At 59.4% G+C, this 55722-nt stretch carries 56 protein-coding genes (1 of these 56 only partly in view); 31 read left to right on the top strand and 25 right to left on the bottom strand.

The window, feature by feature from the left end:
* The 4 genes in view from rfaC to ACJ8HB_RS21700 are tightly spaced (at most 28 nt apart) and all read left to right on the top strand, a layout consistent with a single transcriptional unit that may run on beyond the window.
* Positions 1–155, top strand: partial view of a lipopolysaccharide heptosyltransferase RfaC gene (rfaC, locus tag ACJ8HB_RS21715; RefSeq protein ID WP_047570029.1) — the end only. 811 nt of this gene lie to the left of the window's left edge; only the last 155 of its 966 coding nucleotides appear in the window; the start codon falls outside the window, past its left edge; its stop codon occupies positions 153–155.
* Complete coding sequence (locus ACJ8HB_RS21710) at positions 152–1318, top strand: glycosyltransferase (protein WP_047570027.1); 1167 nt, start codon at positions 152–154, stop codon at positions 1316–1318. The genes rfaC and ACJ8HB_RS21710 overlap by 4 nt, the downstream gene beginning before the upstream one ends.
* 28 nt (positions 1319–1346) lie before the next feature.
* Positions 1347–2588 carry an O-antigen ligase family protein gene (locus ACJ8HB_RS21705; RefSeq protein ID WP_047570025.1) on the top strand — a complete coding sequence of 414 codons (1242 nt, stop codon included), beginning with the start codon at positions 1347–1349 and terminating at the stop codon, positions 2586–2588.
* Entirely contained in the window at positions 2585–3562 is a 978-nt protein-coding gene (locus tag ACJ8HB_RS21700; protein WP_047570023.1) for a glycosyltransferase family 2 protein, read from the top strand. Before ACJ8HB_RS21705 ends, ACJ8HB_RS21700 begins: the two co-directional genes overlap by 4 nt.
* A gap of 36 nt (positions 3563–3598) precedes the next feature.
* Here the strand turns inward: ACJ8HB_RS21700 and ACJ8HB_RS21695 are convergent, their stop codons facing one another.
* Positions 3599–4693 carry a glycosyltransferase family 9 protein gene (locus ACJ8HB_RS21695; RefSeq protein WP_047570021.1) on the bottom strand — a complete coding sequence of 365 codons (1095 nt, stop codon included), beginning with the start codon at positions 4691–4693 and terminating at the stop codon, positions 3599–3601.
* A gap of 8 nt (positions 4694–4701) precedes the next feature.
* A complete protein-coding gene (locus tag ACJ8HB_RS21690; protein ID WP_094860181.1) occupies positions 4702–5658 on the bottom strand; it encodes a polysaccharide deacetylase family protein in 957 nt (318 codons plus the stop codon).
* Between the two features lie 210 nt (positions 5659–5868).
* Between ACJ8HB_RS21690 and rfaQ the strand changes: the two genes are divergently transcribed.
* The 3 genes from rfaQ to ACJ8HB_RS21675 are packed head-to-tail and all read left to right on the top strand — an operon-like array spanning position 5869 to position 9178.
* Entirely contained in the window at positions 5869–6951 is a 1083-nt protein-coding gene (gene rfaQ, locus ACJ8HB_RS21685; RefSeq protein WP_033649736.1) for a putative lipopolysaccharide heptosyltransferase III, read from the top strand.
* Positions 6948–8075 (top strand): glycosyltransferase family 4 protein, encoded by a 1128-nt coding sequence (locus tag ACJ8HB_RS21680; protein ID WP_060429116.1) that lies wholly within the window; start codon positions 6948–6950, stop codon positions 8073–8075. The genes rfaQ and ACJ8HB_RS21680 overlap by 4 nt, the downstream gene beginning before the upstream one ends.
* Positions 8076–8077: 2 nt before the next feature.
* Positions 8078–9178 carry a glycosyltransferase gene (locus ACJ8HB_RS21675; RefSeq protein WP_033649738.1) on the top strand — a complete coding sequence of 367 codons (1101 nt, stop codon included), beginning with the start codon at positions 8078–8080 and terminating at the stop codon, positions 9176–9178.
* A 44-nt stretch (positions 9179–9222) separates the two neighbouring features.
* Here ACJ8HB_RS21675 and ACJ8HB_RS21670 read toward each other — a convergent pair whose 3' ends face one another.
* Positions 9223–10236 (bottom strand): glycosyltransferase family 9 protein, encoded by a 1014-nt coding sequence (locus ACJ8HB_RS21670; protein WP_047570013.1) that lies wholly within the window; start codon positions 10234–10236, stop codon positions 9223–9225.
* 125 nt (positions 10237–10361) lie between these two features.
* Between ACJ8HB_RS21670 and waaA the strand changes: the two genes are divergently transcribed.
* The 3 genes from waaA to coaD are packed head-to-tail and all read left to right on the top strand — an operon-like array spanning position 10362 to position 12902.
* Positions 10362–11639, top strand: coding sequence for a lipid IV(A) 3-deoxy-D-manno-octulosonic acid transferase (waaA, locus tag ACJ8HB_RS21665; protein WP_025304695.1), 1278 nt, complete (start codon positions 10362–10364; stop codon positions 11637–11639).
* On the top strand, positions 11640–12413 hold the full coding sequence (locus ACJ8HB_RS21660; RefSeq protein WP_047570011.1) for a glycosyltransferase family 2 protein: 774 nt from the start codon (positions 11640–11642) through the stop codon (positions 12411–12413).
* Positions 12414–12416: 3 nt separating this feature from the next.
* A complete protein-coding gene (gene coaD / locus ACJ8HB_RS21655; RefSeq protein ID WP_033631353.1) occupies positions 12417–12902 on the top strand; it encodes a pantetheine-phosphate adenylyltransferase in 486 nt (161 codons plus the stop codon).
* 4 nt (positions 12903–12906) lie between these two features.
* On the opposite strand, the gene mutM is transcribed toward coaD, so the two are convergent.
* The 4 genes from mutM to radC all read right to left on the bottom strand — a co-directional run bounded on the left by mutM (position 12907) and on the right by radC (position 15165).
* Complete coding sequence (gene mutM, locus ACJ8HB_RS21650; RefSeq protein ID WP_033649742.1) at positions 12907–13722, bottom strand: bifunctional DNA-formamidopyrimidine glycosylase/DNA-(apurinic or apyrimidinic site) lyase; 816 nt, start codon at positions 13720–13722, stop codon at positions 12907–12909.
* Positions 13723–13803: 81 nt separating this feature from the next.
* On the bottom strand, positions 13804–13971 hold the full coding sequence (gene rpmG / locus ACJ8HB_RS21645) for a 50S ribosomal protein L33 (RefSeq protein WP_002442576.1): 168 nt from the start codon (positions 13969–13971) through the stop codon (positions 13804–13806).
* An 11-nt stretch (positions 13972–13982) separates the two neighbouring features.
* Complete coding sequence (rpmB, locus tag ACJ8HB_RS21640; RefSeq protein ID WP_004931195.1) at positions 13983–14219, bottom strand: 50S ribosomal protein L28; 237 nt, start codon at positions 14217–14219, stop codon at positions 13983–13985.
* Positions 14220–14481: 262 nt separating this feature from the next.
* Positions 14482–15165, bottom strand: a complete 684-nt coding sequence (gene radC, locus ACJ8HB_RS21635; RefSeq protein WP_033654522.1) for a RadC family protein — start codon at positions 15163–15165, stop codon at positions 14482–14484.
* 183 nt (positions 15166–15348) lie between these two features.
* Here radC and coaBC point away from each other — a divergent pair, with 183 nt between their 5' ends.
* From coaBC to slmA, 3 genes are all read left to right on the top strand, one after another.
* Entirely contained in the window at positions 15349–16566 is a 1218-nt protein-coding gene (gene coaBC / locus ACJ8HB_RS21630; RefSeq protein ID WP_033649757.1) for a bifunctional phosphopantothenoylcysteine decarboxylase/phosphopantothenate--cysteine ligase CoaBC, read from the top strand.
* Positions 16544–17002 carry a dUTP diphosphatase gene (gene dut, locus ACJ8HB_RS21625; protein WP_033636478.1) on the top strand — a complete coding sequence of 153 codons (459 nt, stop codon included), beginning with the start codon at positions 16544–16546 and terminating at the stop codon, positions 17000–17002. Before coaBC ends, dut begins: the two co-directional genes overlap by 23 nt.
* 250 nt (positions 17003–17252) lie before the next feature.
* On the top strand, positions 17253–17849 hold the full coding sequence (slmA, locus tag ACJ8HB_RS21620; protein ID WP_025304700.1) for a nucleoid occlusion factor SlmA: 597 nt from the start codon (positions 17253–17255) through the stop codon (positions 17847–17849).
* A 31-nt stretch (positions 17850–17880) separates the two neighbouring features.
* Here the strand turns inward: slmA and pyrE are convergent, their stop codons facing one another.
* Entirely contained in the window at positions 17881–18522 is a 642-nt protein-coding gene (gene pyrE / locus ACJ8HB_RS21615) for an orotate phosphoribosyltransferase (protein WP_047570005.1), read from the bottom strand.
* 96 nt (positions 18523–18618) lie between these two features.
* The gene (gene rph, locus ACJ8HB_RS21610) at positions 18619–19335 is read right to left on the bottom strand and encodes a ribonuclease PH (protein WP_025160305.1); all 717 of its coding nucleotides are present in this window, start codon (positions 19333–19335) and stop codon (positions 18619–18621) included.
* A 127-nt stretch (positions 19336–19462) separates the two neighbouring features.
* On the opposite strand from rph, the gene ACJ8HB_RS21605 reads away from it, so the two are divergent.
* Positions 19463–20326 (top strand): YicC/YloC family endoribonuclease, encoded by an 864-nt coding sequence (locus ACJ8HB_RS21605; RefSeq protein WP_015379441.1) that lies wholly within the window; start codon positions 19463–19465, stop codon positions 20324–20326.
* Positions 20327–20381: 55 nt separating this feature from the next.
* Here ACJ8HB_RS21605 and ACJ8HB_RS21600 read toward each other — a convergent pair whose 3' ends face one another.
* The gene (locus tag ACJ8HB_RS21600; RefSeq protein ID WP_047570002.1) at positions 20382–20771 is read right to left on the bottom strand and encodes a hypothetical protein; all 390 of its coding nucleotides are present in this window, start codon (positions 20769–20771) and stop codon (positions 20382–20384) included.
* 362 nt (positions 20772–21133) lie between these two features.
* On the opposite strand from ACJ8HB_RS21600, the gene ACJ8HB_RS21595 reads away from it, so the two are divergent.
* A complete protein-coding gene (locus ACJ8HB_RS21595) occupies positions 21134–22318 on the top strand; it encodes a NupC/NupG family nucleoside CNT transporter (RefSeq protein WP_004931212.1) in 1185 nt (394 codons plus the stop codon).
* Positions 22319–22352: 34 nt separating this feature from the next.
* On the opposite strand, the gene ACJ8HB_RS21590 is transcribed toward ACJ8HB_RS21595, so the two are convergent.
* Entirely contained in the window at positions 22353–22787 is a 435-nt protein-coding gene (locus ACJ8HB_RS21590) for a DUF3574 domain-containing protein (protein WP_047569999.1), read from the bottom strand.
* 253 nt (positions 22788–23040) lie between these two features.
* On the opposite strand from ACJ8HB_RS21590, the gene ACJ8HB_RS21585 reads away from it, so the two are divergent.
* The 6 genes from ACJ8HB_RS21585 to recG all read left to right on the top strand — a co-directional run bounded on the left by ACJ8HB_RS21585 (position 23041) and on the right by recG (position 29732).
* The gene (locus tag ACJ8HB_RS21585) at positions 23041–23658 is read left to right on the top strand and encodes a trimeric intracellular cation channel family protein (protein WP_025304704.1); all 618 of its coding nucleotides are present in this window, start codon (positions 23041–23043) and stop codon (positions 23656–23658) included.
* 211 nt (positions 23659–23869) lie between these two features.
* Positions 23870–24493, top strand: a complete 624-nt coding sequence (gene gmk / locus ACJ8HB_RS21580) for a guanylate kinase (protein WP_033636481.1) — start codon at positions 23870–23872, stop codon at positions 24491–24493.
* A 54-nt stretch (positions 24494–24547) separates the two neighbouring features.
* A complete protein-coding gene (gene rpoZ, locus ACJ8HB_RS21575; protein WP_004931221.1) occupies positions 24548–24823 on the top strand; it encodes a DNA-directed RNA polymerase subunit omega in 276 nt (91 codons plus the stop codon).
* Between the two features lie 18 nt (positions 24824–24841).
* Entirely contained in the window at positions 24842–26953 is a 2112-nt protein-coding gene (gene spoT, locus ACJ8HB_RS21570; RefSeq protein WP_019452189.1) for a bifunctional GTP diphosphokinase/guanosine-3',5'-bis pyrophosphate 3'-pyrophosphohydrolase, read from the top strand.
* Positions 26954–26958: 5 nt separating this feature from the next.
* Positions 26959–27654, top strand: coding sequence for a tRNA (guanosine(18)-2'-O)-methyltransferase TrmH (trmH, locus tag ACJ8HB_RS21565; RefSeq protein ID WP_033649746.1), 696 nt, complete (start codon positions 26959–26961; stop codon positions 27652–27654).
* Positions 27651–29732 carry an ATP-dependent DNA helicase RecG gene (gene recG, locus ACJ8HB_RS21560; protein WP_033636486.1) on the top strand — a complete coding sequence of 694 codons (2082 nt, stop codon included), beginning with the start codon at positions 27651–27653 and terminating at the stop codon, positions 29730–29732. Before trmH ends, recG begins: the two co-directional genes overlap by 4 nt.
* A gap of 42 nt (positions 29733–29774) precedes the next feature.
* Here the strand turns inward: recG and gltS are convergent, their stop codons facing one another.
* Positions 29775–30986, bottom strand: coding sequence for a sodium/glutamate symporter (gene gltS / locus ACJ8HB_RS21555; RefSeq protein ID WP_033649747.1), 1212 nt, complete (start codon positions 30984–30986; stop codon positions 29775–29777).
* Positions 30987–31226: 240 nt separating this feature from the next.
* Between gltS and ACJ8HB_RS21550 the strand changes: the two genes are divergently transcribed.
* Positions 31227–32627, top strand: a complete 1401-nt coding sequence (locus tag ACJ8HB_RS21550; RefSeq protein WP_038872554.1) for a nucleobase:cation symporter-2 family protein — start codon at positions 31227–31229, stop codon at positions 32625–32627.
* A gap of 128 nt (positions 32628–32755) precedes the next feature.
* Positions 32756–34417: an AsmA family protein gene (locus ACJ8HB_RS21545; protein WP_047569995.1), complete on the top strand. Its 1662-nt coding sequence runs from the start codon at positions 32756–32758 to the stop codon at positions 34415–34417.
* 36 nt (positions 34418–34453) lie between these two features.
* Here the strand turns inward: ACJ8HB_RS21545 and fabY are convergent, their stop codons facing one another.
* The 5 genes from fabY to typA form a co-directional block, all read right to left on the bottom strand.
* Complete coding sequence (gene fabY, locus ACJ8HB_RS21540) at positions 34454–35401, bottom strand: fatty acid biosynthesis protein FabY (protein WP_033636491.1); 948 nt, start codon at positions 35399–35401, stop codon at positions 34454–34456.
* A gap of 21 nt (positions 35402–35422) precedes the next feature.
* A complete protein-coding gene (dtd, locus tag ACJ8HB_RS21535; RefSeq protein WP_016929644.1) occupies positions 35423–35860 on the bottom strand; it encodes a D-aminoacyl-tRNA deacylase in 438 nt (145 codons plus the stop codon).
* Positions 35857–36750: a virulence factor BrkB family protein gene (locus ACJ8HB_RS21530; protein WP_033636493.1), complete on the bottom strand. Its 894-nt coding sequence runs from the start codon at positions 36748–36750 to the stop codon at positions 35857–35859. The genes dtd and ACJ8HB_RS21530 overlap by 4 nt, the downstream gene beginning before the upstream one ends.
* Before the next feature lie 51 nt (positions 36751–36801).
* Positions 36802–37392, bottom strand: coding sequence for a glucose-1-phosphatase (gene yihX / locus ACJ8HB_RS21525; RefSeq protein ID WP_033636494.1), 591 nt, complete (start codon positions 37390–37392; stop codon positions 36802–36804).
* A 166-nt stretch (positions 37393–37558) separates the two neighbouring features.
* Complete coding sequence (gene typA / locus ACJ8HB_RS21520) at positions 37559–39382, bottom strand: ribosome-dependent GTPase TypA (protein WP_004931243.1); 1824 nt, start codon at positions 39380–39382, stop codon at positions 37559–37561.
* Between the two features lie 370 nt (positions 39383–39752).
* Here typA and glnA point away from each other — a divergent pair, with 370 nt between their 5' ends.
* From glnA to ACJ8HB_RS21500, 4 genes are all read left to right on the top strand, one after another.
* Positions 39753–41162 (top strand): glutamate--ammonia ligase, encoded by a 1410-nt coding sequence (gene glnA, locus ACJ8HB_RS21515; protein WP_004931244.1) that lies wholly within the window; start codon positions 39753–39755, stop codon positions 41160–41162.
* Between the two features lie 193 nt (positions 41163–41355).
* On the top strand, positions 41356–42405 hold the full coding sequence (gene glnL / locus ACJ8HB_RS21510) for a nitrogen regulation protein NR(II) (RefSeq protein ID WP_004931246.1): 1050 nt from the start codon (positions 41356–41358) through the stop codon (positions 42403–42405).
* A gap of 8 nt (positions 42406–42413) precedes the next feature.
* Entirely contained in the window at positions 42414–43826 is a 1413-nt protein-coding gene (glnG, locus tag ACJ8HB_RS21505; RefSeq protein WP_015379452.1) for a nitrogen regulation protein NR(I), read from the top strand.
* A gap of 113 nt (positions 43827–43939) precedes the next feature.
* Positions 43940–44062: a YshB family small membrane protein gene (locus tag ACJ8HB_RS21500; RefSeq protein WP_015379453.1), complete on the top strand. Its 123-nt coding sequence runs from the start codon at positions 43940–43942 to the stop codon at positions 44060–44062.
* Between the two features lie 34 nt (positions 44063–44096).
* Here the strand turns inward: ACJ8HB_RS21500 and hemN are convergent, their stop codons facing one another.
* The 3 genes from hemN to ACJ8HB_RS21485 form a co-directional block, all read right to left on the bottom strand.
* Complete coding sequence (hemN, locus tag ACJ8HB_RS21495; protein ID WP_033654515.1) at positions 44097–45470, bottom strand: oxygen-independent coproporphyrinogen III oxidase; 1374 nt, start codon at positions 45468–45470, stop codon at positions 44097–44099.
* Between the two features lie 182 nt (positions 45471–45652).
* Positions 45653–46192, bottom strand: coding sequence for a Der GTPase-activating protein YihI (gene yihI, locus ACJ8HB_RS21490; RefSeq protein ID WP_071883854.1), 540 nt, complete (start codon positions 46190–46192; stop codon positions 45653–45655).
* Positions 46193–46217: 25 nt separating this feature from the next.
* Positions 46218–46421, bottom strand: a complete 204-nt coding sequence (locus tag ACJ8HB_RS21485) for a hypothetical protein (RefSeq protein ID WP_223182053.1) — start codon at positions 46419–46421, stop codon at positions 46218–46220.
* A 505-nt stretch (positions 46422–46926) separates the two neighbouring features.
* Here ACJ8HB_RS21485 and yihA point away from each other — a divergent pair.
* Positions 46927–47571 (top strand): ribosome biogenesis GTP-binding protein YihA/YsxC, encoded by a 645-nt coding sequence (gene yihA / locus ACJ8HB_RS21480; RefSeq protein ID WP_019452177.1) that lies wholly within the window; start codon positions 46927–46929, stop codon positions 47569–47571.
* 279 nt (positions 47572–47850) lie between these two features.
* Here the strand turns inward: yihA and ACJ8HB_RS21475 are convergent, their stop codons facing one another.
* Positions 47851–47898 (bottom strand): spot 42 RNA, inhibition of DNA synthesis, encoded by a 48-nt coding sequence (locus ACJ8HB_RS21475; protein WP_071892919.1) that lies wholly within the window; start codon positions 47896–47898, stop codon positions 47851–47853.
* 191 nt (positions 47899–48089) lie between these two features.
* On the bottom strand, positions 48090–50888 hold the full coding sequence (gene polA / locus ACJ8HB_RS21470; RefSeq protein WP_047569990.1) for a DNA polymerase I: 2799 nt from the start codon (positions 50886–50888) through the stop codon (positions 48090–48092).
* 497 nt (positions 50889–51385) lie between these two features.
* On the opposite strand from polA, the gene ACJ8HB_RS21465 reads away from it, so the two are divergent.
* Positions 51386–52282 (top strand): acyltransferase, encoded by an 897-nt coding sequence (locus tag ACJ8HB_RS21465; protein WP_033636498.1) that lies wholly within the window; start codon positions 51386–51388, stop codon positions 52280–52282.
* Positions 52283–52328: 46 nt separating this feature from the next.
* Here ACJ8HB_RS21465 and dsbA read toward each other — a convergent pair whose 3' ends face one another.
* From dsbA to ACJ8HB_RS21450, 3 genes are all read right to left on the bottom strand, one after another.
* Positions 52329–52952 (bottom strand): thiol:disulfide interchange protein DsbA, encoded by a 624-nt coding sequence (dsbA, locus tag ACJ8HB_RS21460; protein WP_004931264.1) that lies wholly within the window; start codon positions 52950–52952, stop codon positions 52329–52331.
* A gap of 29 nt (positions 52953–52981) precedes the next feature.
* Positions 52982–53968, bottom strand: a complete 987-nt coding sequence (locus ACJ8HB_RS21455) for a serine/threonine protein kinase (RefSeq protein WP_047569988.1) — start codon at positions 53966–53968, stop codon at positions 52982–52984.
* 98 nt (positions 53969–54066) lie between these two features.
* Positions 54067–54336: a YihD family protein gene (locus tag ACJ8HB_RS21450; RefSeq protein ID WP_033638631.1), complete on the bottom strand. Its 270-nt coding sequence runs from the start codon at positions 54334–54336 to the stop codon at positions 54067–54069.
* Between the two features lie 148 nt (positions 54337–54484).
* Between ACJ8HB_RS21450 and mobA the strand changes: the two genes are divergently transcribed.
* Together mobA and mobB are read left to right on the top strand one after the other, a co-directional pair.
* Positions 54485–55075 (top strand): molybdenum cofactor guanylyltransferase MobA, encoded by a 591-nt coding sequence (gene mobA, locus ACJ8HB_RS21445; RefSeq protein WP_047569986.1) that lies wholly within the window; start codon positions 54485–54487, stop codon positions 55073–55075.
* Positions 55072–55590: a molybdopterin-guanine dinucleotide biosynthesis protein MobB gene (gene mobB, locus ACJ8HB_RS21440; RefSeq protein ID WP_047569984.1), complete on the top strand. Its 519-nt coding sequence runs from the start codon at positions 55072–55074 to the stop codon at positions 55588–55590. The genes mobA and mobB overlap by 4 nt, the downstream gene beginning before the upstream one ends.
* Positions 55591–55722 lie beyond the last annotated feature (132 nt).

The following is a 55722-nucleotide window of genomic DNA, read 5'->3' as shown; positions in this document are numbered from 1 at the left end:
TCGACAAACCGAACATCACGCTGTTCGGGCCGACCGATCCCGGCCTGATCGGCGGCTACGGGCAAAATCAGCACTCGTTGATTTCGCCGGAAAAAAGCATGGCGACAATCGACGCCGATACGGCATGGCAGGCGTTGCAAAAGGTTATAGCATGAAAAAACTGCACATTATCAACCTGGGTAAAATGGGCGGCGTCGAACGCCTGTTCCTGCAGTACATCAACGATACCACCGACGGCAGCAACCAGGTCTTGTGCATCAGCGGCGACATTGGCGAAGAAATCCGCCGCCAGTTGCCTGCGCATCAGCCCGTCACCTTCGCCAACCGCCTGATCAATGCGCTGCCGTTGCGCTGCCCGCAGTTCCTGCGCAAATTTTTGCTGAAGTGGAAAATCGAGCGGGCGAACGCCGACGTGGTGATCGTCTGGGACCTGGTGCCGGGGCTGGCGGCCAAACCCAAGCGCGGCAAGCTGATTTACTACGATCACGGCTGCTCCTGGCGTTACCCCAAGAATAAAAAGACGCTGCGTTTCTTCGCCATGCTGGACGGCGTCATTTCCGCCTCACACGCGTCGAAGCGGGTGATGGAGCTGCGCTTTAATCTGCCTTGCCCAAATCACGTGGTGATCAACCGCATCAAAACGCCGGCGGGGATCGACACTGCGCCGAAAACCCTGTCGCAGCCGGTCAGGATCGGCACTGCCTCACGCCTGGTCAGCCTGAAAGGCATCAGCGTGTCATTATTGATGATGCAGGAACTGCTGCGGCGCGGGCATGACGTCACGCTGGAAGTGGCCGGCAAAGGGCCGGATCGCGCGGCGTTCGAGGCGCTGGCGGCCCGGCTACAGCTCGGCGATCGCGTCACCTTCAGCGGTTATCAGGATGACGTCGCCGGCTTCTTCAATCGCACGCGCATCTATATGAGCACGCCGATCACCGAGCCGTTCGGCTTGTCCTGCATGGAATCGCTCTATTTCGGCGTGCCGGTCATCTTCCCGCAGGTCGACGGCCAGCCGGAAGCGGTGAAAGACGGGGTCTGCGGCATTGGCCTGACGCCGTCGGTCACCATCGAACAACACCGGCAGCTCACCGATATCGAGGTCGACTTCCCGCATGAGGTCTACGATCCGTTGACCGACAGCCTGGTCGCGCCCAAGCTGCTGTCGCATATCGACTGTGCGGATGCCGTTGAGAAATTGCTGGAGCGAGAAACCTACCAGACTCTGAGCCGAAATGCGCAGCGCTATCCTGCGGAACATTTTAACTATGCTCAGTTCAAAGTTGAATTCGACGACACGCTGCGATCCTTTATCGCTTAATTGAAACGTGAGCCGGAAAATACGCCCGATGCTAAAACACAGAACGCCGCACCCTGCCTTCAGCTATCTGATCTATCTGGGGTGCGCTATCGCTTTTTGCACCATTCCTTTCGGTTCCGCGACCGGACGCAATCTGTTTTACGTTTCCAGCTACATCGCCTTTATCGCCGTTTGCCTGTACCCGCGCTACTACTTCAGCAACGTTAGAAACCTGCTGCTGCCCGCGCTGATGTTCAGCGTGGGCATGGGAACCATCCTCTGGATGCATCACTTCAAACAGCCGGGTGAGTACATCAATATTTATCGCTCTTATATGTCGACCGGCAAACTGCAGCTCGCGACCGCTTTCATCTTGCTGATTGCGCTCAATGAGCGGTTGTGCGTACAGCGCCTGCTGATCGTTGTGGCTCTCGCCACCGGTCTGGCGATCAACGGTTATTCCCTCTATCAGGGGCTGCGTCTGGATATCCCGCGCGTAGAGCTCAACTTCGATCGCGCCACGGTCGCCGCCTATCTGATGACCGCCATCGATCTGGTCATGATGCAAGCCATCCTGATGCTGCGCACCCGCTACCGCCTGGTGTTGTACATTGCGGCATTCCTGCTGTCCTTCTCTGCGCTGGTGCTCACCGGCACGCGCGCGGCCATGTTGGTCTACCCGGTGGCGGTCTGCCTGTCACTGCTGGCCACCAAGCAGCTGGTTTCCAGAAAACACAAGCTTGCGTTGGTGGCCTCGGTACCGCTGCTGCTCGTAGCCTGCGGCCTGGTGTTTAAACCGCAGATAGAAGAACGCATTCAGGCTTTTGAGACCGACATGCGCCTGATGGACCAGCCGCAGACTGAAAACTCCATCATTTCCCGGCTGTCGATGCAAACGCTGGCATGGCATACCGGGTCACAAGCCCCGTGGGGCCAATCCGCCGAACAGCGCGGCGAAGAGATCCGTGCGATGGTCGCACAGCAACCCCGCCTGTCTGGCGTCATGCCCTACATCAACGTCCACCTGCACAACGAGCTGCTGGAAACTTACTCGCTCAAGGGCGTCTGGGGCGTACTGCTGCTGCTGGCGCTGTATGTCAGCCTGTTTTTCTCTTCCTTCCGGCCACAGCGCAACGCGCTGCTGCTGAGCGTCAGCGCCAGCCTGTTCGTTTACGGCTTGAGCGACGTCATCTTCTTCAGCACGGAAGGTACCGCCATGTTCGGCCTGGCGCTGATCGCCGCCGCTCTTTCCGTCCCGAAACAGCCCCCTGTTCAGGAGCCTACCCCGTGAATCCTCAGGAGCCGCTGCTCAGCGTTATCGTGCCGTTTTATAATAATGAAGCGTTCGTTATCGCTGCGCTGGATTCGTTATTTGCACAGATTAGCGACGATATCGAGGTGGTGATCATCGACGATGGCTCCACCGACGCCTCCGGCGCGCTGGTCAGCCAATATCTGGCGCAGCGGCGGCACCCACGCGTGGTCTTTACTTCACAGGCCAACGGCGGCATTGCGCACGCCCGCAACGTCGGCTTACGTCTGGCCACCGGACGCTATATCACCTTCCTCGACGGCGACGATCTGCTGAGCGACGACTATCTGGCGATCCTGCGCCCCCAGCTTACCGCCGGTGAATATGACCTGATCGATTTTAATTATCAGAAGTTCACCGAGCATCCGCCGACACCAGATAACCGCGCGGCGCGGCCCGTAGCCTACGACTTTTCACAATTGGGACTGGGCAGCCTGCAACCGCTGTTTGCACGCTCGATGTGGCATCTCTGGAGCCGGGTATATAAACGCACGCTGCTGGCAGGGGAAGCGTTCGAAGAAGGCAGGCGCTACGAAGACGTGATTTTCACACCTTTTCAGTATTTCAAAACTCGCCGCATCGCCCATCTTGACGGCGAACTCTACTTCTATCGGGACAACAGCCAGGGCATCACCCGCAATATCAAACCCAAAGATATTGAAGATATGTTGTTCGCCATGGAGAAGATGCTGCGTTTTGTGGCGCAGCATCCCGGGGATGAGCCGCTGCGCCGGTTGGCCGCCCTGATGCTGGCCAACTGCTTTTCCGAGGTGAAAAACATGTCGAAGGCGGTATACGGCTATTACCATTACGCGCCGGCAACGCTGCACATCCTGCGCCGCGCCGCCGACGTCTGCCGCAACAGCGACGTGCCGGGCAAAAAAGTCCGCCAGATGCGCTATGCGCGAGTGGATACCTTTCTTTCTAAGCTGCGCGGGCGCAGGCCGCGCTAACCGCATCGGCCGGGCGGCCGATGCGTCGTCTCGCCTTTAGCGCGCTAAAGGCACGTGTGCGACCAGCTCATCATAAATCCGCTGCGGCTGGATGACCCCCATCGGACTTTCTGCCTCCAGCGGCATCGTATAACCGGTACGCGACACCTGAATGATGCGGTGCAGTTCAGCATCCTGAATCGGGCCGGTGGAGCGTGAGTCGGCGGTCACGAACAGGCTGATGGTTTTCACCTTCAACGCCACCGCCAGGTGCAGCGGCCCGGTATCGCCGGTGACCAGAACATGGAAACTGTCGATCAACGTCAGCAAGCCTTGCAGCCCCGTTTTACCGATCTGGTTATCCACGCAGGCCTGCGTTTGCGGGCCGATCAGGCTCATAAACTGTTTGGCCTTGCCGTCGTCAAACGGTGCGCCAATCAGCACGATGCGTACATTAGGGTGCTTCGCCACCAGCTCATCGGCCAGCCGCGCATAGTGCGAAACCGGCCAGCAACGCGACTCCGTAGATGCCCCCAATTGAAAGCCGATGGTGGGATGCTCGCTGCTTTTGACGCCGCGCTGATAATCCACGGGAATTTCCATCGTCGGATCGTCGCTGCGGCAGCCCAAAATGGAAATCAGCTCCAGCTTGCGGCGCACGAAGTGGCCGTAATAATGGAAGACATAGTTGGTCAGCCAAGGCTCCAGCCCGCAAATGCCCGAACTGTAGTTATCGCGGATAATGTACTTCGCCCCGGCCAGTACGGCGCTGATGATGTCATAAGGCAGGTGGGAGTGCAGAATCAGCGCCAAATCCGGCTGATGTTCGCGCAGCGATTTCAGCAACGGGCGGATCGTCTTGATCTTGCTGTCCCAATACACCACGCGATCGTAATAGCGGCCGTTTTCCACCAGCTCGCGGTTTTTCTTGTGCACCACCAGTGTGATGTGTGCGTTGGGGTAGCGTTCCCGCATCGCCCTCAATGCCGGCGTGTTGAACATGAAGTCGCCCAACGCCGTGGTGGAATAGATGACGATATTGTCAAACTGCTGGGCGCCGTCGAAGGTCGCCTTGTCTTGAAAACGGCCGTACTTCGCCGTATAGCGCCGCAAGAACCAGTCGGCAACCTTGATTTTCCATTTTTTCGACATGTGCGTGCTTAATTCGCTTTAAGTTGATAATACTCGGCCAGCGTCATGCCCACCGTGCGCTGCTGCAGCCAGTCAAACAGCTGTTCCAGATCGCGGTACAGCACTTCGATATCCTGCTCGGTTTTGAACGTCGGGCTGCCGCCCGGCATGAACTCGGAGGAGTGCAGCATAAATTCGACGTAGTCATGCCCCTGCGCCAGCGACGCTTCAGCCACCCCTATCATCTTGGCCACGTTGCCGCCACTTGGTCGCAGCCAGTTGACGGACGGCGAACGCCGCTTGCCGCGCAGCCGATCATAACCTTGCTTGAACGCGTTCATCAGCGCCGAGTGCTTGTACTGAATGCTCATCGGCACTTCCAGCAGCGCCGAAGCGCCCGGTTTGGCAATGTTCTGCGGATCGATGAAATAGGCCTGCGACGGGAACCGGCTGTAATCGGTGCCGCCGTTGCCCTGCGGATTGCCCGGCGAAAACTGCCAGTTGACGCGCGGCGTCACCGAACAGTCCACCTGATAGCCATACTCCAGCAGCAGCGAGGCATAATATTCGTTGAACGCCCAGCGGCCGGCGCGATGGCTGAGCATTTTGGTCTGGAAGGCATCTTCCAGCAGCTTGGTCATGTGATCGACCTTGGCGCGGATCTGATCGGCGGGATACTCGATCAAATACGGTTTGTGGCGCCTGTCGTCGTCGGTGAGCGGCGTTAGCGGCGGGCTGTTCCAAGCGTGCAGGTGCATGCCGACTTCACCCGCGCCGCGGGCGATCACGTCACGCGCGAACTCGACGTAAGCCGGATCCATCGCCATTTCATAGTTGGTGAGATAAACCGGTTTGAAGGCGTATTTTTCGCACAATGCCTGAAAGCGCGGCAAGAAACGCGTGTTTTCGGTCGCGATGCGATCGTGGTTTTGCCACAGATTATCGCCTTCGGTATCAATGGTGATGAGAAACGCCGGTTTAGTCATGAATATCGAGCCTGATATCAACAGAATGCACTATGTTACGCAGCCCGTTTCGCCAGGGCAAACGACTTTGCTGCCTGGTTTGGACAACATTGAAACGCATTCGTCCCCGGCTCGGCGATTTTTTTGCGGCCCGGCAAGAAAACCTTGCAACAGTAGCCACATGCGATCGGGTCATTTAGAATCAAAGATTGGTTTCCCAGAAAGCGACTCATGATGAACGACGCGCCAGCCCCAACTTCCGCCCCATCCGTACAGCGTATTTTGATCATAAAACTGCGCCATCACGGCGATATGCTGCTGGTCACGCCGGTCATCAGCAGCCTGCGGCAAAACTACCCGCAGGCGCAGATCGATGTGCTGCTGTATCAGGAAACGCAGGAGATGCTGGCCAGTAATCCGGAACTGTCGACGCTGTTCGCCATCGACCGCCAATGGAAAAAACAGGGCGCCCGCGCGCATCTGGGGCACGAACTGGCGCTGCTGCGCCGCCTGAAGGCGCAGCGCTACGATCTGGTGGTCAACCTGGCCGATCAGTGGCGCAGCGCCATCCTCACGCGCCTGACCGGCGCGCGCATCCGTCTGGGCTTCGATTTCCCCAAACGCCGCGGCTTCCTGTGGCGCCACTGCCACACGCAGCTGGTGCCGGTCGACAATCACGCCCACCTGCATACCGTCGAACAAAACCTCTCGCTGCTGGCGCCGCTGAACCTGCCCGCGCTCAGTGATCATGTGACCATGAGTTACGATCCGCAGGATTGGCAGGCATGTGAGCAACGGTTACAGAAACAGGGCGTCACCGGCAGTTATATTGTGGTGCAGCCCACCTCGCGCTGGTTCTTCAAATGCTGGAGCGAAGAGAAAATGGCCGCCACCCTCACCGCCTTGCAGGCCGACGGCCACCAGCTGGTGATCACCTCCGGCCCCGACGCCAGAGAACAAGCCATGGTAGAGCGCATTTTGGCGCTCTGCCCGCCGCAGGGCGTGATTTCGTTAGCCGGCCAGCTGACGCTGCGCCAGTTGGCCGCCCTGATCGACCACGCCAAGCTGTTTATCGGCGTGGATTCGGTGCCGATGCACATGGCCGCCGCGCTGCACACGCCGTGCGTAGCGTTGTTCGGCCCTTCCAAGCTGACTTTCTGGCGGCCGTGGCAGGCTACCGGCGCCGTGATCTGGGCCGGCGACTTCGGCGAACTACCCGATCCGGACGCCATCGATACCGGCACCGACGAACGGTATCTCGACCTTATTCCTACAGACGCGGTGATTGCAGCCGCGCGGAGCACGCTGGCATGAAAGCATTTCGTTTGGCGATCGTTCGCCAAAAATACCGCCCGGACGGCGGAGCCGAACGTTTCGTTTCCCGCGCCCTGGAGGCGCTGGAGCAACAGGATCTCGATCTGAACGTCATCACCCGCGAATGGCAGGGTGACGCCAATCCCAACTGGCATATCCACCTGTGCAACCCGCTAAAACTCGGCCGCATCAGCCGCGAACGGGGCTTCGCCGTGGCGGCCAGGGCGCTGTGGCAGAAAGAGCATTTTGATCTGGTGCAAAGCCACGAGCGCATTCCCGGCTGCGACATCTACCGCGCCGGCGACGGCGTACACCGCCGCTGGCTGCTGCAACGCGCGCGTCTGCTGCCGGAATGGCGCCGCAAATGGCTGTTCTCCAACCGTTATCACCGCTATGTGATGTGCGCCGAACGCGCCATGTACGCCGCACCGGAGCTGAAAGCCGTCATCTGCAACGCCGAGATGATCAAGCAGGAAATCATCGCGGACTTTGGCGTGCCCGCCGACAAAATCACGGTGATCTATAACGCCATCGATAATCAAAAGTTCCCGCCCGCCGACGAGGCCCTGCGCCAACGTCTGCGCGAGCAGTATCAGATCCCGCAACAGGCGCACTGCCTGATTTTCGTCGGTTCCGGCTTTGAGCGCAAAGGGCTGGCCGCCGCCATCCGCGCCGTGGCGGCGACCGACAGCCACCTGTTGGTGGTCGGCAAAGACAAGGCCGAAAAACGCTACCGGGCGCTGGCACAGTCGCTGGGCTGCAGCGATCGGGTTCACTTTATGGGCGTGCAGAAGCAGACCTTGCCGTTCTATCAGGCCGCAGATGCGCTGCTGCTGCCGACGCTGTACGATCCGTTCCCGAATGTGATTCTGGAAGCGATGTCGTGCGGCCTGCCGGTTATCACCAGCACCACCTGCGGCGGCGCCGAGTTTATCACCCAGGGCCAGAACGGCTTCGTGACCGATGCGCTCGACGTACCGGCCATCGCGGAGGCCATTCGCGCGCTGCCGCGCCAGGCGCTGGGATCATCCATGGGCGAAGCGGCAAGACTGCGTATTATGCCGGCTACGCCGGCGCATCTGTCCGAACAGCTTATTTCCCTCTATAACCGGTTACTGGATTAGCTATGCGTATTCTGATGATCATCGACGGCCTGCCGGGAGGCGGCGCGGAAAAAGTGGTGCTGACCCTGTGCCAGGGCATGCAGCAACAGGGGCATGACGTCAGTCTGATCTCGCTGCGCGACGTCTGCAATTACCCTATCCCGCCGGGCATTGATTATCAGGTGGTGGCCGATCGCAGCCGCGCCCCCTGGCGCAAGCTGACCGAGCTGTCGCGCCGCGCCGGCGCGCTGGATCGGGCGATAGCCGAACACGAGCGCCAACACGGCGCGTTCGATCTGGTGTTCTCCAACCTGCATAAAACCGATCGCATCGTCAGCCGCAGCAAGCGGTTGGCCGCGGATCGCCTGTGGTTCTGCATTCACGGCATTCTCTCCACCTCCTACCTCGGCCACCGCAAGGGCCTGGATCGCTGGCTGAAGCAACGCAAAATCGCCAACGTTTACCAGGGAAGAAACATCGTCGCCGTTTCACGGGCGGTCGGCGACGATCTGCAGCAGAACTTACCGATCCGCCCGCGCCGGCTGGCGGTCATCAACAACCCGTTCGATATCGACGCCATCCAGCAACAGGCGGCGATGCCTTGCGAACTGGCCGGCCAGGACTATCTGGTGCACGTCGGCCGCTTTCACGCCACCAAGCGGCATGACCGCCTGCTGAAAGCCTATGCGCACTCCGGCATTCAGGCGCCGCTGGCCTTGATCGGCGCCGGGGACGACGCCAGAGTCGCCGAGGTCAAACGTCTGGCGACAGACCTGGGCATTGCAGAGCGCGTGCTGTTTCTCGGTTTCCAGGCTAATCCCTACCCGTTTATTCGCCATGCCTCGCTGCTGGTGCTCAGCTCCGACAGCGAAGGGTTTGGCAACGTGCTGGTAGAATCGCTGCTGTGCGGCACACCGGTGGTCAGCACCCGTTGTCCGGGTGGCCCTGCGGAAATTCTGGAAAAAGCCGGCATGGCTAACGCGCTGGCGGAATTAAACGAAGCGTCGCTGGCAGAAAAAATGGCGGAGATTTACGCCAATCCGCCGCAGATAAATCAACAGCAATTGCTGAGCTATGGGCTTGAACCTATTTGCCGCCAATATCTGGAACTGGAAAGAAAATAATAAAGAATGAAATAAGGCAGGGGATGCCTGCCTTATTTTCTTCGCTAGCTGAGCGCCTGCATTTTCTGCCAAACCTCATCGACAGAAACATCCTCACAGTGCCCCGACTCACTTTGCAAAATATGATGACGACCGGTCCATGGATGCCAGGATGCTTTATCGGTATCGCCAAAGAACACTACCATGTCCTTATTCAACGCGGCGGCAAGATGCATCTGCCCACCGTCGCTGCACAGCACCCGGTCGCATAAATCAAACCCGCCCAACAGCTCACGCACCGACGCCGTCGGATAAAGCGCGACGCGTTCGTTTTGACACAGCGCCAGCAGCTGTTCGGCGCGCTGCTGGTCGCCGATGTCGTCCGGCGCCAGCGTGCCCTGCGGCGACCAGAAGATCAGCACGCCGGTGTGGGGATCGGCAACCAGACGGTTGATGATTTCGGCATAGCGTTCAACCGGCCAACGCCTTTTCGGGCTGCGGCTGCTGATATGCACGGCGCATACCCGTTCGACCGGCGGCAGACGCTCCTGCAGCCGTTGCGCCGCCAATTGCCGCTCTTCAGGCGTCAGAAACACCCGCACCGGCGGGATCGGAATGGATTGATCGGTTATCGCCGATAAATAGCTGTAGGTATGTTCGACCTGATGTTGACCGCGGAAATCGTCCTTGCGGAACGGGCGATGAATATCTTTCGTGCCCAAATCGGCGCCGATGATATGGGTGGCGCCAGCCATTTTCGCTAAACGCAAACTGTATTTGCAAGGCACCGGGTTGGCCAGAATGACCGCATCGAATTTTATTTTGCGCAGCTTCAGGAATATCATCAGACGCTCGAAATAAACGCCCAGCGTGGTCTCATTTTTCGCCTTGTGCTTGGCCTTTTTATAGACAAAGACTTTCTCGAGATGAGGGTTGTTTTTAACGACGTCCTGGCTGACTTTATTGATCAGCAGATAAACTTTTGCGTCCGGATAGGCAATTTTCACCCCTTCAATCAAGGGCGTGGTGCAAACAAGATCGCCGATGTTATCGCGGCGAATAATTAAAATATTCTTCATTCCGAGCCTGTCGGCGAAATCGCTCGCCGGTTGTCTGAAACTGACACCCAAGGTTACCAAATTAGCGCCTTTCCCTTCCAGTTATGGTACTATTCCGAATAACCCATATAAATGAAATTGATAGAATGTTGCTGCGTTTATATCAGGTACTACTCTACCTCATCCAACCCCTGATCTGGCTCCGCTTACTGCTGCGCAGCCGCAAAGCTCCAGCCTACCGTAAACGCTGGGCGGAACGCTATGGCTTCTGCGCCGGGAAAGTCGTGCCAGGCGGCATCATGCTGCATTCCGTCTCCGTCGGCGAAACGCTGGCGGCCATCCCGCTGGTGCGGGCGCTGCGCCATCGTTACCCCGCTTTGCCGATAACTGTGACCACAATGACCCCAACAGGTTCAGAACGCGTCCAGTCCGCTTTCGGCAAAGACGTGCATCATGTCTATCTGCCCTACGATCTGCCCGGCTCCATGAACCGCTTCCTCGATCAGGTGAATCCCAAGCTGGTGATCATCATGGAAACCGAGCTGTGGCCCAACCTGATCAACGCGCTGCATCAGCGGCAGATCCCCTTGGTGATCGCCAATGCGCGCCTGTCGGCCCGCTCCGCCGCCGGCTATAAGAAAATTGGCGGATTCATGCGCGATATGCTGCGCCGCATCACGCTGATCGCCGCCCAAAACCAGGAAGACGGCGATCGGTTTATCGAGCTGGGCCTGAAGCGCTCTCAGCTGGCCGTGACCGGCAGCCTGAAGTTCGATATCTCCGTCACCCCGGAGCTGGCCGCCCGCGCCGTTACGCTGCGCCGCCAATGGGCGCCGCGCCGTCCGGTGTGGATCGCCACCAGTACCCATGACGGGGAAGAAACCATCCTGCTGGAAGCGCACCGCAAACTGCTGGAAAAACACCCCGATCTGCTGCTGATCCTGGTGCCGCGTCACCCGGAGCGCTTCCCGACCGCCAAGGAGCTGGTGCAGAAAGCCGGCTTCAGCTACACCCTGCGCAGCAGCGGCGAAATTCCGTCCGGCAGCACCCAGGTGGTGATCGGCGATACCATGGGCGAGCTGATGCTGCTGTACGGCATCGCCGATCTGGCCTTTGTCGGCGGCAGCCTGGTGGAACGCGGCGGACATAACCCGCTGGAAGCCGCCGCGCACGCCATCCCGGTGTTGATGGGCCCGCATACCTTCAACTTCAAAGACATCTGCGCCAAGCTTTCGCAGGCCGAAGGCCTGATCACCGTGACCGACGTGGATTCGCTGGTGAAGGAAGTGGAAACCCTGCTGACCGACGAAGACTACCGCCGCTACTACGGCCGCCATGCGGTGGAAGTGCTGTATCAGAATCAGGGAGCGTTGCAGCGCCTGCTGCAGCTGCTGGAACCGCACCTGCCGCCCCGGAGCCACTGAATGAGCAGCCGCAAAAGCCTGTCGGTGGTGATGATCGCCAAAAACGAATCCGGGCTGTTGCCGGACTGTCTGCGTTCGGTCGAGTGGGCCGATGAAATCATCGTGCTGGACTCCGGCAGCGAGGACGACAGCGTCGCCATCGCCGAAAGCCTGGGCGCCAAAGTCTTCACGCACACCGACTGGCAAGGGTTCGGCAAGCAGCGCCAGCTGGCGCAAAGCTACGCCAGCCATGACTACGTTTTGATGATCGACGCCGACGAACGCGTCACGCCCGAGCTGCGGCAATCCATCGAACGGGTGTTGAACGCGCCGGACGACGGTGCCGTCTACAGCTGTGCGCGGCGCAATCTGTTCCTTGGCCGCTTCATGCGCCACAGCGGCTGGTATCCCGACCGCGTCAACCGCCTGTACGCCAACCGACGCTATCGCTATAACGACGATCTGGTGCACGAATCGCTGAACATCGGCGGCGCCAAAGTGATCCCCCTCAACGGCGATATGCTGCACCTGACCTGTCGCGATTTCTTCGCCTTCCAGCGCAAACAGCTGCGCTACGCCGAAGAGTGGGCAACGCAACGCCACCGGGCCGGCAAGCGTTGCGGCTACCTGTCTATCCTGACCCACACGCTCGGCGCCTTCGTCAAAACCTGGCTGCTGCGAGCCGGCTTCCTCGACGGTAAACAGGGGTTGCTGTTAGCGGTGGTCAACGCGCAATATACCTTCAATAAATATGCCGCATTATGGGCATTGGGCCGCAACTACTCAGAGAAGTGAATCATGACCAGCAAAGCCATCTATCCCGGGACCTTCGATCCCATGACCAACGGCCACCTGGATTTAGTGACGCGCGCATCACTGATGTTCGATCACGTGATTCTGGCCATCGCCGCCAGCCCGAGTAAAAAGCCGCTGTTCAGCCTGGATGAACGCGTGGCGTTGGCGACGCAGGTCACCTCGCATCTGGGCAATGTGGAAGTGCTGGGCTTCAGCGAGCTGATGGCGCACTTTGCCGCTCACCAAAATGCCAATATCCTGGTGCGCGGCCTGCGTGCAGTGTCTGACTTTGAATACGAATTGCAGCTGGCGAACATGAACCGCCATTTGATGCCGACGCTGGAAAGCGTGTTCCTGATGCCTTCCGAAGAGTGGTCGTTCATCTCCTCCTCACTGGTGAAGGAGGTCGCCCGTCACGGCGGCGATATCGCGCCTTTCCTGCCGGATGTGGTCACCCAGGCGCTGATGGCGAAGCTCGCCGCCGAGTAATTGCTCAGCGCTGGCAGCGGCGGCAAAAGAAGGTGCTGCGCTGCCCGTGCTTGGCGGATTCGATCGGCGTGCCGCACGCGCGGCAGGGTTCTCCCGCCCGACCGTAAACCTGCAGTTCCTGCGCGAAATATCCCGGTTTGCCGTCCGACTGCAAAAAGTCGCGCAATGTCGTGCCGCCCTGCTCGATAGAGCGCTGCAACACCGCCTTGATGGTCTGCGCCAGCAGCGCCGCTTCGGCTTTGCTCAACGATCCCGCGGGACGATCGGGCAAGATCCCGGCGCTGAACAGCGATTCGCTGGCGTAAATATTGCCGACCCCGACCACCAGCTTGTTATCCATCAGCCACGGTTTGATCAGCGTGCGCTTATTGCGTGATTTTTCATACAGGTAGTCGCCGTTGAACGCTTCGCTCAGCGGTTCCGGCCCCAGATGCGCCAACACGCTGCTGGTCGCCAAATCTTCGCACCACAGCCAGGCGCCGAAACGGCGCGGATCGGTATAGCGCAGGATCATGCCGTTGCTGATCACCAGATCGACGTGGTCGTGTTTGCCGGCTTCGTCTTCGTTTTCCTCACGCAGCATGCGCAGGCTGCCCGACATGCCCAGGTGCACGATAATCCAACCGTTCTCCAGCTCGATCAGCAGATATTTGGCCCGGCGCTGCACGCTGAGCACCGGCCGATCGCTCAGCGTCAGGATCTGCTCGGAAACCGGCCAGCGCAGGCGCGCGTTGCGCACCACCGCATACTGAATGCTGTGGCCGACAAGATAAGGCTCTATACCGCGTCTGCTCGTCTCAACTTCCGGTAATTCAGGCATCTGGCTTCCCCTCCGACGTTTTCTACCCTTTATAAAACAAAAAACCCGGCCAAGGCCGGGTTTTTCATTAATCCACTAAAATTATTTAATTTTAGCTTCTTTGTATACTACGTGCTGACGGACAACTGGATCGAATTTCTTCAGTTCCAATTTTTCCGGCTTAGTACGCTTGTTCTTCGTGGTGGTATAGAAGTGACCAGTACCAGCAGAAGAAACCAGCTTGATCTTCTCGCGAACACCTTTAGCCATGATTCAGTTCCTTAATACTTCTCACCACGGGCACGCAGATCGGCCAGAACCGTCTCAATACCCTTCTTATCGATAACACGCATACCTTTAGCAGATACACGCAGAGTTACAAAGCGCTTCTCAGCCTCAACCCAAAAACGGTGTGAGTGCAGGTTAGGCAGAAAACGGCGTTTGGTCGCGTTCATTGCGTGGGAACGGTTGTTACCGCTCACCGGGCGCTTGCCAGTAACTTGGCAGACTCGGGACATGTCTATTCTCCAAAAATCAAATCAGCTCGAGCTTCGTATAGGGTATGGCCGCCTCGTCAGGCTTTTAGAGCCCATCTCAGCAAACTTCATACTGAGGAGACTCTCGTCATCAGGTAGAAACCACACATCAGGTCAGAAACCTGCTGAGATAGGCTCTTGCGCCAAACCCAAGATTCTCAAAGGTGGCGTAGTATACGCTCTGAAGCGTAAGTGCTCAAGTCCCGAACAGCTAAAGATCCCACAAGGATCGCGAAAAAATCGCTTAAAGCCATCCGCGCTCGGCAAAAGAGACGCATTCACCCCGACCGATCACCAAATGATCAAGCACTCGGATCTCCAATAACTGACAGGCTTTCACCACCTGTTCCGTTATCAAGCGGTCGGCATGACTGGGTTCAGCCTTACCCGAAGGGTGATTATGCGCGAGAATCAGCGCGGCGGCATTAGCCTTCAACGCTTCGCGCACAATTTCTCTCGGGTAGACGACGACGCTGCTGATGGTACCAGCAAACATCTCCTGATGGCGAATAACCCGGTGCTGATTGTCTAAAAACAATACCAAAAAGACCTCCCGCTCGCGATGCGCCAGCAGGCTTTGCAGATAATGCTGGGTGACGCGCGGATTGAGCATGGCGTTTTCCTGCGACAAATGGCTGGAAAAGAAGCGCAGCGCCAGCTCGGCAATCGCCTGCAGCTGCGTATAGCTGGCGTCCCCCAGGCCTTTTTGGCTGCAAAAAGCCTGATGATCGGCCGACATCAGGTGATAAAGCGAGCCGAACCGGCGCAGCAGCTGCTCCGCCAGCTGCATCACGTGCACGCCGGGCAACCCGGTGCGCAAGAAAATGGCCAACAGCTCTGCGTCGGACAGCGCCGCCGCCCCCTGCATCAGCAGCTTTTCACGCGGTGCCAGCGCGCCCGGCCAGCACGCCACAATCGAGTTGCTCATCGTGTTCCTCCCTGAAAGGGCTACAGCATGCCATGTGCCGCCCGGCGCGTTCGACAGGTGTTTGATAACATTGCGAAGTGTTTCGCAAAGCACAATGTAACGCCCTGCAGCCATTGCGGAATCGCTCACCTGAACCACGGATATGCTAAAATGGCGCATCTTTCGGCTTTCAATCGGACAATGATGATGACGGGACTTTCCGGCAAACATATTGTGCTTGGCATCAGCGGCGGCATCGCCGCCTACAAATGCCCAGAGCTGGTGCGCCGCCTGCGAGACAGGGGCGCGGAAGTGCGCGTGGTGATGACCCATGCCGCCAAGGCGTTCATTACGCCACTGACGCTGCAGGCCGTTTCCGGCTACCCGGTGTCCGACGATCTGTTGGATCCCGCCGCCGAAGCCGCCATGGGCCACATCGAACTCGGCAAGTGGGCAGATCTGGTTATTCTGGCGCCGGCGACCGCCGATCTGCTGGCGCGCGTGGCCGCCGGCATGGCCAACGATCTGCTGACCACCGTCTGCCTGGCGACCGATGCCCCCATCGCCGCCGCGCCCGCCATGAACCAGCAGATGTATCGCGCCGCCGCCACGCAGGCCAACCTGCAAACGCTGCAGGCGCGCGGCATGCTGCTTTGGGGGCCGGACAGCGGCAGCCAGGCCTGCGGCGACGTCGGCCCGGGCCGCATGTTGGATCCGCTGGACATCGTCGACCTGGCGAACGGTCATTTCTCCGCCCCGCAGGATCTGCAACATTTGCAGGTTATGATCACCGCCGGCCCGACGCGTGAAGCGCTGGATCCGGTGCGTTTCATCAGCAACCACAGCTCCGGCAAAATGGGCTTCGCCATCGCCCGCGCCGCCGCCGCCCGCGGCGCGCAGGTGACGCTGATCGCCGGGCCGGTCAGCCTGCCGACGCCGCCATCGGTCACCCGAGTGGACGTCACCAGCGCGCTGGAGATGGAGCAGGCGGTGCAACAGCGCGCCGCGCAGCAGCAGATTTTCATCTCCTGCGCCGCCGTGGCCGACTACCGCCCCGAGCGGATCGCCGATGAAAAAATAAAAAAACAGGGTGATGAAATCATCCTCAAGATGGTAAAAAACCCCGACATCGTCGCCGGCGTGGCGGCGATGACCAAAAATCGACCGTTTGTCGTGGGGTTTGCCGCCGAAACCCAGAATGTGGAAGAATACGCGCGGCAAAAACTGGCGCGTAAGAAGCTGGATTTGATTTGCGCTAACGATGTATCGCTTGCAGAGCACGGCTTCAACAGCGACACCAATGCCCTGCACCTTTTTTGGCAGGATGGAGAGAAACGCCTGGCGCTGAGCGACAAGGCACTCCTTGGCCAACGTTTAATAGACGAGATAGTCAGCCGTTATGATGAAAAAAATCGACGTTAAGATCCTCGACCCGCGCATCGGTCAGGATTTCCCGCTACCGACCTACGCCACCCCGGGCTCCGCCGGTCTCGACCTGCGCGCCTGCCTGGACAGCGCGGTAGAGCTGGCGCCGGGTGAAACCACGCTGCTGCCTACCGGCCTCGCGATCCATATCGCCGACGCAAGCCTGGCGGCGGTGATCCTGCCGCGCTCAGGCCTGGGCCATAAGCACGGCGTCGTGCTGGGCAACCTGGTCGGCCTGATCGACTCCGATTATCAGGGCCAGCTGATGGTGTCCGTTTGGAACCGCGGCCAGAAGCACTTCACCATAGAGCCGGGTGAACGCATCGCGCAGATGGTCTTCGTGCCGGTAGTGCAGGCAGAATTCAACCTGGTGGAAGAGTTCGACGGCAGCGAGCGCGGCGAAGGCGGCTTCGGCCACTCGGGGCGCCACTAAGCGCCACCCAAGGCACGAGGGCCGGCAGGGAAACGTCGCCTGAACCTTGCCTTTCCGGGGAGAAGGATGTCTCTGCGGCAAGGTTTTACCGCGACAATTGCAGCGCACACCAGGCAGCGCGGAAAAGGCCGTTAAGGCCGCTGACCCCAGCATCGTAAAAAAGCTATCACATAAGCCGCACAGAGCCTGCTCTGCAGCGGCCGGTGTCCGGGTTTCCGTCAGTTAAGTTTTAGCAAGGGTCTAATCAGACATGGCAGAAAAAGAAAATACGAAAAGGAATCGGCGCGAGGAAATATTGCAGGCGTTAGCCCAGATGCTGGAGTCCAGCGACGGCAGCCAACGCATCACCACCGCCAAGCTCGCCGCGAACGTGGGTGTTTCTGAAGCTGCGCTGTACCGGCATTTCCCCAGCAAGACACGGATGTTCGACAGCCTGATCGAGTTTATCGAAGACAGCCTGATCACCCGCATCAACCTGATCTTGCAGGACGAGAAAGAGACGTTTAATCGTCTGCGCCTGATTTTACTGCTGATTCTGGGCTTTGCGGAACGCAACCCGGGGCTGACGCGCATCATGACCGGCCACGCGCTGATGTTTGAACAGGATCGCCTGCAGGGCCGCATCAACCAGCTGTTCGAACGCATCGAGGCGCAGCTGCGCCAGGTGTTGAAAGAGCGCAAATTGCGCGAAGGCAAAGGCTTTATCGTCGATGAAACGCTACTGGCCAGCCAGCTGCTGGCCTTCTGCGAAGGCATGTTGTCGCGCTATGTGCGTTCGGAATTCCGCTATCGCCCAACGCAGGAATTCGACGCCCGCTGGCCGCTGTTGGCGGCCCAGCTGCAATAAAGATAACGCCGGGCATGCCCGGCGTTTTTACTTACACCCCGTACTGCTCACGGTAAGCGCGCACCGCCGCCAGGTGGTCCGCCATTTCCGGCTTCTCTTCCAGATAGGTGATCAGGTCCTTCAGCGTCACGATCGAAATCACCTTGCAGTGATAGTCGCGTTCCACTTCCTGAATGGCGGAGATATCCGCGCGGCCGCGTTCCTGACGGTCGAGGGAGATCAGCACGCCCGCCAGCGAAGCGCCGCTGGCGCCGATGATTTCCATCGACTCACGGATCGCGGTGCCGGCGGTGATCACATCGTCCACCAACATCACGCGCCCCTGCAGCGGGCTGCCTACCAGCGAACCGCCTTCGCCGTGGGTCTTGGCTTCCTTGCGGTTAAAGCAGTAAGGCACGTCGCGCTCATGGTGTTCCGCCAACGCCACCGCCGTAGTGGTGGCGATAGGAATGCCTTTATAGGCCGGGCCAAACAGCAGGTCGAAATCGATGCCGGAGTCCATCAGAGCTTCGGCGTAGAAGCGCCCCAACAGCGCAAGATCGCGCCCGGTATTAAACAGGCCGGCGTTGAAGAAATACGGGCTGGTGCGGCCGGATTTCAGGGTGAACTCGCCGAATTTCAATACCTGCTTGTTAAGCGCGAACTCGATAAACTGGCGCTGATAGGCTTTCATTACTGCTTCTCCTCGTCTGAATCTGCTTGGGTCTTGTTATTACTGCCGCCCGATCGCCGGGCATAAAAAAGGCGACTTCTCAGTCGCCTTAAAAAATCAGTCCGCCAGCGCCGCTTTCTGCGCCTGGAAGATGGTTTCGATGCCCCCTCGGGCCAGCGCCAATAGCGCCAACAGCTCATCGTGGCTGAACGGCTCGCCTTCGGCGGTGCCCTGCACCTCAATCATGCGGCCATCTTCCATCATCACCACGTTCATGTCGGTTTCCGCCGCGGAATCCTCCACATACTCCAGATCGCACAGCGCTTCGCCATTGACGATGCCGACCGAAACCGCCGCCACCATGCCCTTCATCGGGTTGGCTTTCAGCTTGCCGTTGGCCACCAGCGTGTTCAACGCATCGGCCAGCGCCACGCAGGCGCCGGAGATCGAGGCAGTTCGGGTACCGCCGTCGGCCTGCAGTACGTCGCAGTCGAGGGTGATGGTGAATTCACCGAGCTTTTTCAGGTCTACCGCGGCGCGCAGCGAGCGGGCGATCAGGCGCTGGATCTCCAGAGTGCGGCCACCCTGTTTGCCTTTGGCGGCTTCACGAGCGTTGCGGCTGTGGGTGGAGCGCGGCAGCATGCCGTACTCGGCGGTGATCCAACCTTGCCCCTGGCCTTTCAGGAAGCGCGGAACGCCCTCTTCTACCGTGGCGGTGCACAAGACTTTGGTATCGCCAAACTCAACCAGCACTGAACCTTCAGCGTGTTTGGTATAGTGACGGGTCAGTGTCAGGGGGCGAACTTGCTGTGGTGCTCTGCCTGCAGGACGCATGGGCTCTCTCCGGCTTCAAATCAACTATTGGCTGCGCATTATACGGGCTTCGTGACGTAATGCCTATCCTGCCCGCAGCCGCGACGCTATAATCGCCCCATCTTTTCCTAATTACGGGTACGCATCAATGATCCGCAGCATGACCGCCTACGCCCGGCGTGAAATCAAGGGTGAATGGGGCAGCGCAGCCTGGGAGCTGCGTTCCGTTAACCAGCGCTACTTAGAAACCTACATCCGCCTGCCGGAACAATTCCGCAGCCTGGAGCCGGTGATCCGTGAACGTATCCGTGGCCGCCTGACCCGCGGCAAAGTCGAATGCAACCTGCGTTTCGAGCTGGATCCAAGCGCGCAAAGCTCGCTGATCCTGAACGAAAAACTGGCCAAACAGCTGGTCGAAGCCGCCAACTGGGTGAAAATGCAGAGCGACGAAGGGGAAATCAACCCGATCGACGTGCTGCGCTGGCCGGGCGTGATGTCCGCGCAGGAGCAGGATCTGGACGCCATCAGCGCCGAGCTGATGCAGGCGCTGGACGGCGCGCTGGATGACTTCATCGTCGCACGCGAAAGCGAAGGTGCCGCGCTGAAAACGCTGATCGAACAGCGCCTCGACGGCGTCAGCGCCGAAGTGGTCAAAGTGCGCGCCCAGATGCCGAACATCCTGCAATGGCAGCGCGAGCGCCTGGTCAGCAAGTTGGAAGAGGCACAGGTACAGCTGGAAAACACCCGCCTGGAGCAAGAGCTGGTGCTGATGGCGCAGCGCATCGACGTCGCCGAAGAGCTGGACCGTCTGGAAGCGCACGTGAAAGAGACGCACAACATCCTGAAGAAGAAAGAAGCCGTCGGCCGCCGCCTCGACTTTATGATGCAGGAGTTCAACCGCGAATCGAACACCCTGGCCTCCAAGTCGATCAATGCCGACGTCACCGCTTCCGCCATCGAGCTGAAAGTGCTGATCGAGCAAATGCGCGAGCAGATCCAGAACATCGAGTGATCCTGCCCCGCATGCCATCAAGCCCGCGCCAAGCGGGCTTTTTTCTGGCTGCAGATCAGCGATGGGCGGCCGTCTGCTCTTCATCAATCAGCCCCATTGTCTGCAGCTGCACCGCAATGCTCCAGGTTGAGCGCTCGAACTCATCGCTCAGCGCTTCCAGCGTCGCCCCGGCCGCATGGCTCTCACGCAGCCGCAGTTTTTCTTCTTCCGGCCAAGGGAAGTAGGCATTGGCCGGCCGGCCCTCGGCCAGATTCTTCTGCCGCTTCTCCTCCGGCGTCAGCCGGGCTTTTTTCTGCAGTTCGGCTTCACCGTCGAACTCGTTGGCCAACGCGAACAGCAGGCGGATAGCCTCCGGCGCACAGGCCGCCGAAGCCGGTCTCAACAGCTCGCCGGTGTCGGGATTAACGCCGTTGGCCAGCGCCCTGAGCAACGTGCCGGTATTCATCGTTCGCCTCCTTGTCCGAGAAAATACGCGCCGGTCGTGGCGCCTTGTTCAGGCATTTTTCTCTGCCTCTCTCGAGAAAACCACGCTTTACGCCATGAAAAAGCGCCAGTTGCGAGCCAGATTCCAGGCGTTTGCACGCGAGTGACGGCGATTGCATCAGGTTGCGAGCCGGCAGACCTCTGGGCAACCGGCTCACCGGGAAGCTTATGAAAAACTGCCGAGCAGCGCGTGCGGATGACAATCGGCAAGATATCCCGCACGCCATAAGTATTTTGTTCTAATTATCACGCAAGGTAATGAAAGGGCGGCGATGCTGTGGCTAAATGTGTTTTTTTCCTGCCCGTGAACCGTACGGACCGTTTATGCCACAAATTCTGCAATTTATTATGGCTCTGGTGGTGATCATCGCCCTGGCGCTGCTGGTCAGCAATAATCGCAAGAAAATCCGCCTGCGCTATATCATCCAGCTGCTGGTGATCGAAGGCGCGCTGGCCTATTTCTTCCTGCACTCCGCCAGCGGGCTCAGCGTGATCAAACACGTCGCCGGCTTCTTCGACACCCTGCTCGCCTACGCCGCCCAAGGATCGGAGTTCGTGTTCGGCGGCATGAGCAAGGATGGTCTGGCATTCATCTTCCTCGGCGTTTTGTGCCCTATCATCTTTATTTCCGCCCTGATCGGCATTTTGCAGCATTTCCGCATCCTGCCGCTGATCATTCGCCTGGTCGGCACCTTGCTGTCCAAGGTCAACGGCATGGGCAAGCTGGAATCGTTCAACGCCGTCAGCACGCTGGTGCTGGGGCAGTCGGAGAACTTCATCGCCTATAAAGGCATCATCGGCGATATCTCGCCGCGCCGCATGTACACCATGGCCGCGACCGCCATGTCGACGGTATCGCTCTCCATCGTCGGCGCCTACATGTCGATGATCGACGCGCAGTACGTGGTGGCGGCATTGATCCTTAACATGTTCAGCACCTTCATCATTCTGTCGATCATCAACCCGTATCAGGTCGAAGACGAGCCGGAGCTGAAGCTGAACAAACTGCATGAAGATCAGAGTTTCTTCGAAATGTTGGGCGAATACATTCTGGCCGGCTTCAAAATTGCGATGATCATCGCGGCGATGCTGATCGGCTTTATCGCGCTGATCTCCGCCGTCAATGCGTTGTTCTCCGCGGTGCTCGGCATCAGCTTCCAGCAGATCCTCGGCTATGTGTTCTATCCGCTGGCCTGGCTGATCGGTATCCCGGCGGAAGAGGCTCTGAAGGCGGGCAGCATCATGGCGACCAAGCTGGTGGCCAACGAATTCGTGGCGATGATTGAGCTGAAGAAAATCGCGGCGGAGCTGTCGCCGCGCGGGCTGGGCATTCTGTCGGTGTTCCTGGTGTCGTTCGCCAACTTCGCCTCCATCGGCATCGTCGCCGGCGCCATCAAGGGGCTGAACGAGCAACAAGGCAACGTGGTTTCCCGTTTTGGCCTGAAGCTGGTTTACGGCTCGACGCTGGTGAGCCTGCTGTCGGCGGCCATCGCCGGCCTGGTGCTGTAATCCCCACTCCCGGCCGCAGAGCCGGGAGTTCGCTTTAAAACGCCACGCACACCGGCGCATCCACCCGCATTACCGAATCCTGCGCAAACTGCTGCTTGTAGCCGCTGCGCAGCGCCTCGATATTCGCCTCGCTCTCTTTGCCCGGCGCATGGATCAGCAGCAGCGCCTTGCTGTTCTCACGCGCCAGCTTGCCGTCGTGGCCCAGCCACTGCCCTTTGGCATCAAAGACCGTCAGCCCGTCTTTAAAGCGCGGCGTCACCTGGCTATCGACGAAGGTTTGCCACTCGGCGGCGGTGATCGCCGGCCCCGCCGGGCGATTCAGGCCGAAGTAGAGCGTTGTTTGCACCAGCGGGTCGCCGGTGCGGCAAGCCGGGGCGGGTGGCACAGCCTGGTGGCCTGGCGCCACGCAGCCGCTCAGCAGCAGGGCGGCCACCACGGCGCCGGCGGCCAATCTCGGGGAGTTTTTCATCTGCAGTCTCGGTTTATCGGTTGAAGGATTCGCTGCAAAAAGCATAGTCAGCGATGGAAACCAGCGCGAAATTTCTAATGCTTTCATCAACAGCCAGATGTTAAAAAAGGCTGGTTATCGGCAATAAAAACGGAGTTTTGATTAGCTAAATTAATCCGAAACGCCATCGGTGAAAAAAACTCAGTGGCGCGCGTCCTCGGCGGCGATTACCCTGCCGGCCATCATTCTGACGCAAGTACGCTGTGAATCCCTTATGTTACTGAGCATCCTTTATATCATCGGCATCACCGCCGAAGCCATGACCGGCGCGCTGGCGGCCGGCCGCCGCCAAATGGACATGTTCGGCGTGATCATCATCGCTTCGGTCACGGCGATCGGCGGCGGGTCGGTGCGCGATATGCTGCTCGGGCATTTTCCATTGGGCTGGGTCAAACACCCGGAATACATCGTCATCGTCGCGATAGCGGCGATCGTCACCACCTGGGTGGCTCCCCTGATGCGCCATTTGCGCCGCCTGTTCCTGGTGCTCGACGCCGTCGGCCTGATCGTCTTCTCGATCATCGGCGCGCAGGTGGCCCTGGATATGGGGCACAGCGCCATTATCGCCGCCATCGCCGCGGTGATCACCGGCGTCTTCGGCGGGGTGCTGCGCGACATGTTCTGCAACCGTATCCCGCTGGTTTTCCAGAAGGAGATCTACGCCGGCATCTCCTTCAGCGCCGCCTGGCTGTATATCGGCCTGCAGCACCTCAGCCTGCCGCACAATCTGGTGGTGATCCTCACGCTGGTCGCCGGCCTGAGCGCACGCCTGATCGCCCTGCGCTTCCGCCTCGGCCTGCCGGTGTTCAACTACCAGCACCCGGATCACTGATCTCGGGGCGGCAACGCGCCGCCGCCGAGGCCAAAACTGCAAAAATGTCGCCCTTCGACGCGCAAATTCGCCCATTCACCGCTTTTTCCGCGCAAAGCCGCGGGCAAAATGCGAGCTAACGCTGCACCCGGCGCGTTAGCCGTGTATACTGTGCGGAGAAAATACACATCCGCTGTTATTGGCATATCAACCGTTATCAACGAACATCATCATGGCTCAAGGCACGCTTTATATTGTCTCTGCTCCCAGTGGCGCAGGTAAATCAAGTCTGATTCAGGCTTTGTTAAAGACGCAACCGCTGTACGACACGCAGGTTTCGGTTTCGCACACCACGCGCGACAGCCGCCCGGGTGAAAATCACGGCGAGCACTATTTCTTCGTCTCGAAAGACGAATTCCGCCGGATGATCGAGCAGGACGCGTTTCTTGAGCACGCCGAAGTGTTCGGCAACTATTACGGCACCTCGCGCGCCGCCATCGAACAAGTATTGTCGACCGGCGTGGACGTGTTTCTGGATATCGACTGGCAGGGCGCGCAGCAAATCCGCGCCAAAATGCCGCAGGCGCGCAGCATCTTCATTCTGCCGCCGTCGAAGGAAGAACTGGGCCGCCGCCTGCGCGGGCGCGGGCAGGATTCCGAAGAGGTGATCGCCAAGCGCATGGCTCAGGCCGTGGCGGAAATGACGCATTACGCGGAGTACGATTACCTGATCGTGAACGATGATTTCGATCTGGCGCTGTCCGATCTGAAGACCATCATTCGCGCCGAGCGCCTGCGTTTGGGCCGCCAGTTGCTGCGGCATGACGCTTTAATCAGCAAACTATTGGCAGACTGAAGGCAGTTTCAGTATCATGCCCAGTCTTTTCGTCACCTGTGGAGTAGCACAAATATGGCACGCGTAACTGTTCAAGACGCTGTAGAGAAAATTGGTAACCGTTTTGACCTGGTGTTGGTCGCTGCTCGTCGGGCGCGTCAGATCCAGACCGGCGGCAAAGATGCACTGGTTCCGGAAGAGAACGACAAGTACACCGTTATCGCCCTGCGCGAAATCGAAGAAGGCCTGATCACCAGCCAGATCCTCGACGTGCGTGAGCGCCAGGAGCAGCAAGAGCAGGAAGCCGCAGAGATTCAAGCGGTTACCGCGATTGCTGAAGGTCGTCGTTAATTAGACTGCGAGTCCGCCTTGTACCTGTTTGAAAGCCTGAATCTGCTGATTCAACGTTACCTGCCCGAGGAGCAGATTAAGCGCCTCAAACAGGCATACCTCGTCGCGCGCGACGCGCACGAGGGCCAGACACGCTCCAGCGGTGAGCCTTACATTACTCACCCGGTCGCCGTGGCCTGCATCCTGGCGGAAATGCGTCTCGATCACGAGACGCTGATGGCGGCATTGCTGCACGACGTCATCGAAGACACCCCAGCCACCTATCAAGATATGGAACAGCTGTTCGGCAAGAGCGTCGCCGAACTGGTTGAGGGCGTCTCCAAGCTCGACAAGCTGAAGTTCCAGGACAAGAAAGAAGCGCAGGCGGAAAACTTCCGCAAGATGATCATGGCGATGGTGCAGGATATCCGCGTCGTGCTGATCAAGCTGGCCGACCGTACGCACAACATGCGCACCCTCGGTTCGCTGCGCCCCGACAAACGCCGGCGCATCGCGCGTGAAACCCTGGAAATCTACAGCCCGCTCGCCCACCGTCTGGGTATTCATCACCTGAAGACCGAGCTGGAAGAGCTGGGCTTCGAGGCGCTGTACCCGAACCGTTATCGCGTGATCAAGGAAGTGGTGAAAGCCGCACGCGGCAACCGCAAAGAGATGATTCAAAAAATCCTCTCCGAGATCGAAGGGCGACTGACCGAAGCCGGCATCGCCTGCCGCGTCAGCGGGCGGGAAAAACACCTCTACTCCATCTACCTCAAGATGCATCTCAAAGAACAGCGTTTCCATTCCATCATGGATATCTACGCGTTCCGGGTGATCGTGAAAGAGGTCGATACCTGCTACCGCGTGCTCGGCCAGGTGCACAGCCTGTACAAACCGCGCCCGGGGCGAGTGAAAGATTACATCGCCATTCCCAAGGCCAACGGCTATCAATCGCTGCATACCTCGCTGATCGGCCCGCACGGCGTGCCGGTCGAAGTGCAGATCCGCACCGAAGACATGGACCAGATGGCTGAGATGGGGGTAGCCGCGCACTGGGCTTACAAGGAAAGAGAACAGGGCGAAACCGGCACCACGGCGCAGATCCGCGCCCAGCGCTGGATGCAGAGCCTGCTGGAACTGCAGCAAAGCGCCGGTAGTTCGTTTGAGTTTATCGAGAGCGTCAAATCCGATCTGTTCCCGGATGAGATTTACGTTTTCACCCCGGAAGGCCGCATCGTCGAGCTGCCCGCCGGCGCCACGCCGGTCGATTTCGCCTATGCGGTGCATACCGATATCGGCCATGCCTGCGTCGGCGCGCGCGTCGATCGTCAGCCATACCCGCTGTCGCAGTCGCTGACCAGCGGCCAGACCGTCGAGATCATCACCGCGCCGGGCGCGCGGCCCAACGCCGCCTGGCTGAACTTCGTGGTCAGCTCGAAAGCGCGCGCCAAAATTCGCCAGATGCTGAAGAACCTCAAGCGCGACGACTCCGTCGGCCTCGGCCGCCGTCTGCTCAACCACGCGCTGGGCGGCAGCCGCAAGCTGGCCGAAATCCCGCAGGAAAACATTCAGCACGAGCTGGACCGTATGAAGCTGGCGACGCTGGACGATCTGCTGGCGGAAATCGGCCTCGGCAACGCCATGAGCGTGGTGGTGGCGAAGAACCTGCAGGGCGATCAGTCCAGCCTGGGCGCATCCTCCGGCGTGCGCAACCTGGCCATCAAGGGCGCCGACGGGGTGTTGATCACCTTCGCCAAGTGCTGCCGCCCGATTCCGGGCGATCCGATTATCGCTCACGTCAGCCCGGGCAAAGGGCTGGTGATCCACCATGAGTCCTGCCGCAATATTCGCGGCTATCAGAAAGAGCCTGAGAAGTTCATGGCGGTCGAGTGGGATAAAGAGACCGAGCAGGAGTTCATCGCCGAGATCAAGGTGGATATGTTCAACCACCAGGGCGCGCTGGCCAACCTGACGGCGGCGATCAACGCGGCCGAGTCCAATATTCAGAGCCTGAACACCGAAGAGAAAGACGGTCGGGTTTATAGCGCCTTTATCCGCTTGACCACCCGCGATCGCATCCATTTGGCAAACATTATGCGTAAAATCCGTATCATGCCGGATGTGATCAAAGTTAACCGCAACCGAAACTAGCGCTTATGAGTCCTGAACGCTATGCGCGGATTTGTGAAATGCTCGCGACCCGGCAGCCGGATTTGACGGTCTGCCTGGAGCAAGTGCACAAGCCGCATAACGTCTCCGCTATTATCCGCACCGCCGACGCCGTCGGCGTGCATCAGGTCCACGCCGTGTGGCCCACCACCCGCATGCGCACCCTGGTTTCCTCCGCCGCCGGCAGCAACAGCTGGGTCAGCGTCAAAACCCATCGTTCCATCGGCGACGCGGTCGGTCATCTGAAAGCGCAGGGCATGCAAATTCTGGCCACCAATCTGTCTGCGCGCGCGGTCGATTTCCGCGAGGTGGACTACACCCGGCCCACCTGCGTGCTGCTCGGCCAGGAAAAAACCGGCATCACCGAAGAAGCGCTGGCGCTGGCCGATCGGGACATCGTCATTCCGATGATCGGCATGGTGCAATCGCTCAACGTCTCCGTGGCCTCGGCGCTGATCCTGTATGAAGCGCAGCGCCAGCGGCAGAACGCCGGCCTGTATCGCCGCGACAACAGCATGCTGGATGAAGAAGAGCAGCAGCGTCTGCTGTTCGAAGGCGGTTACCCGGTGCTGGCCAACGTGGCCAAGCGCAAAGGGCTGCCGCGCCCGCAGATTGACGAGCAGGGCCAGGTGGTCGCCAGCGCCGAATGGTGGGCGGCCATGCAGGCGACGGTGCGCAAATGAAAGGCCGCCTGCTGGATGCTGTCCCACTCACCACGCTTTCCGGGGTTGGCGCCAGCCAGGCGGGCAAACTGGCCAAACTCGGCCTCGAGACCATTCAGGATCTGCTGCTGCACCTGCCGCTGCGCTACGAAGACCGCACTCGCCTCTACCCGATCAACGATCTGCTGCCGGGTATCTACGCCACGGTAGAAGGGGAAGTGCTGCGCAGCGACATCAGCTTCGGCCGCCGCCGCATGCTGACCTGCCAGATCAGCGACGGCACCGGCATCCTCACCATGCGGTTCTTCAACTTCAACGCCGCGATGAAGAACAGCCTGGCCACCGGCCGCCGCGTGACCGCCTACGGCGAGATCAAACGCGGCAACCACGGCGCGGAAATCATCCATCCGGAATACCGCATTCAGGGCGAAGCCAGCGAGGTTGAGCTGCAAGAGTCGCTGACGCCGGTCTACCCCACCACCGAAGGGGTGCGGCAGGCCACGCTGCGCAAGCTAACCGATCAGGCGCTGGAGCTGCTGGATACCTGCGCTATCGCCGAGCTGCTGCCGCCGGAGCTGAGCGGCGGCCTGATGAGCCTGCCGCAGGCGCTGCACACCCTGCATCGCCCGCCGCCGGACATCCAGCTGGCGGATCTGGAGCTGGGCAAACACCCGGCGCAAAAACGCCTGATCCTCGAAGAGCTGCTGGCGCATAACCTCAGCATGCTGGCGGTGCGCGCCGGCGCGCAGAGCTATCAGGCGCAGCCGCTGCTGCCGGACGATCGGCTGAAAAACCGTTTTCTCGCCCAGCTGCCGTTCTCGCCGACCGGCGCGCAAACGCGCGTGGTGGCCGACATCGAAGCCGATATGCAAAAAGACTTCCCGATGATGCGGCTGGTGCAGGGCGACGTCGGCTCCGGCAAAACGCTGGTGGCGGCGCTGGCGGCGCTGCGCGCCATCGCGCACGGCAAGCAGGTAGCGCTGATGGCGCCGACCGAGCTACTGGCCGAGCAGCACGCCAACAATTTCCGTCAGTGGTTCGAACCGCTGGGGCTGGAGGTCGGCTGGCTGGCCGGCAAACAGAAAGGCAAGGCGCGCATCGCGCAGCAGGAGGCTATCGCCAGCGGCCAGGTGTCGATGGTGGTCGGCACCCACGCCATCTTCCAGGAGCAGGTGCAGTTCAACGGCCTGGCGCTGGTGATCATTGATGAGCAGCACCGCTTCGGGGTGCATCAGCGGCTGGCGCTGTGGGAGAAAGGCGAAGAGCAAGGCTTCCACGCCCATCAGCTGATCATGACCGCCACGCCGATCCCGCGCACGCTGGCGATGACCGCCTATGCCGATCTCGATACCTCGGTCATCGACGAGCTGCCGCCGGGACGCACGCCGGTGACCACCGTCGCCATCCCCGATACCCGCCGCGCCGACATCATTCAACGGGTGAAAAGCGCCTGTCTGGAAGAGGGGCGGCAGGCTTACTGGGTATGTACGCTGATCGAAGAGTCCGAGCTGCTGGAAGCGCAGGCGGCGGAAGCCACCTGGGAAGAACTGAAAACCGCGCTGCCAGAGCTGAAGGTAGCGCTGGTGCACGGCCGCATGAAAGCGCAGGAAAAGCAGGCGGTGATGCAGGCGTTTAAACAGGGCGAGCTGCAGCTGTTGGTGGCCACTACGGTGATCGAAGTCGGCGTCGACGTGCCGAACGCCAGCCTGATGATCATCGAAAACCCGGAGCGGCTGGGCCTGGCGCAGCTGCACCAGCTGCGCGGCCGCGTAGGACGCGGCGCCGTGGCCTCACACTGCGTGCTGCTGTACAAAACGCCGCTGAGCAAGACTGCGCAAACGCGCCTGCAGGTGCTGCGCGACAGCAACGACGGCTTCGTCATCGCGCAGCGCGATCTGGAGATCCGCGGCCCAGGCGAGCTGCTGGGCACCCGCCAGACCGGCAGCGCCGAATTCAAGGTGGCGGACCTGCTGCGCGATCAGGCGATGATCCCCGAAGTGCAACGCGTCGCTCGCCATCTCCATCAGCACTATCCGGAGCACGCCCAGGCGCTGATCGAACGCTGGCTGCCGGAGAAGGCGCGCTACTCCAACGCATAAAAAAGGGCGCCGCAGGCGCCCTTTTCGCGATGACCCGCGATATCACCCCACCGCCGGGAACACCGGCAGCAGCAGATACAGCTTGATGACGATGGCATTGGCGATATCAATAAAGAACGCCCCCACCATCGGCACCACCAAAAACGCCACGTGCGACGGACCGAAACGATCGGTGATCGCCTGCATGTTGGCGATCGCCGTCGGCGTGGCGCCCATGCCGAAGCCGCAGTGGCCGGCGGCCAGCACCGCCGCATCGTAGTTCTTGCCCATCACCCGATAGGTGACGAAGATCGCGTACAGCGCCATGACCAGCGTCTGCACCGCCAGGATCGCCAGCATCGGCAGCGCCAGCGAGGCCAGCTCCCACAGGCGCAGGCTCATCAACGCCATCGCCAGGAACAGCGACAGGCTGACGTTGCCCAGCACCGACACCGCCCGCTCGAACACGGTATAGAAACCGGTGAAGGCCAGCGTGTTGCTGAGGATCACCCCGACGAACAGCACGCAAACGAAGTTCGGCAGTTCAAACACCGTGCCGCTCAGCAGGCCGGCAATCAGCTGCCCCAGGCTCAGACAGATGGCGATCATGGCGATGGTTTCGATCATCACCAGCGAGGTGATCAGACGGCCGCTTTCCGGCTTCTCGAAGCCGCTCGGCTGCACGCTGTCATCCGGAGTGCCTTCCGGCGTGGAGGAGTGCTTGACCAGATAGCGCGCCACCGGGCCGCCGATCAGGCCGCCCAGCACCAGGCCGAAGGTGGCGCAGGCCATGGCGACTTCCGTGGCGTTCTCGAAGCCGTAGCGCTCAATGAACAGTTTGCTCCAGGCCGCCCCGGTGCCGTGGCCACCCGACAGGGTGATCGACCCGGCGATCAGGCCCATCAGCGGATCCAACCCCAGCATTTTCGCCATGCCGATGCCGATGGCGTTCTGCACGATAAGCAGCCCCAGCACCACGAACAGGAACACCACCAGCACCTTGCCGCCGGCGCGTAAACGCGCCAGGTTGGCGTTCAGGCCGATGGTGGCGAAGAAGGCCAGCATCAGCGGATCCTTCAGCGACATGTCAAAACTGATTTCCCAGTTGACGAGCTTTTTCAGGGCTAACAGCAGGAGGGCCACCAGCAAACCGCCGGCGACGGGAGCGGGAATGGTATATTTTCGCAGCAGAGGAATGGTTCTGACGCACTTGCCCCCGAGGAGCAAAACCAGCGTCGCCGCGACTAACGTGCCATAAGTATCAAGATGAAACATCCAGGTACTCCATGTAAGGAAAAAGATCCAAATAAAAATAATAAGTTATAGAAAACCACTGAGTTTTTAAACTTGATGAGTGCAGGATTAGAAGTAAAAAACGCTGAGATGACAAGAAAAAATGAATGAAAATGCGACATAAGCGAGAAAGTCGGCAACATAATATTTACGCGCAACCGTTTGCTTTTGTGGGGCGGAGCATTAAAATGCCTGCTTTGCCGTATCTGGAAACGCCACACCATGAGCATGTCATCCTCCGAGCTTGATGCCGCGCGCCAAGCCGCCTCAGAACCCCGCGCCAGTGAACTGATTTATCGCCTGGAAGATCGCCCGCCGCTGCCGCAAACGCTGTTTGCCGCCGGCCAGCATCTGCTGGCGATGTTCGTCGCGGTGATCACCCCGGCCCTGCTGATCTGCCAGGCGCTGGGCCTGCCGGCACAGGATACCCAGCACATCATCAGCATGTCGCTGTTCGCCTCCGGTCTGGCTTCCATTCTGCAAATCAAAACCTGGGGGCCGGTGGGTTCCGGGCTGCTGTCGATTCAGGGCACCAGCTTCAACTTCGTTTCGCCGCTGATCATGGGCGGCCTGGCGCTGAAAAACGGCGGCGCCGACGTGCCGACCATGATGGCCGCGCTGTTCGGTACCCTGATGGTCGCCTCCTGCACCGAAATTCTGCTGTCGCGCGTGCTGCATCTGGCGCGCCGCATCATCACCCCGCTGGTTTCCGGCATCGTGGTGATGATCATCGGCCTGTCGCTGATTCAGGTCGGCCTGACCTCGATCGGCGGCGGCTACGCCGCGATGAACGATCATAGCTTCGGCTCGCCGAAAAACCTGCTGCTGGCCGGCGCGGTGCTGGCGGTAATCATCCTGCTGAACCGCCAGCGCAACCCTTACCTGCGCGTGGCTTCGCTGGTGATCGCCATGGCGGTCGGCTATCTGTTGGCCTGGGCGATGGACATGCTGCCCGCCGATGCACCGGCGGCCCCCACGGCGGCAATCACTATCCCCACGCCACTCTATTACGGCCTGGGCTTCGACTGGAACCTGCTGCTGCCGCTGATGCTGATCTTTATGGTCACCTCGCTCGAGACCATCGGCGACATCACCGCCACCTCCGACGTCTCCGAACAGCCGGTCAGCGGGCCGCTGTATATGAAGCGCCTGAAGGGCGGCGTGCTGGCCAACGGCCTGAACTCGATGCTGTCGGCGGTGTTCAACACCTTCCCCAACTCCTGCTTCGGCCAGAACAACGGCGTGATCCAACTGACCGGCGTCGCCAGCCGCTACGTCGGCTTCGTGGTGGCGCTGATGCTGATCGCGCTGGGGCTGTTCCCGGCGGTGGCCGGCTTCGTGCAGCACATCCCCGAACCGGTACTGGGAGGCGCGACCATCGTGATGTTCGGCACCATCGCCGCCTCCGGCGTGCGCATCGTGTCGCGCGAGCGTCTGAACCGCCGCGCCATCATGATCATGGCGCTGTCGCTGGCCGTCGGCATGGGCGTCTCCCAGCAGCCGCTGATCCTGCAGTTCGCGCCGGACTGGCTGAAAACCCTGCTCTCTTCCGGCATCGCCGCCGGCGGCATTACCGCCATCGTGCTGAACCTGGTGTTCCCGCAGGAATACGAGAAGAAGTAACCCGTCCATCGGCGTTCAAATGGCCGCTTGCGGCCGTTTTTTATTGTCTATCAGACCATTGCCCTTGAGATGCCCGGCCAATTGCGGCATAAACAGGGTATCTTTTTTGACCGATGCGGATGTAGACGATGAAATTTATCGGAAAGCTGTTGCTGACGTTGCTGCTGCTGATCGTGCTGGCGGCAGTGGTACTGTACCTGGTGGGGCAAACCCGCTGGGCGGCAGGCCGCCTGAGCGCCTGGATCAGCGACAACAGCGAATACCGCCTGTCGATAGGAAAAATCACCCATTCGTGGAGCCAGCCGGACCAGATCGGTCTGGAAGACGTGCAGCTGGCGCGCAACGGCCAGCCGCAGGCGCTGGTCGCCAAACGCGTCGATCTGGGCCTCAGCCTGCGCCAAATCACCGAGCCGCGCTATTTTCACAGCGTCACGCTGCGCGACGGCACGCTGAACGTGCAGCCGCAGGCGGCGGCGCTGCCTGTACAGGCCGACGTGCTGCAGCTGAGCAACATGGCGTTGCAGTCCAACGATAACGAGTGGCAACTCAACGCGCAGCAGGTCACTGCCGGCATCACGCCGTGGCGCCCGCTGGCCGGTCATCTGCTGGGGGACAACAACCAGTTCCAGTTCAGCGCCGGTTCGATGACGCTGAATGGCATCCCCGCCTCGAAGGTGTTGGTGCAGGGGGAGCAGAAGCAGGGCCAGCTGCTGTTGAACAACTTCGGCGCCGATCTGGCGCAGGGCGACCTGACCGGCGTGGCCAGCCGCGCCGCCGACGGCAGTTGGCAGGTGGATCGCCTGCGGCTGAGCGGCGTGCGCATGCAGACCCCGCTGACGCTGGCGGAATTCATGCAGCGCTTTACCACCCTGCCGCCGGTCACCCTCAAGCGTTTCGATCTGATCGACGCGCGCCTGGAAGGCAAGGCATGGGCGTTTAACGATCTCGATCTGTCGCTGCAAAACGTCAGCGTCGAAAAAGGCGACTGGCGCAGCGAAGACGGCTCGCTAAACGTCAACGCCAGCGACGTGATCAACGGCGGCTTCCACCTGATCGATCCGATCGCCACCCTGCGGCTCTCCTCCGCCGGCATCGCCATTCAACAGTTCACCACCCGCTGGGAAGGCGGGCTGCTGCGCACCTCCGGCAACTGGCTGCGCGCCGGCAAACGCCTGCAGCTGGATGAAGTGGCCATGGCGGCGCTGGAGTACACCCTGCCGAGCGACTGGCGCGAACTGTGGCTGAAACCGCTGCCGGACTGGCTGGCGGAGGTGTACGTCACCAAGCTGACCACCAACCGCAATCTGATCATCGATATCAACCCGGCATTCCCGTTCCAGATCACCGCGCTGGACGGCTACGGCAGCAACCTGCTGCTGGCGCGCGATCGCCAGTGGGGTATATGGTCCGGATCGCTCAACCTGAACGGCAGCGAGGCGACCTTCAACAAGATAGACGTGCGGCGCCCTTCGCTGGCGCTGAACGCCGACGCCAATCAGATTAACGTCACCGAGCTCAGCGCCTTTATGCCTAATGGGTTGCTTGAGGCCAAAGCGACCGTCGATCAGCTGCCGGGCAAGCCGTTCCAGCTGACGCTGCACGGCCGTTCGGTACCGATCAACACCTTGCAGCAATGGGGATGGCAGCCGGTGCCGCTGACGGGCGACGGCAACCTTGAGCTGCAGTTGAAAGGGCTGCTGAACAGCGACGGGCCGTTCAAAGCCTCGTTGAAGGGAAATCTGCAGGCCACCGCCGGCGACGGCCAAGCGGTGAACCAGCAACTGCCGTAATGCCCTGCGCGGCCCGCCCTCAGGCAGGCCGCCGTCTTACTCTTCCAGCGCCTCAGAGCCGCCCTGATCCAGCGGCACATCCGGCTCGGCCGGCAGCACCATGTAGGTGCCTTCGAACACCGCACCTTTATCCTCGTCGCCGAACAGATGCACTTCGGCGTGTACGCGCGCGCGGCGGCCGCGCGCCAGACGCGCCAAGTCGCCGCTCAGCGAGCCGAGATCCGCCACCGCCCGCGGCCTGCCGGTAATCGGTTTGCTGTAGCGAATGTGCGCGTCCGCCAGAATGATGGTGCCGCCGAGGTGGCGCTCGCGCAGCAGCAGCCAAATCAGCCCCCAGGCGGTCAGCGTCGCCAGCGAGAACAGGCTGCCAGCGAACAGCGTGTGGTGCGGATTCTGGTTGCCGGTCTCCGGCATGGTGGTGACGAAGCGCTGGCCGGTGTATTGGCTGATGCGCACGCCCATCTTTTCGCTCAGCGGGATGTGTTCATACCAGGCCTGCTGCAGTTGGCCGCACCAGTCGGGGCGATGCAGGATATCGTCCAGCGTCGCTACCGGTTTGATCATCAAAAAGTGGCGGATCGGGGTGGTCTGCGGCGCAGTGATCTCCCCCTGATTGACGAACCCCAGCTTGGCGAAGAAGTCCACCGCGTCTTCACGGGCGCTGCACACCACCCGCTTCACGCCCTCCTGCCGCGCGACGGACTCCAGCGTCATCGCCACCAGCGTCCCCAGCCCTTTATCCTGCAGCGTCGGATCTACCGCCAGAAAACGGATCGCCGCCTCGTTGTCGGCATTGATGTACAGCCGCCCGATGGCGACGATTTTACCGGCCTCGTCCACCACCATTTGGTGGTGGGCCATGGCGTCATAGGCATCCTTTTCCGAACCCACCGGCTGGTGCAGCGGCTTGCGCAGCATTTCCCAGCGAAACTGGTAATACTCCTTCAGTTCTTGCTCTGTTACGGGTACTCGTAGGTGATACATAGACGCCTGTTCTCCGAATGCTTAGACCTGTAGCCAGAATGTCACCGGACCATCGTTGACCAGCGCCACCTGCATGTCGGCGGCGAATTCGCCGGTCTGGGTCTCTACGCCGCGTTCGCGGCACTGGCCAACAAAATATTGATACAACCGATCGGCGACCAAAGGTGCGGCGCCGCGCGAGAAGCTGGGCCGCATGCCCTTTTGGGTGTCCGCCGCCAGGGTGAACTGCGAAACGACCAGCACGCTGCCCCCGGCCTGCTGGACGTTGAGATTCATCTTGTCGTTCTCGTCGCCGAAAATGCGGTATCCCAACACGCGTTCGCACAGGCGCTGCGCTTTTTGCTCGTTATCGCCCTGCTCCACGCCCAATAACACTAACAAACCGGGGCCAATCTTGCCTACCGTCTCGCCACCCACCGTGACGCTGGCGTTTAACACCCGTTGAATCAACGCAATCATTCCTGCTGCCCTTCTGGTTTCTGTTCCTGTTGCTCCGCCTTCTGCCGACGGTAGTCGCGGTATTCGCCGATGGTCACGGTGATTTCCGCGCCGAGTAACACGATACACCAGCTCCAGTAGACCCACAGGAATAAAATCGGGATCACCGCCAGCACGCCGTAAATCAGCTGGTAGGAAGGGAACATGGTGACGTACAGCGCGAATCCCTTCTTGCCCAGCTCGAACAGCAATCCGGCCACCAGCGCGCCAATCAGCGCGTCTTTGGGCGGCACGCGCACCGTCGGCACGATGCAATACAACAGCCAGAAGGAAGCGCACGACAAAATCAGCGGGAAGATACGCAGCACCTGATCCACCAGGCCGTTGACGCCGGTCTGCGCCAACCAGTTGAGCGACAGCAGGTAGGAGCTGATGGCCATGCTGGCGCCCACCAGCAGCGGCCCCAGCGTCAGCACCATCCAGTACACGGCGAAGGAAAAGACGATCGGCCGCTTGTTCTTGCTGCGCCAGATGGTGTTCAGCACGCTGTCCACCGAGGAGATCAGCAGCAGCGCGGTGACGATCAGCCCGCAGGTGCCGACGGCGGTCATCTTGTTGGAGTTGGCGACGAACTGTTCCAGGTAGTTCTGTATGACGTTGCCGGCGGCCGGCACGAAATTGGAAAAGATGAAGCTCTTCAGCTGTTCGCTGATGTCGGAAAACATCGGGAAAGCGGCGAACAGCGCGAACACCACGGTGACCAGCGGCACCAGCGACAGCAGGGAAACATAGGCGAGATGGCCCGCCAACATCGTCAGGCCATCGTGATCGATACGCTGGTACAGCAGCCGTCCGAAGGTGACGCCGGGCTTAATCGCAGAGGGCAGCTTCTTGCGGCGGAAAAACGACATGGTCACTCCTTGATGTCCGTTGATACGCCTTAAGCTTAACGCGCCCTGCGCTCATTGAGCAAAATAGGCCGGCACCACGTCGCGATCGGTGACGTGCACCGTCTTGATCCCCAACGCCTGCGCGGCGAGGACGTTCGCCGGGTGATCGTCGAAGAACACCGCGTCGGCGGCGGCGGTGTTTTCCGCGGCCAGCACATGCTGGTAGATCTCGGCCTCCGGCTTGCGCATGCCGAGATCTTGCGACAGATAGAGGTGATCGGCGGCGGCGGCCACTTCAGGATAGTGCTGCGGCCAGTAGTTGCAGTGCAGACGGTTGGTGTTCGACAGCACCACCACCCGGTGGCCCTCGTTGCGCAGGCGCTGCATGATGTCGATCACTTCCGGGCGCAGCGCGACGAATACCGCCTGCCAGCCGGTGGCGAATTGCTCGAAGCTGAGCGCGATGCCCATTTCATCGCACAGCTTGCCGGCGAAGTCTTCGTCGCTGATTTCACCGCGCTCATGCTGCTGGAACACCTCACCCATAGTGAAACGATCGGACAGCACCGCCAACGGCGTGCCGCTCAAATTGCTCCACACGCCCAGCACACGCTTGAAATCGATATCGACGATCACATTACCTAAATCAAAGATATACAGCATAGTCCTCTCCTGATGGGCCGGTGAGATTTCACTGTAGCGGGAAAAGGAACAGCTGAACAGGGAGCGAACGGAAAAGCGCATAGCGCGCCGCACAAACGGGGAACAACAGAGGAAAAAACTCAGGGCGCGAGAACCACGCCCTAAGCATGAGACACTCAATCAGCGATTAAGCGTCTTTAGGACCGCGGCTGGCACGCTTACGATCGTTTTCCGTCAGGTGACGCTTACGGATACGGATCGAGGTTGGCGTCACTTCTACCAGTTCGTCGTCATCGATGAACTCCAGAGCTTGCTCCAGGGTCATTTTGATGGCCGGAACCAGGGTAGTCGCTTCGTCAGTACCGGAAGCACGCATGTTGGTCAGCTTCTTACCGGTCAGGCAGTTTACGGTCAGGTCGTTGGAACGCGAGTGAATACCGATGATCTGGCCTTCATACACTTCCGCACCGTGGCCCAGGAACAGCTTGCCGCGATCCTGCAGGCCGAACAGCGCGAACGCGACCGCTTTGCCCTGGCCGTTGGAGATCAGCACGCCGTTCTGACGCTGGCCCACTTCGCCCGGACGCACGTCGTCGTAGTGGCTGAAGGTGGAGTACAGCAGACCGGTGCCCGAAGTCATGGTCATGAATTCGTTACGGAAGCCGATCAGACCGCGGCTTGGGATCACGTAGTCGAGACGCACGCGGCCCTTACCGTCCGGATCCATGTTTTTCAGGTCGGCTTTACGCTCGCCCATCGCCTGCATCACGGAACCCTGATGCTGCTCTTCGATATCCAGCGTCACGTTCTCGAATGGCTCCTGCTTGCGGCCATCGATTTCGCGGAAGATAACTTTCGGACGGGAAACCGCCAGCTCGAAACCTTCGCGACGCATGTTTTCGATCAGCACCGACAGGTGCAGTTCGCCACGGCCGGAGACGCGGAAGGCGTCCGCATCGTCGGTTTCTTCAACGCGCAGCGCCACGTTGTGCACCAACTCCTTGTTCAGACGGTCAAGGATCTGACGCGACGTCACGTACTTGCCTTCTTTACCGCAGAACGGCGAGGTGTTGACGTTGAAGAACATGGTGACGGTCGGTTCGTCGACGGACAGCGCCGGCAGCGCTTCTACGGCGTTGGTGTCGCAGATGGTGTCGGAGATGTTCAGCTCGCCCAGGCCGGTGATGGCGATGATGTCGCCCGCTTCCGCCAGGGTGCTGTCGATACGCTCCAGACCCAGGTGGCCCAGCACTTTGCCCACTTTACCGTTGCGAGTTTTACCTTCGCTGTCGATGATGGTGACCTGCTGGTTCGGCTTCACTTTACCGCGCTTGATGCGGCCGATGCCGATAACGCCCAGGTAGTTGTTGTAGTCCAACTGGGAGATCTGCATCTGGAATGGCGCTTCCAGCTCAACCTGCGGCGCAGACACGTGGTCGACGATCGCCTGATACAGCGGGGTCATGTCTTCCGCCATGTCGGTGTGGTCGACGCCGGCGATGCCGTTCAGCGCAGAAGCGTAGATGATCGGGAAGTCGAGCTGCTCGTCGGTCGCGTCGAGGTTCACGAACAGGTCGAACACCTGATCCACAACCCAGTCAGGGCGCGCGCCAGGACGGTCAACCTTGTTGATGACCACGATCGGCTTCAGACCGTTGGCGAAGGCCTTCTTGGTCACGAAGCGGGTTTGCGGCATAGGGCCATCCATTGCATCCACAACCAGCAGCACCGAGTCAACCATCGACATCACGCGCTCTACCTCGCCGCCGAAGTCGGCGTGTCCCGGGGTATCCACGATGTTGATACGGTAACCGTTCCAATTAATGGCGGTGTTTTTTGCGAGGATGGTAATCCCACGCTCTTTCTCCAAATCGTTGGAGTCCATTACGCGTTCGGTGGCTTCCGCACGCTCTCCGAAAGTACCGGATTGTTGCAGCAGCTTATCAACCAGGGTGGTTTTACCATGGTCAACGTGGGCAATAATGGCGATGTTACGCAAATTTTCGATCACAGCTTTGCCTCGGGCATTAGAAATAGCGCGCTATTGTACACGTATTAAGCGAGGGACTAAACAAGATCACAACCATCTCTTATAAACAACCGCGTACCGGTCAGTTTGTGATCCCTTTCACGGTGCAAAAAGCCGCAATCGCTGCACTTTTGCACCATTTCGGTGCCCACACCCACCGTCATTGCACCATAACAGTGCAATTTATCGTTGGTGGTGCATACTGTGGCTGGGTAAAACCCGCGCAGAAAGGCGATGAACGCCTTTTTAAAAAGTTGGCACGCTTTTCGCTTTAGTCTTTTCAAGGCGAAAAAAAGCCAGTTCCACAGATTCGTTCCACGACGACGACAATGATAAACCGGGAGAGTTAAGTATGTCCGCTGAACACGTTTTGACGATGCTGAATGAGCATGAAGTGAAATTCGTAGACCTGCGTTTCACTGACACCAAGGGTAAGGAACAGCACGTGACTATCCCGGCTCACCAGGTAAACGCCGACTTCTTCGAAGAAGGCAAAATGTTTGACGGCTCCTCTATCGGTGGTTGGAAGGGCATCAACGAATCTGACATGGTGCTGATGCCGGACGCCAGCACGGCGGTTCTGGATCCGTTCTTCGAAGAACCTACCCTGATTATTCGCTGCGACATTCTCGAGCCGGGCACCATGCAAGGCTACGATCGCGACCCGCGCTCCATCTCCAAACGCGCCGAAGACTTCCTGCGCTCCTCCGGCATCGCGGATACCGTGCTGTTCGGGCCAGAGCCTGAGTTCTTCCTGTTCGACGACATCCGCTTCGGCAGCAGCATCCGCGGTTCCCACGTGGCCATCGACGACATCGAAGGCGCCTGGAACTCCGGCACAAAATACGACGGCGGCAACAAAGGCCACCGTCCGGCGGTGAAAGGCGGTTACTTCCCGGTTCCACCGGTCGACTCTTCGCAGGATCTGCGTTCCACCATGTGCTTGACCATGGAAGAGATGGGCCTGGTGGTTGAAGCGCACCACCACGAAGTGGCGACCGCCGGTCAGAACGAAGTGGCAACCCGCTTCAACACCATGACCAAGAAAGCCGACGAAATTCAGATCTATAAATACGTGGTGCACAACGTGGCGCACGCTTTCGGCAAAACCGCGACCTTCATGCCGAAGCCTATGTTCGGCGACAACGGTTCCGGCATGCACTGCCACATGTCGCTGTCCAAGAACGGCACCAACCTGTTCGCCGGCGACAAATACGGCGGCCTGTCTGAAACCGCGCTGTTCTACATCGGCGGCATCATCAAGCACGCCAAGGCGATCAACGCCCTGGCCAACCCGACCACCAACTCGTACAAACGTTTGGTGCCGGGTTACGAAGCGCCGGTGATGCTGGCTTACTCCGCCCGTAACCGCTCCGCGTCCATCCGCATCCCGGTGGTCGCCAGCCCGAAAGCGCGCCGCATCGAAGCCCGCTTCCCGGATCCGGCGGCTAACCCATACCTGTGCTTCGCCGCGCTGCTGATGGCCGGCCTGGACGGCATCATCAACAAGATCCACCCTGGCGACGCCATGGACAAAAACCTGTACGACCTGCCGCCGGAAGAAGAAGCCGAGATCCCAAAAGTGGCCGGCTCGCTGGACGAGGCGATGGCCGCACTGAACGAAGACCGCGAGTTCCTGACCCGCGGCGGCGTGTTCACCGACGATGCGATCGATGCCTACATCGAACTGCGCAAAGAAGAGATGGACCGCATTCGCATGACGCCACACCCGGTTGAGTTCGAACTGTACTACAGCGTCTAAGCCCTACCCGCGCCGTCTGCACAGGCGGACGGCGCCCACATTTTTGTTATCGCTTTTTTGTTGCCGTGGAAACTTTCAGCCCATCTTCGGATGGGTTTTTTTCTCCACCGTATTTTCTGCAAAACTATTCCATACCGCGCCGATCCCGGATGGAGTAGGATAGATGCACTAAAAAGGTGCAGGAGTCTGCTGTATGGCAACTGGCAAGCTGCCCGATGCTGGGCAGATCCTCAATTCACTCATCAACAGCATCCTGCTGTTGGATGACTCTCTGGCGGTTCACTACGCCAACCCTGCGGCACAGCAATTGCTGGCGCAAAGCTCCCGCAAGCTGTTCGGCACGCCGCTGCCCGATTTGCTCGGTTATTTTTCGCTGAACGTCTCTTTGATGCGTGAAAGCCTGCGCGCCGGTCAGGGCTTCACCGACAACGAAGTGACCCTGGTGGTCGACGGCCGTGCGCATATCCTTTCCCTGACCGCTCAGGCGCTGCCGGAAGGCTATATTCTGGTCGAGCTGGCGCCGATGGACAATCAGCGCCGCCTGAGCCAGGAACAGCTGCAGCATGCCCAACAGGTGGCGGCCCGCGATCTGGTGCGCGGTTTGGCGCACGAGATTAAAAATCCGCTGGGCGGCCTGCGCGGCGCGGCACAGCTGCTGGCCAAAGCGCTGCCCGATCCGGCGCTGACCGAATACACCAAGGTGATCATCGAGCAGGCCGATCGGCTGCGCAATCTGGTGGATCGCCTGCTCGGCCCGCAGCGGCCCGGCCAGCACATCACCCAGAGCATCCATCAGGTCGCGGAGCGCGTCTGCCAGCTGGTGTCGCTGGAAATGCCGGATAACGTCACGCTGGTGCGCGATTACGATCCGAGCCTGCCGGAAATGGCCCACGACCCGGATCAGATAGAACAGGTGCTGCTGAACATTACCCGCAACGCGCTGCAGGCGCTGGGCGAAGCGGGCGGCACCATCACGCTGCGCACCCGCACCGCGTTTCAGATTACGCTGCACGGCACCCGCTACCGCCTGGCGGCGCGCATCGACGTCGAAGACGACGGCCCCGGCGTGCCGGCGCAGCTGCAGGACACGCTGTTCTACCCGATGGTCAGCGGCCGCGAGGGCGGCACCGGCCTGGGATTATCCATCGCCCGCAATCTTATCGATCAGCATTGCGGAAAAATTGAATTCAACAGTTGGCCAGGTCATACCGAATTCTCGGTCTACCTGCCCATTCGTCAGTGAGGTTTGCTATGCAACGAGGGATAGTCTGGATCGTCGATGACGATAGCTCCATCCGCTGGGTGCTTGAGCGCGCGCTCACCGGCGCGGGCTTGAGCTGCGCCACCTTCGAAGGCGGCAATGACGTGCTGGAAGCCTTGGCCACGCAAACCCCCGACGTGCTGCTGTCCGATATCCGCATGCCGGGCATAGACGGCCTGGCGCTGCTCAAGCAGATCAAACAGCGCCACCCGATGCTGCCGGTGATCATCATGACCGCGCATTCGGATTTGGACGCCGCCGTCAGCGCCTATCAGCAAGGGGCCTTCGACTACCTGCCGAAGCCGTTCGACATCGACGAAGCGGTGGCGCTGGTCGAGCGCGCCATCAGCCATTATCAGGAGCAGCAGCAGCCGGTGCGCAGCCAGCCGGCCAGCGATCCGGCGGCGGACATCATCGGCGAGGCGCCGGCGATGCAGGACGTGTTTCGCATCATCGGCCGGCTGTCGCGTTCGTCGATCAGCGTGTTGATCAACGGTGAATCCGGCACCGGCAAGGAGCTGGTGGCGCATGCGCTGCACCGCCACAGCCCGCGCGCCAAGTCGCCGTTCATCGCCCTGAACATGGCCGCCATCCCCAAGGATCTGATCGAGTCCGAGCTGTTCGGCCACGAGAAAGGCGCCTTCACCGGCGCGAACCAAATCCGTCAGGGCCGTTTTGAACAGGCCGACGGCGGCACGCTGTTCCTCGACGAGATCGGCGATATGCCGCTCGACGTGCAAACGCGCCTGCTGCGGGTGCTGGCGGACGGCCAGTTCTACCGGGTCGGCGGCTATGCGCCGGTGAAGGTCGACGTGCGCATCATCGCCGCCACGCACCAGAATCTGGAGCTGCGGGTGCAGGAAGGCAAGTTCCGCGAGGATCTGTTCCACCGCCTGAACGTGATCCGCGTACACCTGCCGCCGCTGCGCGAGCGCCGTGAAGATATCCCGCGGCTGGCGCGCCACTTCCTGCAGATCGCCGCCAAAGAGTTAGGCGTCGAGGCCAAGAACCTGCACCCGGAAACCGAAACCGCGCTGACCCGCCTGCCCTGGCCGGGCAACGTGCGCCAGCTGGAGAACACCTGCCGCTGGCTGACGGTGATGGCCGCCGGGCAGGAAGTGCTGATCCAGGATCTACCGGGTGAGCTGTTCGAAACCGCCGCGCCGGAAAGCCCCAGCCACAGTCTGCCGGACAGCTGGGCCACGCTGCTGGCGCAGTGGGCCGATCGCGCGCTGCGTTCCGGTCATCAAAACCTGCTGTCGGAAGCACAGCCGGAAATGGAGCGCACGCTGCTCACCACCGCGCTGCGCCACACCCAGGGGCACAAACAGGAAGCCGCGCGCCTGCTGGGCTGGGGGCGCAATACCCTGACCCGCAAGCTCAAAGAGCTGGGTATGGAATAGGAACGGGGATGGATGATGAAAAACGCCGTCCGGCGCACAAAAAAACGCCAACCGCAGGCTTTACAGCCGGTGCGGGCGCAGTATGATCGTGTCGCACACTCTGGAGGTTGACGATGCTGGACTCATTCATCGTATTCATTTCTCAGGGCGCGGAGCTGGGCTCCGCCGCCAGCCACACCCCGCAGGCGGCGGTTGCCGCGGTGTTGTGCGCCGCGCTGATTAACTTCTTCAGTTAAAAAAACAGCCGCATCAGCGGCTGTTTTTTCATCCTCAGATCACCCGTGAGAACTGCTGGCTGCGCGCCTGTTGCCGCAGATAGCGGTCGAAACACATGCAGATATTGCGGATCAGCAAGCGCCCGCGCGGCGTGACGCGAATGCCCTGCTCGTCGCGCTCCACAAGCCCATCGCGTTCAAACGGCGCCAGCAGCTGCAGGTCTTCGGCGAAGTAAGCGGTGAAATCGATGCCGTATTGCCGTTCGAGCGGCTGATACGCCAACCGGAAATTGCAGATCAGGGTTTTGATCAGATCGCGCCGCAGGCAATCGTCGTCCGTCAGCGCCAGCCCGCGCCACAGGGCGTTGCCCTGCGCCGGTACGCTCTCATAGTAATGCTTCAGCTCTTTCTGGTTCTGCGCATAGCTGTCGCCGAGCATGCTGATGGCCGACACGCCCAGCCCCAGCAGATCGCTGTCGCCCTGGGTAGTATAGCCCTGGAAATTGCGGTGCAGCTTGCCTTCGCGTTGGGCGATTGCCAGCTCGTCGTCCGGGCGCGCAAAGTGATCCATGCCGATGAACTGATAGCCGGCGCCGGTCAGGAAAGCGATGCTCTGCTGCAGAATATCCAGCTTCTGCTGGGCGCTGGGCAGATCGGCGTCTTTGATTTTGCGCTGGGCGGCGAACAAGTTTGGCATATGTGCGTAGTTGAACACGCTGAGGCGATCGGGATTCAGTTCAGCCACCCGCTGCAGCGTGAAAGCGAAGCTTTCCGGCGTCTGTTTCGGCAGGCCGTAGATCAGATCGATATTGGTCGAGCGGAAGCCCAGCGCTTTGGCCCGCTCAATCAGGGCGAAGATAAAGGCTTCGTCCTGCTCGCGGTTGACCAACTGCTGCACCTGCTTGTTGAAATCCTGCACCCCCATGCTCAGACGGTTAAAGCCTTCGACGCGTAAATGATCGAGCACATCCAGCGCTATCTCGCGCGGATCGACCTCGATCGACATCTCCGCATCGGGCAGGAAATCAAAGTGTTCGCGCAGCAACGCCACCAACCGGCTGATTTGCGCTTTATCCAGGTAGGTCGGCGTACCGCCGCCCCAGTGCATCTGGCCGACCTTGCGGCCGGCGAACAGCGGCGCACGGCTGGCGATCTCTTGCGCCAAAACGTTCAGGTACTCGTCGGCCTTGTGGGTCTGGCGCGTCACCAGCTTGTTGCAGCCGCAGAAGTAACACAGCTTATGACAGAAAGGGATATGCACATACAGCGACAGCGGCCGCTCAGGGTAACGCGCAACGGCGCGTTGAAACGCCGCTTCGTCGTAGCGCTGGTTAAACTCCAGCGCCGTGGGGTATGAAGTATAACGCGGCCCTGAGTAGTTATATTTTTGGATCAGGGCCAAATCCCAGACAATCGTCTGCTCTGACATGCTCACTCCTTCCGATATCTTTTTCTACCGGGCCTGGAGAGAGGCGGTTGTCTGCGCTGTCTGGCCACGGAAGCGCTGCGAAAACGCGCTTTGCGCTTAGACAGCCGCCATAGTTTACCGAATAACCACAGCAGATAACACATCAAGAGTAGGGCTATTGCCGGGATGAGCCACATAGCGCGTTAAAAAGCGTCTTTCGGGTTGCCGCCTTTCAGCAGCTTCAGAATATCTTCCTGCTTCTCTTCTTCTTCGTCGTCGTCTTCACCCAGTTCGATGCCCAACACGTCCATCAGCACATCGATGCGATCCAACGTTTTATCGACATAGGTCTGCTCTTCCGCGTTCAGCGTTTCGCCATCGTCGATGCGATCCAGCAGCGCGTTCAGGCGTTCGTCATTTTCCAGCTTCGCCAGCTCTTCTTCCGGCGACAGGCGCGGTTTCGCTTCGGCCTTTGGCTTCGGCTGCGGTTTGGCCTTCACTTTGGTTTCGTCGACCACCAGCGCTACCGGCACTTTACTGCCGATACGCGGATCTTTGGCTTCCGCCGCCGATTTGTTCTTCTGGCTGCCGGACTCGACCTGGGTGCGCGAACCGGAAGCGTGGCCGCGGCGCTTTTTCAGGCGTTTGCGCTCGCGCGCTTCCTGATCGAGCTCCATACGGCTTTTCTTTTTCGTTTTTGACTTCGCCGCGCTGCCGCGAGGTGCTTTTGATGGCTGGTTCATAGCGTGTGCTCTTAGGTATGTAGATTCAGTATAGAATTGCGGCGGAATCTAGCAGAAAGCGGACAAAGAAAAAAGGCGGCAGGTTAAACCTGCCGCCTATTTCGCACCTTCTTGCGAAGGGTATTCCTGTTACGCGCTCCTTGCGCACATGCAACATCCCGGTTTTTCCTTCTGCTATAACCGCATTCCCTGCCACTACGTCCTTCATCCTGAAAGAAAAATCGTCCATGGCGCAATCCATTCGCATTCGCTCTTCCCGAGCGAGCTTCCTGCCGGCATCCAAACTGCCAATACTTCACCATCCGATGTGCCTGCCGCCTGTTCCGGTGCGAAAGGGTCACTTCCTGTTGCGTTCATCCTGGCACTCATTGCACGCCCTGTGCATTCCCTGAGATTTGTCATCCTTCCCGGATGTTCCTTAATCCTGCGCAACCCTGCGTTAACGACTACTTTACGTTATTGTTGCCAAGGCTCAAGGCACCTGACGCCGATTTGGACGACATTTCCCTACAACGAAAAAACAACATATTGTTTTTAAAATAAAAACAGAAACATCACTTTCGAATAAAGCGACATTACCCGCGATTCGAATGGCAAATGTCTCACAACGTACGCGCGGCATAACTGTCGTTTTATCGCGTCCCGCCGCTTAAAAACCGAGAAACACGCCATTTTTACCGCTGATGCAGTTATAATCGCCAACCAGTTAGCCATCCTCACGGAGACGAAAAATTTTGACCAGCAAGAACTACAACTATCATGTGACCCATTTCGTCACCAGCGCACCCGATATTCGCCATCTGCCGGGGGATGCAGGAATTGAAGTCGCCTTTGCCGGCCGTTCCAACGCCGGGAAATCCAGCGCGCTGAATACGCTGACCAACCAAAAAAGCCTGGCGCGCACCAGTAAGACGCCGGGGCGCACCCAGCTGATCAACCTGTTCGAAGTGGAAGACGGCATCCGCCTGGTCGACCTACCGGGTTACGGCTACGCCGAAGTGCCGGAAGAGATGAAGCGCAAATGGCAGCGCGCGCTGGGCGAATACCTGCAGATGCGCAACAGCCTGAAAGGCCTGGTGGTGCTGATGGATATTCGCCATCCGCTGAAAGATCTCGACCAGCAGATGATCCAGTGGGCGGTCGACGTCGGCACGCCGGTGCTGGTGCTGCTGACCAAGGCCGACAAGCTGGCCTCCGGCGCACGCAAGGCGCAGCTCAATATGGTGCGTGAAGCGGTGCTGCCGTTTATGGGGGATATCCAGGTTGAAGCCTTCTCGTCGCTGAAGAAGATCGGCGTCGACAAGCTGCGCCAGAAGCTGGACACCTGGTTTAACGAGATCCCACCGGAAGTGCTGCCGGAAGACGAAGCCGGCGAATAAGCCCAGGCCGAACGCCAGAGCCGATGCCTCGCCGCATCGGCTTTTTTATACCCGCAGTTCAGCCGCAGGCGGGATTTTTTGTTATCTAATTACAGTTCTGAAATAAAGCCATCATAAAAACTTATCGCCAGGGTTGGCTTATCTCGCCGGATTACGCGAGTCGAGAGGGGGGGAAGCAGGAACGAAAAGCGGTGCGGAGCGATAGGAAAAACGTATGGTTTGCTGCTGTTTTTACAATAAAAAACGCCCCAGTCAATACTGACTGGGGCGGCTAAATATTCAGCCAAATCCGATTACGTGAAGTAAAAGGTCTGAAAGATAGAACATCTTACCTCTGTACCCTACGCCTGTAACTCTACCTTATTTTTTCGCAGGGCAAAAGAATTTTTTGTAGTTTACTTACACAATTTGCGGCACAAGAACGGCGAAGTTGGGGAAACTATCGCCGCATCTTGTAGCTTAATTACGAAAAGTGCTTAGGTTATCGCCAGTTAGCGCATCCGGCGATAACCCGGTAATCAGTGCGCCTCATCCCAGTTCATGCCGACGCCCACGTCGACCTTCAGCGGCACCGCCAGGGTCATGCTGCCTTCCATCAATTGACGGATGCGTTGGCTGGCTTCTTCGATCACCGACTCATGCACCTCAAATACCAATTCATCGTGCACCTGCATGATCGCGCGCACCAACGGCTTCTCCTGCCCTTGCAGCCAGGCGTCGACCTCGATCATCGCACGCTTGATGATATCGGCCGCGGTGCCCTGCATCGGGGCGTTGATGGCGGCGCGCTCGGCCGCCTTGCGGCGCATGGCGTTGCTGGAGCGGACGTCCGGCAGGTACAGGCGGCGCCCGTCCAGCGTGCTGACATAGCCCTGTTCGGAAGCCTGTTGACGGGTGCGCTCCATGTAGTCCAGCACGCCCGGGTAACGCTCGAAGTACAGATCCATATAGCGCTGGGCTTCCCCACGCGGGATCCCCAACTGGCGCGCCAGGCCGAAGGCGCTCATGCCGTAAATCAGGCCAAAGTTAATCGCCTTGGCGCTGCGGCGCTGTTCGCCGGTCACTTTATCCAACGGCACACCGAAGACTTCCGACGCCGTGGCGCGGTGAATGTCTTTCCCTTCGGCGAAGGCCTTCAGCAGCCCTTCATCCTGTGACAGATGCGCCATGATGCGCAGCTCGATCTGCGAGTAGTCGGCCGCGACGATGCGGTAGCCTTCCGGCGCGATGAAAGCCTGGCGGATGCGCCGCCCTTCTTCGTTGCGCACCGGGATGTTCTGCAGGTTCGGATCGCTCGAGGAGAGACGGCCGGTCGCAGTCACCGCCTGATGGTACGAGGTGTGTACCCGGCCGCTGACCGGGTTGATCATCAGCGGCAGCTTGTCGGTATAGGTGGTCTTCAGCTTCGCCAGGCCGCGGTATTCCAGGATCACCTTCGGCAGCGGGTAATCCAGCGCCAGCTCGGCCAGCACTTCTTCGTTGGTAGAAGGCGCACCGCCCGGGGTTTTCTTCAGCACCGGCAACTTTTGTTTCTCGTACAAGATAGCCTGCAGCTGCTTGGTCGACGCCAGGTTGAACGGCTCTTCCGCCAGCTCGTGGGCCTGCGCCTCCAGCTCAGCCAGACGCTTGGCCAGCTCCTGGGAGTGGGCCGACAAAATGGCCGGATCGATCAGTACCCCGGTGCGTTCGATATGCGACAGCACCGGCAGCAGCGGCATTTCAATCTCGTTGAACACCGTCAGCAGCTCTGCGCTCTGTTTCAACTGCGGCCACATCGCCAGGTGCAACTGCAGCGTGACATCGGCGTCTTCGGCGGCGTAAGGCGCCGCCTGCTCCAGCGCGATCTGATTGAACGTCAGCTGGTTTTTGCCCTTGCCGGCGATCTCTTCGAAGGTGATGGTTTTATGGCCCAGATAACGATCGGCCAGGCTGTCCATATCGTGACGGCCGCCGACGCTGTCCAGCACATAGGACTCCAGCATGGTGTCGTAGGCGATGCCGCGCATCTCAATGCCGTAGCGCGCCAGCAGGCTCATGTCGAACTTCAGGTTTTGCCCGACCTTCAGCGCCTTCTCGTCCTCCAGCAGCGGCTTGAGCGCTTCCAGCACGTAGGCTCGGTCCAGCTGTGGCGGAGCGTCCAGATAATCGTGCGCCACCGGCAAATAAGCCGCTTCGCCCGGCGCGATCGCGAAGGACAGGCCGATCAGGTTGGCGGTCAGGGTATCCAGACCGTCGGTTTCGGTATCGAAGGCAAACACGTCGGCCTTTTTCAGCCGCGCCAGCCAGTCGGTAAAGGCCGCTTCATCCAGAATGGTGACATAACCGTCCTGGGACAGCTTGGCCTCCGCCAGCGCCTTCGGCGCTTCCGCGGCGGCGGCCGGTTTGCCACCGCCGGCAGCTTTCGCTCCCGCGCCTTTCTTGTTTTCCAACCATACGCCGGCTTCCACGTCCGCCAGCCAGCGTTTGAATTCGTACTGTTTGAACAGCTGCTGCAGCGTATCGACATCCGGTGCAGAGACCGTCAGATCCGCGCAGGTCAGATCCAGCTCAACGTCGGTTTTGATCGTCGCCAGCTTATAGGAGAGGTACGCGACCTCTTTGTTCTGCTCCAGCTTGGCCGCCATGGTTTTGGCGCCGCGGAAGCTCAGCGTGGCGATATTCTCCAGATTGCCGTACAGCGCATCCAGCCCGCCGATACCCTGCAGCAACGCCTGAGCGGTTTTCTCACCCACGCCCGGCACGCCGGGAATGTTGTCCGATGAATCGCCCATCAGCGCCAGGAAGTCGATGATCAGCTCCGGCGGAATACCGTACTTGTCGCACACTTCCTGCGGGCCGAGGATGGTGTTGTTCATGGTGTTGATCAGGGTGACGTTCGGCGTCACCAGCTGCGCCATGTCTTTGTCGCCGGTGCTGATCAGCACCGCGTGGCCAGCTTTTTCGGCCTCCAGCGCCAGCGTACCGATGACGTCGTCCGCCTCAACGCCGGGCGTCACCAGCAGCGGCAGGCCCATCGCCTTGACCATGTTATGCAACGGCTCGATCTGCGCACGCAGATCGTCCGGCATCGGTGGCCGGTGCGATTTGTATTCGGCGAAGAGATCATCGCGGAAGGTCTTCCCTTTGGCATCAAACACCACGGCAACGTGGCTCGGTTGATACTGCAGCAGCAGGCTGCGCAGCATATTCAGCACGCCGTACATCGCGCCGGTCGGCTCGCCCGCCGAGTTGGTCAGAGGCGGGAAGGCGTGATAAGCACGGTAGAGGTAGGAGGAACCGTCAACCAGGATTAGTGGGTTTTCTGCAATCTGGGCCATAGCGTTTCTTTATCGTGATCGGACATAGGGGTAAGCATGCCATAGCTGGCCGCCGGAGACGAACCTTAGCGTGCATTGCGGACGAAAATGATGAGATTGTGCGTGAGGATCCGCAAGATCTTACCTGTGGATAACTTTGTGCATAGAAAAGAGACCGAATTATAACGTTGTGATTATCGTTATAACGGCGAATAAAATTCCTATTTAAATCACCGCGTTAAAAGAACGAATTCCGGCGACGCTTTATTACTGGCTTTTATTGGATTTGTGGATATAACTTTCGCCGGATTTTAATCGCACTATTAATCAAATTCGGCGCCTCAATTACCTTAGCACAAGCTGGACAAGTTGCACAAAAACTCGGCAAATGGTTATCCGGCGAGGCCAAAAACAGTGATTTTTAGCGGCGCTTTACCCCGACATTCTCTGTTAAAATAGGCTTTTGTTCATGCGCTTCGGCATGCAACGATGTTCCCAACAACCGTCAGCCCATAACCATGCCAAGATTGTTAACACCTGTTATTTTTATCATTTCCGTCATACTCACCATTCTGGTGACGGTGTTGTGTTCTATCCCCATCACGCTGGCCGGCATCGTGAAACTCCTGGTGCCCATTCCCGCCGTCTGGCGATATATCTCTGCTTTTGCCGATTTCATGATGTGGTGTTGGTGTCAGGGGTTGGCGTTGTTATTGCGCATTAACGGGCAATTGCGTTGGGATATTGAAGGGCTGGAAGGGCTGGATCGCAAAAACTGGTATCTGCTGATCAGCAACCACGAAAGCTGGTCAGACATTGTCGTGTTGTGCGTGCTGTTCAGAAATCATATTCCAATGAATAAGTATTTCCTCAAGCAACAGCTCGCCTGGGTGCCTTTTGTCGGCCTGGCCTGCTGGGCGCTGGATATGCCATTCATGAAGCGTTACTCCCGCGCCTATTTGCTCAAGCATCCGGAGAAGCGCGGCAAGGATATCGAAACCACGCGCCGTTCCTGCGAAAAATTCCGTCAACGTCCAACCACCATCGTCAATTTCGTCGAAGGTTCGCGCTTCACCGAAGCTAAGAAAATTAAAAGCAATTCGCCGTATCGCAATTTGCTGGCGCCCAAAGCCGCCGGCATCGCGTTTACCCTTAGCGCGCTGGGCAATCAGTTCGACAAAGTGTTGAACGTCACTCTGCTCTATCCGGAAAATAACCAACGGCCTTTTCTGGATATGCTGTGCGGTCGTTTGACGCGCATCGTGGTAAGAATAGAGACGCTACCGATCGATGAAACCCTGCACGGGGACTATTTCAACGACAAGCAGTTCAAGCGGCGTTTCCAACTGTGGCTGAATACGCTGTGGCAGGAAAAAGACCGGCTGCTGGATAAATTGAAGCGGCAATACGGATAAAAAAACGCCGGCAACGAACGCCGGCGTTTTTCATGCTGAATCTGGCTTATTTCTGCTGGCTGAGGAATTTAACCACGTCGGCGAACTGCTTCACGTAAGCGTCCATCGAGCTGGTGTCCAGGCCATCGTTTTTAACCATGTATTTGCCGTTCACGAATACCGCCGGCACACCGCGCAGCTGCAGATCTTCCGCGGCTTTCTCCTGTTGAACCACCAGAGATTTCACCACGAAGCTGTTCCATGCCGCGTCATAATCTGCGGCGGTCACGCCCGCTTTCACGAAGACGTTACGGATATCGTCCGGCGTTTGCACGGTCTGGGTTTTCTGCACCGCTTCAAACATCAACGGGCTTACCTTGTCTTCCACGCCCAGCGCCATCGCCACCGCCCATGCCTGAGTCAGCTGTTTGCCCAGCGGCCCCAGGAACTCAACGTGGTACTTGGTCATTTTGGTGCCGGCAGGCAGCGCCTTCTTCACGTTCTCGGACACGTGATAGACCTGCTCGAACTGGTAGCAGTGCGGGCAGTAGAAGGAGAAGAACTCCAGCACCTGAGGCTCACCGGTCACCGGCTTGTCCAGGGTCACGTACTGAGCGCCATCGCTGAACTGTGCCGCCGAGGCACTGAAGGCCATCACCATGCCAACGAGCGCCAACCATATTTTTTTCATAAGACTAAACTCTCCATTGTGTTAAAGCTTCAATACATTGGCGTCAGCTGCAGAGGGGGCTCCTGCAACAGCTTAACCTGTTCGGTGAAGGCCGCAGTCTGAGACAACCAGAAATCAGACTCCGCCATCCACGGAAAACTCTTAGGGAAGGCCGGATCCTGCCAACGGCGGGCGACCCAGGCCAGGTAATACACCATGCGCATTGCCCGCAGCGGCTCAATCAACGCCAGCTCGCGTTGGTCGAACTCGGCAAATTCGCCGTACGCTTCCAGCAAGACGTCCAGCTGCATCAATTGATCGCGCCGCTCACCGTGCAGCAGCATCCACAAATCCTGCACCGCCGGGCCGTTACGCGCGTCATCAAGATCGACGAACAGCGGGCCGTCGCGCCACAGAATATTGCCCGGATGGCAATCACCGTGCAAACGGCGCGGCTGCCAGTCCAGATGCCAGTGCGCCTTGATCGCCGCAATCAGGTTGTCCGTTGCCAGCAGGAACGCGTCACGCTGTGCTGCCGGCAACAGCCCGCAATCGGCCAACACCTGACGCGGGGCGGTGAGATACTCTTCAACCCCCATCGTCGGCCGTTCGGCGAACAAACGCTCGCCGCCGACCTGATGGATACGGCCCAGGAAACGACCCACCCATTCCAACTGATCCAGGTTGTCTATCTCATATTGGCGCCCGCCCACGCTGGGAAACAGGGTAAAGAAGAATCCACCGTGCGTATGCAGCGTAGCGCCTTGCAGCGCCAGCGGCGCCACCGCAGGAATTTCCGCGCTGGCCAGATCCAGAGCGAACTGATGTTCCTCACCGATTTGTGCGGCGCTCCAGCGCTCCGGGCGGTAAAACTTCACCACGTAGCGCCGGCGATCTTCGTCCATAAACTGATAGACGCGGTTCTCATAGCTGTTCAGCGCCGTCAGGCCGGAATCGACGCGCAGGCCAACCCCTTCTAGCGCGTCCATAATCAAATCGGGCGACAGGGTGTCGAAATTAAAAGCAGAGTTATTCATAACGTTCGTTTGATCGCTGACAGCACGGTGCCGGGAATGAGAAATAGTAGCATTAATGGCGCATTTGACGCGCTATGCTTTCTCGCACCGCGCGAGGATCAGTCCTTGATAACGCCGCGAGCGCGCAAAAGCGCCGTTTTAAAATCTTCTTCGTAATCTTTCTTCAGGCCCGGGATCTGATCCGTGCCGGCGCTGCCGCGCATTTTCAGATGGTAAATAAGAATGTCGTCGCTCAGTTCGGACAACTCGCCCTGGAAGCCCGCTTCCTGCGCCAGCTTTTGCAAAAACTGCATCAAATTGAGATCGGGATCTTCCTGCCAGGCCGGGTGCAACAGCTCGATCAACTCGTTTACGCGATGCGTTTTCATCTCAATATCGTCCAATAGCATGAATAAACTCACAAAGTAACAGGCTTACCCACGCAGTGAAAGAACCGGCTTGTCAATAAAGGTAAATCCTGATGTCGCACCGGCTTTAGCGCTACAATCAGCGCATCGACAAGGCGGGATAAACGAGATGCATAAAGAAATCAGCGGCGTCATTTTGGCCGGCGGACGGGCCACGCGTATGGGCGGTGAAGACAAAGGCCTGGTGTCGATTGCCGGTATCGCACTCTATCAACACGTATTGGCTCGGTTACGGCCGCAAGTGGCTTCCGTCGCCATCAGCGCCAATCGCAATCAGGCACGTTACCAGGCGAGCGGTTTGCCGGTGATTGGCGATCTGACGCCCGATTTCGCCGGGCCGTTGGCCGGGATGCTCGCCGGGCTCAAACAGGCCCCCAACGAGTGGGTGGCCTTCGTCCCTTGTGACGTCCCCGACTTTCCCGCCGACTTAGTCGCGCAGCTATGGCGGCAAAAAGGCGCGGCGCCAGCAGCCTTTGCCAGCGATGGTGAACGAGATCACCCTACGCTGGCATTATTGCATACCCAAATAGCGCCGCAGCTGGCCGACTATCTGGCGCGCGGTGAACGCAAGCTGATGCTGTTCTTGCATCAGATTAACGCACAACGCGTGGTGTTCAGCGGGCAGCAAACGGCATTTCATAACCTGAATACGCCGGAAGACTGCCTGCACTGGCAGCAAGCACGAGAGCTAAAAACATGAATCGTTCATTGCCCCCTTTGCTGGCCATCGGCGCCTACAGCGGGACGGGAAAAACCACCCTGCTCAAGCAATTGATCCCAATGCTGAAACAGCGCCAGGTGCGGGTTGGGCTGATAAAGCATACGCATCACGACATGGATGTGGATACGCCGGGTAAAGACAGCTATGAGCTGCGCAAAGCTGGTGCCGACCAAACGCTGGTCGCCAGCGATCGCCGTTGGGCATTGATGACCGAAACGCCGGAGCAACAACCTTTGGATCTACGCTACCTGGCAGGGCGTTTTGACGCCGATAAGGTCGATTTGATTCTGGTGGAAGGGTTCAAACATGAGCCGGTCAGCAAGATCCTGCTATATAGGGCCGAGATCGGCAGACCGCTGGAAGACATGCTGGATCAGTTTGTCGTGGCGGTAGCCAGCGACCGGCCGCTATCTATCGCGGCTAAGCAGTTGGATCTCAATCAACCGGAAAGCATCGCCGACTTTATTGTCGAGTGGTTGAAAGGCGCAGCGTAGCTGCGCTTTTTTGCGTTTTACGCATAGCAAAAAGCCCTGAACGTCAGTTCAGGGCTTTCGGCTTGGTTTGATGCCTGGCAGTGTCCTACTCTCGCATGGGGAGACCCCACACTACCATCGGCGCTACGGCGT

It is taken from the genome of Serratia sp. CY27727 (genome assembly GCF_052169275.1).
GTDB lineage: Bacteria > Pseudomonadota > Gammaproteobacteria > Enterobacterales > Enterobacteriaceae > Serratia > Serratia sarumanii.
Note: the sequence above shows the minus strand (reverse complement) of the source record. Positions and strands in the feature narration are given on the sequence as shown.

Bases quoted from the DNA above. Each gene is read 5' to 3' on its own strand.
- gltS (WP_033649747.1), bottom strand. From the start codon at position 30,986: ATGTTTCATCTTGATACTTATGGCACGTTAGTCGCGGCGACGCTGGTT.
- yihX (WP_033636494.1), bottom strand. From the start codon at position 37,392: ATGCTGTATATCTTTGATTTAGGTAATGTGATCGTCGATATCGATTTC.
- hemN (WP_033654515.1), bottom strand. From the start codon at position 45,470: ATGTCAGAGCAGACGATTGTCTGGGATTTGGCCCTGATCCAAAAATAT.
- waaA (WP_025304695.1), top strand. From the start codon at position 10,362: ATGTTGCTGCGTTTATATCAGGTACTACTCTACCTCATCCAACCCCTG.
- polA (WP_047569990.1), bottom strand. From the start codon at position 50,888: ATGGCCCAGATTGCAGAAAACCCACTAATCCTGGTTGACGGTTCCTCC.
- ACJ8HB_RS21680 (WP_060429116.1), top strand. From the start codon at position 6,948: ATGAAAGCATTTCGTTTGGCGATCGTTCGCCAAAAATACCGCCCGGAC.
- dut (WP_033636478.1), top strand. From the start codon at position 16,544: ATGATGAAAAAAATCGACGTTAAGATCCTCGACCCGCGCATCGGTCAG.
- ACJ8HB_RS21600 (WP_047570002.1), bottom strand. From the start codon at position 20,771: ATGAATACCGGCACGTTGCTCAGGGCGCTGGCCAACGGCGTTAATCCC.
- ACJ8HB_RS21670 (WP_047570013.1), bottom strand. From the start codon at position 10,236: ATGAAGAATATTTTAATTATTCGCCGCGATAACATCGGCGATCTTGTT.
- mutM (WP_033649742.1), bottom strand. From the start codon at position 13,722: ATGCCTGAATTACCGGAAGTTGAGACGAGCAGACGCGGTATAGAGCCT.
- recG (WP_033636486.1), top strand. From the start codon at position 27,651: ATGAAAGGCCGCCTGCTGGATGCTGTCCCACTCACCACGCTTTCCGGG.
- slmA (WP_025304700.1), top strand. From the start codon at position 17,253: ATGGCAGAAAAAGAAAATACGAAAAGGAATCGGCGCGAGGAAATATTG.
- yihI (WP_071883854.1), bottom strand. From the start codon at position 46,192: ATGAACCAGCCATCAAAAGCACCTCGCGGCAGCGCGGCGAAGTCAAAA.
- rpmB (WP_004931195.1), bottom strand. From the start codon at position 14,219: ATGTCCCGAGTCTGCCAAGTTACTGGCAAGCGCCCGGTGAGCGGTAAC.
- radC (WP_033654522.1), bottom strand. From the start codon at position 15,165: ATGAGCAACTCGATTGTGGCGTGCTGGCCGGGCGCGCTGGCACCGCGT.
- rph (WP_025160305.1), bottom strand. From the start codon at position 19,335: ATGCGTCCTGCAGGCAGAGCACCACAGCAAGTTCGCCCCCTGACACTG.
- mobB (WP_047569984.1), top strand. From the start codon at position 55,072: ATGAATCGTTCATTGCCCCCTTTGCTGGCCATCGGCGCCTACAGCGGG.
- ACJ8HB_RS21675 (WP_033649738.1), top strand. From the start codon at position 8,078: ATGCGTATTCTGATGATCATCGACGGCCTGCCGGGAGGCGGCGCGGAA.
- ACJ8HB_RS21695 (WP_047570021.1), bottom strand. From the start codon at position 4,693: ATGTCGAAAAAATGGAAAATCAAGGTTGCCGACTGGTTCTTGCGGCGC.
- ACJ8HB_RS21590 (WP_047569999.1), bottom strand. From the start codon at position 22,787: ATGAAAAACTCCCCGAGATTGGCCGCCGGCGCCGTGGTGGCCGCCCTG.
- ACJ8HB_RS21500 (WP_015379453.1), top strand. From the start codon at position 43,940: ATGCTGGACTCATTCATCGTATTCATTTCTCAGGGCGCGGAGCTGGGC.
- ACJ8HB_RS21705 (WP_047570025.1), top strand. From the start codon at position 1,347: ATGCTAAAACACAGAACGCCGCACCCTGCCTTCAGCTATCTGATCTAT.
- pyrE (WP_047570005.1), bottom strand. From the start codon at position 18,522: ATGAAAGCCTATCAGCGCCAGTTTATCGAGTTCGCGCTTAACAAGCAG.
- dsbA (WP_004931264.1), bottom strand. From the start codon at position 52,952: ATGAAAAAAATATGGTTGGCGCTCGTTGGCATGGTGATGGCCTTCAGT.
- fabY (WP_033636491.1), bottom strand. From the start codon at position 35,401: ATGTATCACCTACGAGTACCCGTAACAGAGCAAGAACTGAAGGAGTAT.
- ACJ8HB_RS21605 (WP_015379441.1), top strand. From the start codon at position 19,463: ATGATCCGCAGCATGACCGCCTACGCCCGGCGTGAAATCAAGGGTGAA.
- ACJ8HB_RS21465 (WP_033636498.1), top strand. From the start codon at position 51,386: ATGCCAAGATTGTTAACACCTGTTATTTTTATCATTTCCGTCATACTC.
- dtd (WP_016929644.1), bottom strand. From the start codon at position 35,860: ATGATTGCGTTGATTCAACGGGTGTTAAACGCCAGCGTCACGGTGGGT.
- rfaQ (WP_033649736.1), top strand. From the start codon at position 5,869: ATGATGAACGACGCGCCAGCCCCAACTTCCGCCCCATCCGTACAGCGT.
- glnG (WP_015379452.1), top strand. From the start codon at position 42,414: ATGCAACGAGGGATAGTCTGGATCGTCGATGACGATAGCTCCATCCGC.
- rpmG (WP_002442576.1), bottom strand. From the start codon at position 13,971: ATGGCTAAAGGTGTTCGCGAGAAGATCAAGCTGGTTTCTTCTGCTGGT.
- ACJ8HB_RS21455 (WP_047569988.1), bottom strand. From the start codon at position 53,968: ATGAATAACTCTGCTTTTAATTTCGACACCCTGTCGCCCGATTTGATT.
- rpoZ (WP_004931221.1), top strand. From the start codon at position 24,548: ATGGCACGCGTAACTGTTCAAGACGCTGTAGAGAAAATTGGTAACCGT.
- coaBC (WP_033649757.1), top strand. From the start codon at position 15,349: ATGATGACGGGACTTTCCGGCAAACATATTGTGCTTGGCATCAGCGGC.
- mobA (WP_047569986.1), top strand. From the start codon at position 54,485: ATGCATAAAGAAATCAGCGGCGTCATTTTGGCCGGCGGACGGGCCACG.
- coaD (WP_033631353.1), top strand. From the start codon at position 12,417: ATGACCAGCAAAGCCATCTATCCCGGGACCTTCGATCCCATGACCAAC.
- ACJ8HB_RS21550 (WP_038872554.1), top strand. From the start codon at position 31,227: ATGAGCATGTCATCCTCCGAGCTTGATGCCGCGCGCCAAGCCGCCTCA.
- ACJ8HB_RS21450 (WP_033638631.1), bottom strand. From the start codon at position 54,336: ATGAAAACGCATCGCGTAAACGAGTTGATCGAGCTGTTGCACCCGGCC.
- glnA (WP_004931244.1), top strand. From the start codon at position 39,753: ATGTCCGCTGAACACGTTTTGACGATGCTGAATGAGCATGAAGTGAAA.
- ACJ8HB_RS21485 (WP_223182053.1), bottom strand. From the start codon at position 46,421: ATGGACGATTTTTCTTTCAGGATGAAGGACGTAGTGGCAGGGAATGCG.
- trmH (WP_033649746.1), top strand. From the start codon at position 26,959: ATGAGTCCTGAACGCTATGCGCGGATTTGTGAAATGCTCGCGACCCGG.
- gmk (WP_033636481.1), top strand. From the start codon at position 23,870: ATGGCTCAAGGCACGCTTTATATTGTCTCTGCTCCCAGTGGCGCAGGT.
- ACJ8HB_RS21660 (WP_047570011.1), top strand. From the start codon at position 11,640: ATGAGCAGCCGCAAAAGCCTGTCGGTGGTGATGATCGCCAAAAACGAA.
- ACJ8HB_RS21710 (WP_047570027.1), top strand. From the start codon at position 152: ATGAAAAAACTGCACATTATCAACCTGGGTAAAATGGGCGGCGTCGAA.
- ACJ8HB_RS21585 (WP_025304704.1), top strand. From the start codon at position 23,041: ATGTTACTGAGCATCCTTTATATCATCGGCATCACCGCCGAAGCCATG.
- ACJ8HB_RS21545 (WP_047569995.1), top strand. From the start codon at position 32,756: ATGAAATTTATCGGAAAGCTGTTGCTGACGTTGCTGCTGCTGATCGTG.
- ACJ8HB_RS21530 (WP_033636493.1), bottom strand. From the start codon at position 36,750: ATGTCGTTTTTCCGCCGCAAGAAGCTGCCCTCTGCGATTAAGCCCGGC.
- glnL (WP_004931246.1), top strand. From the start codon at position 41,356: ATGGCAACTGGCAAGCTGCCCGATGCTGGGCAGATCCTCAATTCACTC.
- ACJ8HB_RS21595 (WP_004931212.1), top strand. From the start codon at position 21,134: ATGCCACAAATTCTGCAATTTATTATGGCTCTGGTGGTGATCATCGCC.
- ACJ8HB_RS21690 (WP_094860181.1), bottom strand. From the start codon at position 5,658: ATGACTAAACCGGCGTTTCTCATCACCATTGATACCGAAGGCGATAAT.